This is a genomic window from Pseudomonas cannabina (genome assembly GCF_900100365.1).
In the GTDB taxonomy this organism is placed as follows: domain Bacteria; phylum Pseudomonadota; class Gammaproteobacteria; order Pseudomonadales; family Pseudomonadaceae; genus Aquipseudomonas; species Aquipseudomonas cannabina.
Map to the genome: position 1 here is coordinate 686,939 of NZ_FNKU01000001.1, position 55,682 is coordinate 742,620.

General features: G+C 56.4%; 60 protein-coding genes, 1 tRNA gene and 2 pseudogenes (2 of these 63 running past the window's edge). 19 read left to right on the plus strand and 44 right to left on the minus strand.

Annotation, left to right across the window (positions count from 1 at the left end; translation table 11 throughout):
- The 36 genes and pseudogenes from BLT55_RS03290 to BLT55_RS03460 form a co-directional block, all read right to left on the minus strand.
- Window positions 1-133: pseudogene (locus BLT55_RS03290) on the minus strand (DUF6094 domain-containing protein) (it extends 1,327 nt beyond the left edge of the window).
- Between the two features lie 30 nt (window positions 134-163).
- On the minus strand, window positions 164-763 hold the full coding sequence (locus tag BLT55_RS03295; RefSeq protein WP_074800001.1) for a hypothetical protein: 600 nt from the start codon (window positions 761-763) through the stop codon (window positions 164-166).
- A 66-nt stretch (window positions 764-829) separates the two neighbouring features.
- Window positions 830-1,354, minus strand: a complete 525-nt coding sequence (locus BLT55_RS03300) for a hypothetical protein (protein ID WP_074800004.1) — start codon at window positions 1,352-1,354, stop codon at window positions 830-832.
- 88 nt (window positions 1,355-1,442) lie between these two features.
- The gene (locus BLT55_RS03305; RefSeq protein ID WP_046835360.1) at window positions 1,443-2,054 is read right to left on the minus strand and encodes a DUF3275 family protein; all 612 of its coding nucleotides are present in this window, start codon (window positions 2,052-2,054) and stop codon (window positions 1,443-1,445) included.
- Window positions 2,055-2,149: 95 nt separating this feature from the next.
- A complete protein-coding gene (locus BLT55_RS03310) occupies window positions 2,150-2,485 on the minus strand; it encodes a hypothetical protein (protein ID WP_057446887.1) in 336 nt (111 codons plus the stop codon).
- 325 nt (window positions 2,486-2,810) lie between these two features.
- Window positions 2,811-3,884 carry an IS630 family transposase gene (locus BLT55_RS03315; protein WP_074800012.1) on the minus strand — a complete coding sequence of 358 codons (1,074 nt, stop codon included), beginning with the start codon at window positions 3,882-3,884 and terminating at the stop codon, window positions 2,811-2,813.
- A gap of 135 nt (window positions 3,885-4,019) precedes the next feature.
- Complete coding sequence (locus BLT55_RS03320) at window positions 4,020-4,589, minus strand: STY4534 family ICE replication protein (RefSeq protein ID WP_004662780.1); 570 nt, start codon at window positions 4,587-4,589, stop codon at window positions 4,020-4,022.
- Between the two features lie 96 nt (window positions 4,590-4,685).
- Window positions 4,686-4,916: a hypothetical protein gene (locus BLT55_RS33380; protein ID WP_004662782.1), complete on the minus strand. Its 231-nt coding sequence runs from the start codon at window positions 4,914-4,916 to the stop codon at window positions 4,686-4,688.
- A 304-nt stretch (window positions 4,917-5,220) separates the two neighbouring features.
- Window positions 5,221-5,589: a hypothetical protein gene (locus tag BLT55_RS03330; protein WP_044293636.1), complete on the minus strand. Its 369-nt coding sequence runs from the start codon at window positions 5,587-5,589 to the stop codon at window positions 5,221-5,223.
- A 208-nt stretch (window positions 5,590-5,797) separates the two neighbouring features.
- Window positions 5,798-6,331 (minus strand): hypothetical protein, encoded by a 534-nt coding sequence (locus BLT55_RS03335; protein ID WP_017704441.1) that lies wholly within the window; start codon window positions 6,329-6,331, stop codon window positions 5,798-5,800.
- Between the two features lie 1,072 nt (window positions 6,332-7,403).
- Window positions 7,404-9,425, minus strand: coding sequence for a DNA topoisomerase III (locus tag BLT55_RS03340; RefSeq protein ID WP_074800015.1), 2,022 nt, complete (start codon window positions 9,423-9,425; stop codon window positions 7,404-7,406).
- 686 nt (window positions 9,426-10,111) lie between these two features.
- Complete coding sequence (locus tag BLT55_RS03345) at window positions 10,112-10,900, minus strand: hypothetical protein (protein WP_004663587.1); 789 nt, start codon at window positions 10,898-10,900, stop codon at window positions 10,112-10,114.
- On the minus strand, window positions 10,900-11,082 hold the full coding sequence (locus BLT55_RS03350) for a hypothetical protein (RefSeq protein WP_004663588.1): 183 nt from the start codon (window positions 11,080-11,082) through the stop codon (window positions 10,900-10,902). The genes BLT55_RS03345 and BLT55_RS03350 overlap by 1 nt, the downstream gene beginning before the upstream one ends.
- Before the next feature lie 496 nt (window positions 11,083-11,578).
- Window positions 11,579-12,130, minus strand: a pseudogene (gene pilL2 / locus BLT55_RS03360) (PFGI-1 class ICE element type IV pilus protein PilL2); the annotation flags it as partial.
- Window positions 12,131-12,355: 225 nt separating this feature from the next.
- Window positions 12,356-14,308 (minus strand): DEAD/DEAH box helicase, encoded by a 1,953-nt coding sequence (locus BLT55_RS03365; RefSeq protein WP_054999506.1) that lies wholly within the window; start codon window positions 14,306-14,308, stop codon window positions 12,356-12,358.
- A 2-nt stretch (window positions 14,309-14,310) separates the two neighbouring features.
- The gene (locus BLT55_RS03370) at window positions 14,311-16,209 is read right to left on the minus strand and encodes a PcfJ domain-containing protein (protein ID WP_054999505.1); all 1,899 of its coding nucleotides are present in this window, start codon (window positions 16,207-16,209) and stop codon (window positions 14,311-14,313) included.
- Window positions 16,210-16,313: 104 nt separating this feature from the next.
- Complete coding sequence (locus BLT55_RS03375) at window positions 16,314-16,514, minus strand: CrpP family ICE-associated protein (protein WP_074800021.1); 201 nt, start codon at window positions 16,512-16,514, stop codon at window positions 16,314-16,316.
- 75 nt (window positions 16,515-16,589) lie between these two features.
- Window positions 16,590-16,877: a hypothetical protein gene (locus tag BLT55_RS03380; RefSeq protein ID WP_005747017.1), complete on the minus strand. Its 288-nt coding sequence runs from the start codon at window positions 16,875-16,877 to the stop codon at window positions 16,590-16,592.
- A 182-nt stretch (window positions 16,878-17,059) separates the two neighbouring features.
- Window positions 17,060-17,197: a hypothetical protein gene (locus BLT55_RS33385; protein WP_162234942.1), complete on the minus strand. Its 138-nt coding sequence runs from the start codon at window positions 17,195-17,197 to the stop codon at window positions 17,060-17,062.
- Window positions 17,198-17,206: 9 nt separating this feature from the next.
- A complete protein-coding gene (locus BLT55_RS03385) occupies window positions 17,207-17,668 on the minus strand; it encodes a single-stranded DNA-binding protein (protein ID WP_005760514.1) in 462 nt (153 codons plus the stop codon).
- A gap of 11 nt (window positions 17,669-17,679) precedes the next feature.
- Complete coding sequence (locus BLT55_RS03390) at window positions 17,680-18,513, minus strand: Rha family transcriptional regulator (RefSeq protein WP_054999504.1); 834 nt, start codon at window positions 18,511-18,513, stop codon at window positions 17,680-17,682.
- Window positions 18,514-18,518: 5 nt separating this feature from the next.
- Window positions 18,519-19,073, minus strand: coding sequence for a DUF3158 family protein (locus BLT55_RS03395; protein WP_054999508.1), 555 nt, complete (start codon window positions 19,071-19,073; stop codon window positions 18,519-18,521).
- A 5-nt stretch (window positions 19,074-19,078) separates the two neighbouring features.
- Window positions 19,079-19,858 (minus strand): PFL_4669 family integrating conjugative element protein, encoded by a 780-nt coding sequence (locus tag BLT55_RS03400; RefSeq protein WP_054999503.1) that lies wholly within the window; start codon window positions 19,856-19,858, stop codon window positions 19,079-19,081.
- A gap of 14 nt (window positions 19,859-19,872) precedes the next feature.
- Window positions 19,873-20,703, minus strand: coding sequence for a hypothetical protein (locus tag BLT55_RS31580; RefSeq protein ID WP_181133718.1), 831 nt, complete (start codon window positions 20,701-20,703; stop codon window positions 19,873-19,875).
- On the minus strand, window positions 20,700-22,061 hold the full coding sequence (locus BLT55_RS03410) for an STY4528 family pathogenicity island replication protein (protein WP_074800027.1): 1,362 nt from the start codon (window positions 22,059-22,061) through the stop codon (window positions 20,700-20,702). Before BLT55_RS03410 ends, BLT55_RS31580 begins: the two co-directional genes overlap by 4 nt.
- The gene (locus tag BLT55_RS03415) at window positions 22,058-22,795 is read right to left on the minus strand and encodes a DUF2857 domain-containing protein (protein ID WP_005760503.1); all 738 of its coding nucleotides are present in this window, start codon (window positions 22,793-22,795) and stop codon (window positions 22,058-22,060) included. Before BLT55_RS03415 ends, BLT55_RS03410 begins: the two co-directional genes overlap by 4 nt.
- Before the next feature lie 36 nt (window positions 22,796-22,831).
- Window positions 22,832-24,592, minus strand: a complete 1,761-nt coding sequence (locus BLT55_RS03420; protein ID WP_074800030.1) for a ParB family protein — start codon at window positions 24,590-24,592, stop codon at window positions 22,832-22,834.
- 2 nt (window positions 24,593-24,594) lie between these two features.
- Window positions 24,595-24,912 carry an Arc family DNA-binding protein gene (locus tag BLT55_RS03425; RefSeq protein ID WP_005734584.1) on the minus strand — a complete coding sequence of 106 codons (318 nt, stop codon included), beginning with the start codon at window positions 24,910-24,912 and terminating at the stop codon, window positions 24,595-24,597.
- Window positions 24,848-25,093: a hypothetical protein gene (locus BLT55_RS33855; RefSeq protein WP_074800033.1), complete on the minus strand. Its 246-nt coding sequence runs from the start codon at window positions 25,091-25,093 to the stop codon at window positions 24,848-24,850. Before BLT55_RS33855 ends, BLT55_RS03425 begins: the two co-directional genes overlap by 65 nt.
- Window positions 25,090-25,494, minus strand: coding sequence for a hypothetical protein (locus BLT55_RS03435; protein ID WP_055001705.1), 405 nt, complete (start codon window positions 25,492-25,494; stop codon window positions 25,090-25,092). Before BLT55_RS03435 ends, BLT55_RS33855 begins: the two co-directional genes overlap by 4 nt.
- A gap of 1 nt (window position 25,495) precedes the next feature.
- Window positions 25,496-25,825, minus strand: coding sequence for a hypothetical protein (locus BLT55_RS03440; RefSeq protein WP_055001704.1), 330 nt, complete (start codon window positions 25,823-25,825; stop codon window positions 25,496-25,498).
- Entirely contained in the window at window positions 25,822-26,493 is a 672-nt protein-coding gene (locus BLT55_RS33390) for a hypothetical protein (protein WP_156357569.1), read from the minus strand. The genes BLT55_RS03440 and BLT55_RS33390 overlap by 4 nt, the downstream gene beginning before the upstream one ends.
- Before the next feature lie 511 nt (window positions 26,494-27,004).
- On the minus strand, window positions 27,005-27,790 hold the full coding sequence (locus BLT55_RS03445; protein ID WP_223282472.1) for a hypothetical protein: 786 nt from the start codon (window positions 27,788-27,790) through the stop codon (window positions 27,005-27,007).
- A gap of 340 nt (window positions 27,791-28,130) precedes the next feature.
- Window positions 28,131-28,721, minus strand: coding sequence for a hypothetical protein (locus tag BLT55_RS33395; protein ID WP_156357568.1), 591 nt, complete (start codon window positions 28,719-28,721; stop codon window positions 28,131-28,133).
- A complete protein-coding gene (dnaB, locus tag BLT55_RS03455; RefSeq protein ID WP_055001702.1) occupies window positions 28,718-30,064 on the minus strand; it encodes a replicative DNA helicase in 1,347 nt (448 codons plus the stop codon). Before dnaB ends, BLT55_RS33395 begins: the two co-directional genes overlap by 4 nt.
- 57 nt (window positions 30,065-30,121) lie before the next feature.
- Entirely contained in the window at window positions 30,122-30,982 is an 861-nt protein-coding gene (locus BLT55_RS03460) for a ParA family protein (protein WP_002552583.1), read from the minus strand.
- Between the two features lie 423 nt (window positions 30,983-31,405).
- On the opposite strand from BLT55_RS03460, the gene BLT55_RS03470 reads away from it, so the two are divergent.
- The 3 genes from BLT55_RS03470 (at window position 31,406) to nadA (ending at window position 34,432) form a co-directional block, all read left to right on the plus strand.
- Window positions 31,406-32,653, plus strand: a complete 1,248-nt coding sequence (locus BLT55_RS03470; protein ID WP_139206374.1) for an O-antigen ligase family protein — start codon at window positions 31,406-31,408, stop codon at window positions 32,651-32,653.
- Window positions 32,650-33,225 (plus strand): serine acetyltransferase, encoded by a 576-nt coding sequence (locus BLT55_RS03475; RefSeq protein ID WP_055001699.1) that lies wholly within the window; start codon window positions 32,650-32,652, stop codon window positions 33,223-33,225. The genes BLT55_RS03470 and BLT55_RS03475 overlap by 4 nt, the downstream gene beginning before the upstream one ends.
- A 148-nt stretch (window positions 33,226-33,373) precedes the next feature.
- Window positions 33,374-34,432, plus strand: coding sequence for a quinolinate synthase NadA (gene nadA, locus BLT55_RS03480; RefSeq protein ID WP_055001698.1), 1,059 nt, complete (start codon window positions 33,374-33,376; stop codon window positions 34,430-34,432).
- A gap of 10 nt (window positions 34,433-34,442) precedes the next feature.
- On the opposite strand, the gene BLT55_RS03485 is transcribed toward nadA, so the two are convergent.
- A complete protein-coding gene (locus tag BLT55_RS03485) occupies window positions 34,443-35,876 on the minus strand; it encodes a M48 family metalloprotease (RefSeq protein WP_055001697.1) in 1,434 nt (477 codons plus the stop codon).
- Window positions 35,877-36,029: 153 nt separating this feature from the next.
- On the opposite strand from BLT55_RS03485, the gene BLT55_RS03490 reads away from it, so the two are divergent.
- On the plus strand, window positions 36,030-36,281 hold the full coding sequence (locus BLT55_RS03490; protein ID WP_055001696.1) for a sulfurtransferase TusA family protein: 252 nt from the start codon (window positions 36,030-36,032) through the stop codon (window positions 36,279-36,281).
- A gap of 34 nt (window positions 36,282-36,315) precedes the next feature.
- Window positions 36,316-37,386, plus strand: coding sequence for an AI-2E family transporter (locus BLT55_RS03495; RefSeq protein WP_055001695.1), 1,071 nt, complete (start codon window positions 36,316-36,318; stop codon window positions 37,384-37,386).
- Window positions 37,387-37,428: 42 nt separating this feature from the next.
- Here the strand turns inward: BLT55_RS03495 and BLT55_RS03500 are convergent, their stop codons facing one another.
- Window positions 37,429-37,908, minus strand: coding sequence for a peroxiredoxin (locus BLT55_RS03500; protein WP_055001694.1), 480 nt, complete (start codon window positions 37,906-37,908; stop codon window positions 37,429-37,431).
- A 9-nt stretch (window positions 37,909-37,917) separates the two neighbouring features.
- Window positions 37,918-38,481 (minus strand): glycine cleavage system transcriptional repressor, encoded by a 564-nt coding sequence (locus tag BLT55_RS03505; protein WP_055001693.1) that lies wholly within the window; start codon window positions 38,479-38,481, stop codon window positions 37,918-37,920.
- 325 nt (window positions 38,482-38,806) lie between these two features.
- Between BLT55_RS03505 and dapA the strand changes: the two genes are divergently transcribed.
- The 13 genes from dapA (at window position 38,807) to BLT55_RS03570 (ending at window position 50,744) form a co-directional block, all read left to right on the plus strand.
- A complete protein-coding gene (gene dapA, locus BLT55_RS03510; RefSeq protein WP_007250225.1) occupies window positions 38,807-39,685 on the plus strand; it encodes a 4-hydroxy-tetrahydrodipicolinate synthase in 879 nt (292 codons plus the stop codon).
- Window positions 39,686-39,703: 18 nt separating this feature from the next.
- Entirely contained in the window at window positions 39,704-40,822 is a 1,119-nt protein-coding gene (bamC, locus tag BLT55_RS03515; protein ID WP_055001692.1) for an outer membrane protein assembly factor BamC, read from the plus strand.
- Window positions 40,823-41,581: an MBL fold metallo-hydrolase gene (locus BLT55_RS03520; protein ID WP_007250227.1), complete on the plus strand. Its 759-nt coding sequence runs from the start codon at window positions 40,823-40,825 to the stop codon at window positions 41,579-41,581.
- 28 nt (window positions 41,582-41,609) lie between these two features.
- Window positions 41,610-42,320, plus strand: coding sequence for a phosphoribosylaminoimidazolesuccinocarboxamide synthase (purC, locus tag BLT55_RS03525; protein ID WP_005760457.1), 711 nt, complete (start codon window positions 41,610-41,612; stop codon window positions 42,318-42,320).
- Between the two features lie 91 nt (window positions 42,321-42,411).
- A tRNA-Ser gene (locus BLT55_RS03530) sits at window positions 42,412-42,501 on the plus strand.
- 321 nt (window positions 42,502-42,822) lie between these two features.
- Window positions 42,823-43,218, plus strand: coding sequence for a type VII toxin-antitoxin system MntA family adenylyltransferase antitoxin (mntA, locus tag BLT55_RS03535; protein WP_055000701.1), 396 nt, complete (start codon window positions 42,823-42,825; stop codon window positions 43,216-43,218).
- Window positions 43,208-43,636, plus strand: a complete 429-nt coding sequence (gene hepT, locus BLT55_RS03540) for a type VII toxin-antitoxin system HepT family RNase toxin (protein WP_055000700.1) — start codon at window positions 43,208-43,210, stop codon at window positions 43,634-43,636. Before mntA ends, hepT begins: the two co-directional genes overlap by 11 nt.
- Window positions 43,637-43,762: 126 nt before the next feature.
- Window positions 43,763-44,245, plus strand: a complete 483-nt coding sequence (gene gvpU, locus BLT55_RS03545; RefSeq protein WP_007250230.1) for a gas vesicle accessory protein GvpU — start codon at window positions 43,763-43,765, stop codon at window positions 44,243-44,245.
- 306 nt (window positions 44,246-44,551) lie between these two features.
- Window positions 44,552-46,243, plus strand: a complete 1,692-nt coding sequence (locus BLT55_RS03550; RefSeq protein WP_055000699.1) for an NAD-dependent malic enzyme — start codon at window positions 44,552-44,554, stop codon at window positions 46,241-46,243.
- A 232-nt stretch (window positions 46,244-46,475) separates the two neighbouring features.
- The gene (locus BLT55_RS03555) at window positions 46,476-48,119 is read left to right on the plus strand and encodes a phosphoethanolamine transferase (RefSeq protein WP_054079687.1); all 1,644 of its coding nucleotides are present in this window, start codon (window positions 46,476-46,478) and stop codon (window positions 48,117-48,119) included.
- Between the two features lie 173 nt (window positions 48,120-48,292).
- The gene (rnd, locus tag BLT55_RS03560; RefSeq protein ID WP_055000698.1) at window positions 48,293-49,426 is read left to right on the plus strand and encodes a ribonuclease D; all 1,134 of its coding nucleotides are present in this window, start codon (window positions 48,293-48,295) and stop codon (window positions 49,424-49,426) included.
- Entirely contained in the window at window positions 49,423-49,716 is a 294-nt protein-coding gene (locus BLT55_RS03565) for a YcgL domain-containing protein (RefSeq protein ID WP_055000697.1), read from the plus strand. The genes rnd and BLT55_RS03565 overlap by 4 nt, the downstream gene beginning before the upstream one ends.
- A gap of 95 nt (window positions 49,717-49,811) precedes the next feature.
- The gene (locus BLT55_RS03570; protein ID WP_055000696.1) at window positions 49,812-50,744 is read left to right on the plus strand and encodes a D-2-hydroxyacid dehydrogenase; all 933 of its coding nucleotides are present in this window, start codon (window positions 49,812-49,814) and stop codon (window positions 50,742-50,744) included.
- A gap of 65 nt (window positions 50,745-50,809) precedes the next feature.
- Here the strand turns inward: BLT55_RS03570 and BLT55_RS03575 are convergent, their stop codons facing one another.
- On the minus strand, window positions 50,810-51,403 hold the full coding sequence (locus BLT55_RS03575; RefSeq protein WP_007250237.1) for a nitroreductase family protein: 594 nt from the start codon (window positions 51,401-51,403) through the stop codon (window positions 50,810-50,812).
- Between the two features lie 209 nt (window positions 51,404-51,612).
- Here BLT55_RS03575 and BLT55_RS03580 point away from each other — a divergent pair, with 209 nt between their 5' ends.
- A complete protein-coding gene (locus BLT55_RS03580) occupies window positions 51,613-52,062 on the plus strand; it encodes a YcgN family cysteine cluster protein (protein ID WP_007250238.1) in 450 nt (149 codons plus the stop codon).
- A gap of 4 nt (window positions 52,063-52,066) precedes the next feature.
- Here the strand turns inward: BLT55_RS03580 and BLT55_RS03585 are convergent, their stop codons facing one another.
- The 4 genes from BLT55_RS03585 to BLT55_RS03600 form a co-directional block, all read right to left on the minus strand.
- The gene (locus tag BLT55_RS03585) at window positions 52,067-52,447 is read right to left on the minus strand and encodes a YgaP family membrane protein (protein WP_055000695.1); all 381 of its coding nucleotides are present in this window, start codon (window positions 52,445-52,447) and stop codon (window positions 52,067-52,069) included.
- Between the two features lie 92 nt (window positions 52,448-52,539).
- Window positions 52,540-53,040 (minus strand): RNA methyltransferase, encoded by a 501-nt coding sequence (locus BLT55_RS03590; RefSeq protein ID WP_055000694.1) that lies wholly within the window; start codon window positions 53,038-53,040, stop codon window positions 52,540-52,542.
- 66 nt (window positions 53,041-53,106) lie between these two features.
- Window positions 53,107-53,982 carry a copper resistance protein B gene (locus BLT55_RS03595; protein ID WP_055000693.1) on the minus strand — a complete coding sequence of 292 codons (876 nt, stop codon included), beginning with the start codon at window positions 53,980-53,982 and terminating at the stop codon, window positions 53,107-53,109.
- Between the two features lie 11 nt (window positions 53,983-53,993).
- On the minus strand, window positions 53,994-55,682 hold the 3' portion of the coding sequence (locus BLT55_RS03600) for a copper resistance system multicopper oxidase (protein WP_055000704.1). The gene runs 33 nt beyond the window's last position; 1,689 of the gene's 1,722 nt are visible here — the last part of the coding sequence; the start codon falls outside the window, past its right edge; it ends in the stop codon at window positions 53,994-53,996.

Sequence of the window (55,682 nt, forward strand, 5' to 3'; positions counted from 1 at the left end):
ATCCGCATCCGTCCCGAGGTCGCCGGCAACAATGCCTGCAGAGTGCGTTCCAGCGTCAGTTCGTCAGTTCGTCAGTCGGGTAGTAGCCATTGCGTGCAAAATTACGGGCAAGCCGTGAAAACATCAAAGCCATGATCGGCTCCTTGGTAGGTTCGGCGCAGCGCTACGCTGTCACTTCAGTGGTCAGTTTTCCTTCGCGAATGAGTTCGCCCAGGGCTATTTCGAGTACGTCCAGCTGCAGTGACAAACGCCAGGCAGTCACCGAGCCAATAGCCCCTGGTAGCGGATGCAGCATGTTGTGCGCAGTAAGGACTTCCATCACCGGCTCACGCCAATGTGGAAGGAAGGGAAGCGGACAAGTGTCTATGATCAGCGGCCACAACCTGTCGAACGGGTCTTGGGCTTGATTGATGAGCGCGTACGCACAGTGGTTTGCTCGATCCGGCTGCGAGCAACGCTGATCGAACAGCCATAAGTGCAACAGGCTGCCGAAGAGCGTTCCGCGAAGCTGGCGAGTGGTGCGTTTTTCCAACTGATCCGTCTCAGGGAACACGGGGATGCGTTGGTCATTCATGACGATGTGAAACTGGTCCAGGCCATTCTCAGCAGAGCCGAGTGTTAGCCTGGCCAGAAACTCCTGCATGGCCGTGTCGCGGCCCCAGGCTGAGAGGAATATCAGGTTTCGCTGCTCGTCACAGACGCACGCGTCGACGTACAGATCCGGGCATTCTTCTATGTGAAAGAGTTGAGTGCGGCTCGGCATTAGGACCTCCAAAACAGGAGGGGAACCGCCCTGAGGGGCGGTGAGGCCCCTCGGGATTCAATGTGTTTAGCGGATAAATACGGGTTTATCGATTGCCGCCCGTGTTTGTTTTTCTGTCTCATACTGCCAGCGACCATCAACGAACGCATCGCGGTCGAAGTCGTAAACTTCAAACACGACGTTTTTGTCGCATGGGTTTAGATGGGTGCAATACAGCTCACCCTCTGAATTCAAACCGGCGGCCCAGTGATCCCCCAGCTTGAGTCGGTAACCCGGTCGACTCTTCAGCAGCATCGTGTATATCTCTAAGATCTGATCGAAACTCAAAGGCTCAGCAGCCACGAGTTTTTTCTCAAGCGGATCGAAGGTTACGGTGTTTGTTTGATACAACGGGCTTTGCCCAGCAATGAATATCTCGCATCGGAAGCGCGGTCGCATTGCTATGGCCGCGTCTGCCTGTTCTATGGTCAGGTCGAGTTCGTCGACCAGAAAGTTCCAGATTTCTGCGTCAGGTGCTTCTTCGTTGTTGGTGAGTTGATCCTCAATGATGTCCAGGATCGCTTTCTTGATATTCATGAAAAGTGGATGCATGTGATGCTCCTTCAGTCAGTAATGAGGAGCACCCATGAGGGAGCCCTCAGGGGATGTGAAAGTAGATAACGTTCAGTTTTGAACAAGGTCAATGAGTGCTGAGATTCCAAATCTGCAGCTTGAAGTCAAGCTCATACCCGAGCTCGCCAAGGCGAACACATTGTTGCCGCAGACGCTGACGGTCTACCGTTGTATCGAGCTTGACTGAACTTCCAAGAGGCCAGATGGTGCCAAACAGCTCTGCATCAGCCTCAAGTGCGGTGACCTGTTTCTCAGGCTCGGATCTCGTCATCCCGAACGGTGCGTCACTGTCAGCAGAAACTGATCTTCTGGGAGTTGTTTGAACAGCCGGACGAGGTTTGGTTGACGACGAGCCTCCCGAGGCTTCTTCGTCGAGTGGGTCCGTTTCGTTGTTGGACAGCCTCTCAGCCTCGTCTGCGCTCAGGTTAGCCACATCGTCCAAAGACATGCTGTCCAGCCTGGCGCGGACTTCGACCACTAATCTGCCGCCGTTTGTGTAGTAGGAGGGACGAATTTCAGTGATAACGAAATCACCTCGATATTTGCCCTCATGGTACTGGTCCAGCAGCGCATCCTTAATAACGAACTCGCCGATGGATGTCGAAAGTCGCCCAACGTTGAAAGCGCCGTTGCGACCGCTGATGGTGCGTATGGCCAAATAGCCGGGCAGGTTGATCATGACTACTCCGGATTATCGGGCAGGCCACTTATATGGGAGCCCGAAAAAAAGCCCGAAGATTCGGGCTTGTTCGTGGTTTCAGGTTGACGACTGGGTCAGAAGAGGTTGAGAGGCTGTTCAGCTCTAAGCGAAATGCAAAGGTAGGAATTGCCGTTTATGGCATCCATCCGATGAAGTCTCAGTTCGAGCCAATGACGCCCCGAGCGGTCACCGTTGGGCAGAAAACGATAGATGCCGAAGTCGATCTGAACCTCATCTGGCTGCAGATGCAGCTCACGATAGGCTTCGAGTACGACTTCGCCAAGACGAGTGCCGACCTCCGCAATGTGTGATGGTTGTTCCAAATGAACCGATTCTTTCCAGGCGGAAGGAGTCAGCACAACAGGCAGTTTCAGCAAAGTGGATGGCAAGTGATTTATGGTGATGGACATAGTAATTCTCCAGGTGCGGGCAACCACCTGGCCCGACCGGGAGGTGAATTACCCGGTCAGGTTGGTTTACGTTCTTGAGAACGGTTAGTTAGAATCTTTCTATAACGTGAAAGTCATCTGGCATACGTGTCGTATCAGGACATCATTGCGGTAGCCATCAAGGAAAGGAAAGTGGCTACCAATCCTCCAGCCCCTATCTGAGTCAATACTTGCGCGGACATTTGCTGTCCACATTCTAAAAAAAAGATGCTTAACACTGTAAGCACGAGCGTAGCGATGGCGCTTTTCATGAAATCGACACCTAGTGTGATGTTTTCGAAATAAGTTACTTATTGCCTGCGGTTTCAAGTGCTTCACGCGCCCGTTGAATTTTGTTCAGAATCTCCTCTCCCTTTGCGTTCCAAACGTATCGGGTCGGCTGAGCATTACGTAACGCCATGAACGCTGTAATGGAGCTCTCCAGCTCGCGAACCGAGGCAAAACTGCCGTCGCGAAGATACACCGTGATGTCTCGAAAGAAGCGTTCAACCATGTTCATCCAAGAGCTGGAGGTCGGCGTGAAATGAATATGAAAACGCGGATGCTTCGCCAGCCAGGCCTTCACTGCGGCATGCTTGTGGGTCGCGTAGTTATCGACGATCAGATGAAGCTGGAGGTGTTTGGGCGTTTCTTTATTGATCTTCTTGAGAAAGGCCAACCACTCTTGATGCCGGTGCTGACGCTCGATGCTGCTGATCAATTTTCCTTGGAGGTAATCCAGTGCGGCGAATAACGTGACCGTGCCATGACGGGTGTAATCATGGGATTTAGTCTGGATATGACCGATGCCCAAAGGCAAACCCGGCTGTGTTCGCTCCAACGCCTGAACCTGGCTTTTCTCATCACAGCACAACACTAAAGCCTTATCCGGTGGGGCCAGATAAAGCCCGATCACATCCCAGAATTTCTCCTCAAACTGCGGATCGTTGGACAACTTGAATGTGCGCGTCAGGTGGGGCTTTAAATCATTGGCAGCCCACAGCTTATGGACGGTGGTCGAGGAAATACCCGCCGCCTTTGCCATGCTCCGACAGCTCCAGCGTGGTTCTCCGATGCGAGGACGGGTGACCTGTTCCAGGACACGGCGAACTGTCTCGGCAGGCAAAGATGACTTGCGTCCACGCCCAGGTTCGTCGACCAGTCCGCCCAGTCGACGAGCCTGGAAACGCTGGCACCAGAGCGTGATCGTTGGGCAGGAAAAGCCCGTCAAACGTGCAATGTTGTCTCGGGTTTCACCTTCGGCAGCCAGCAGGATTATGCGTGCTCGACGACCCTCTCGCTGAGGTATGGTGGCAGAGCGAACGCGTCGTTTGAGTTCGATCGTTTCTTCAAGGCTAAGCGTGATGTCCAGAGCGCTCACGATAAGCTCTCCACGGCTGGGATGACATCTGAAGTGTAGCCGAAAATAACGAAAAGATATTTCGCGAACAGCACACTAGGTTGTGATGAAAAGAAAAGGCGCCTGCAGGGGCGCCTTGAGGTTGTAAAATATCTATCAAGCGGCTTGTTTCTCTCCTCGTCCTGCGCGAGCTGGTTTTGCTCGTGTTGGCTTAGAGGGAGTAGCAGTTGGAGCTACATCAGTTGGTTCGCTTGCGGCAGACGCCTCGGAATGAACGACTGGGGTAGTTTCCGACTCTGAACTTTCAGAAGAGGCAGGTGCTTCTTCTTTCTGCGGAGCCTGATAGACGTATTCACCTTCAACTTTGATCCAGGCAAGGTACAAGAGACGGCCTTTGAGGCTGACACCTGCTTGGCCCTGCTTAGCACCACTGCTGTAGGTAAAAACATCAGCCCAGATATCGCCAATCCGGAAAGAGACAAGAACCTTCTTCTCGGCAGCAACAGCTTCCTGGCAACGGCGAATCAGCTTGTCAGCTTCAGCACCAACCACGTTGCAGTCGATATAAGCGTACTCAGCCGAGTCAGTGCTGCCTTTGAGGGCGGCCACTGTGACAGCCATGAAAGGATTCCCTTTACGGGGTTTCACTTCACGAATGCGGTTGAGATAGCCAATACCAGTGGTATGCAGGTCGAAGTATTTGCTTTCGTTAGTAGAGTTGCTCATGGTGTGTCTCCAGTTTTGAATGATCAAAGCGGAGATACACTTCGCCCAGGGGGAAGGTATTCCCCGCATGGGTGGTAGAGCGAAATTTCACGACAATCAATGCATGAATCTGAACGCAGTAAGCATAACGCCTACGGCAGCAGTCAGCATGACAGCCATACGAATGGTGAGTTTCAGTTCGAGTCTAGACTCGAGATTGTCGATGTCGGCTTTTGTCGCGAGTTGCGTTTGCATATCCGACTCCAAAGCATCGACTACTGCAGCGGCGCGTTTTTCCTCCACATCAATCGAAATCAATGCTTGGTACAGCGCAATACTGCTTTTCATGAAGGTCTCCTGCTGAGCGCGAGACCTACCCTACGGGAAAGGTCCCGATGGGTGTGAGAATCAATGTGCATTCATCAATCAAATAATCTGATCAACCGTTCGCGCTTCCGAATGCTTTGCGAACTAGGGGGTGGATTAATGCGTGGAACGCATCGTAGTCATGAAATCCAGACTACCTCGGGCATGTTGCTGACAACGTCAGCGGTACATGGCTTTAGAATCCTTTACGGGCGATTCGTTTGTCAACCCTCCCAATGAAAAAAGCCCCTCAATGAATGAGGGGCTTGTCGGGGGAGGGGGAGTATCAAGCAATGAGCGGGTCCAGAGAGCCCAGTACAGGGCCCTTAACGGCTGGTTCAGCATCCTGCTTTTTGGAGGTGGCGGGTGCCTTTGATGCGCGAGGTTTGCGGGGTTTCTTCACCGGCTTGGTCTGAGCTTCTTGCGTATTAGCCTCATACCAATCATGAAGGTTGATCCCTTTGTGACGTACTATGGCTGGGACGCTGCAGTAGTTTTCGCACTCGTCGTGGGTCATTGCAGGTTCGGGCATTTTCCTGCACTGCGGTGCCGCCATATGGACGTTTGCAGGGCTGAGCTTCTGGTTGAACGCACGTGTGCATTCACGCAATGCCGTGCCGACCCTAACGCCAAAACGAAAGCTTGCTGTACTCATGGTGTTTCTCCAGGGAAAAATGCGGAGAACACCGCCCGAGTGGGGAGTGATTCCCCGCTGGGTGAGTGACGTGTTTAATGTGCATCCATCGGCGTTTACATCACCGATCGTTCGCGCCTCCGGAAGCTTTGCGAACTTTAGGTTGGATCAACGCGTAGAACGCATCGTAGTCATGAGATCCAGACTACCTGGGGTGCTGCTGAGAACATCAACGCCATAGGCGCAAGATATTGAGGACACTCCGGATACAGGCGTTCTTTGTGTTGAGGACAATGGCTTTCATGCCGGTTCTACTTGCTTCTGCAATTTCCTCTTGACGCCAGCGCTCCTCTTTCTCGGCCCACTCTTTGCGGATGAGCTCCGAATCATCCTCGGGGTAATATCCATCTGTACTGAAGTCCCCATGGTCATCTGGCCCAGGGAGCTCAAAACACCCACAAGGACAAGTGTCTTCAGTCAGACCGTGGCTGCAGATGCCGTGACTACGAATATCGTCCATGTGTGCCTCAATTTCCGACGGTGAAAGATAACCATAGGCATAGCGTGCATAGGCAAATGCCTCCGCCACTTCGGGTGACGTTTCGTCACCGCCAAAAGTCTCGATCATCCGCGAACAGAAATGTTTGAGGACCATGGTTTCGTATGTGGGAAACTTGCAACATGCGTCGCCGTACAGCATGTTGACGCGTTCAGTAATCTCAACATTTTGGAGTGGTGAGCGTGAAGCCGCGTGGTTCGACATGGTCTATCTCCGTTCAAACAGCAGAAAACGGAGACACTTGTCCCCGAGGGAAAGTATTCCCCGAGGGTAGGTGAGTTATATGATATGACTCGGCTAAGCCGAGTGCAGCACGGTGTGCGACGTGAATTATGCATCCATCGGTACGGAATACCGATCGTTCGCGCCTCCGGAAGCTTTGCGAACTTAGGGATGGATCAATGCGTTGAACGCACCGTAGTCATGAGATCCAGACTACCCGGGCATGTGGCTAACAACGTCAGCGGTACATGTCTTGAGAATGAGAATTCGGGGAGGGCTTGTCAAGCAGTAGTAGCGCAGGAGTCGCTTATGATCTTGGGTGAACGGCAATGACGTGATGAATCGCACACCATTTAGGCGAGAGCGCTCGCCAGATCGGGGATCACTTGAGCGCAGCGGCCAAGAGGATAACGATGAGAATCGTGCTGAGAGTTATCATCGTCACAGACGATCACTCTCAGCCAATGTGGGCTTGGCTATAACTTGAAAAATGTGCCACCTGTGAGCGCAAGCTCAGCGAGGATCCCTGGGCATTGATCGCACGCATTGCTTCATCGACATCACCCGACCCGTTGTCGTGGCTTGGGCCAGTAATCAAAAGGCACGCATTCGCGCACAAAAGGAGCCCGTTTTTTCACCGGCGGGCACCGGCAGCGAAAAGTGGCTACCTCGGAAGGTAACCTGGTCATCCAGCGCGCTGCGAGATGACCAGGTTACCTTCCGAAAAAGCGGGGGAATTTGAAAAAAAGTGGGCCACAACACCAGTGTGACCCTGAGACGATTATGCATCGAACCTTCCATGAACCCTATGTGCCTATGAACCCGCTTTCACGAGTTAGACGGCTGCGTGTCTGCTATTGAACAGGGAGACACAGGGAGAATTCACAACAAGATCTGTACGCCCCTCCCGATGCTTTGCGTACTTTGGGGTTGGAGAATGAAGGCAAGGCCGACTTCTCCAGGGTGTCACTGATGACCGTCAGTGACCAGCGGGGTGGAACAGTTAATGGATCTATTGTGGCACATCATTTGTCAGGCCGCCATATCCAGTGGTTCAAGCGGTTTTGGTCGTGGCGGTGCGCGTCTTGGCTGACTTGCCCGGCGATTTTTTCTTCCCTGTACCGATGTTCACCGTACCTTTGCATTCGGGGTACCTGGTACACGCCCAGAAAACACCTGAGGCTCCTTTGCGCTGCGAGGTTTTCGCGTTGCACAACGGGCACTTGGGACCTTCGGGAACCTTGATCGACAAGGTAGTGCCCTTGTACTGATCGACGAGCCTGGTGATCCAGCTCGATTGCCTGGCGATAAAGTCATCGAGCGTCAGGGTGCCTTGCTCGATCATGGTGAGCGCCTGTTCCCAGATCGCAGTGGTGCCGGGGTCGGCCACTGCTGGAGGCACCGCATCGATCAGTGAAAACGCTGCTTCAGTTGCCCGCAGCGCGCGACCTTTCTTGATGAGCGAACCTCGGTCGATCAGGCCCTGGATTGTCCCGGCGCGAGTTGCTTCCGTCCCGATCCCCGTCGTTTCTTTTAGCTTCTGAGCCAGCCGTGGATCCTTGACCAGCTTGGCGATGGTCTTCATTGCCTTAACCAACGTGCCCTCGGTGTAGGGTTTGGGAGGTTCTGTCTTCAGCGCTTTCAGCTGCAGGTCCTGGATGTCACATCGAGAGCCAACCTGCAGCATTGGCAGGGTCTGTGACCGACCCCCGCTTTCGTCTCCCTCTTCCTCGGATGAGTTAGAAAATAGAATTTTCCAGCCCGGCACCACTATTCGCTTGCCCACTGCCTGGAGTGAAACTGCATTGGATTCGAAGGTCGCCACGGTACGATCGTATTCATGGTTAGGCAGGAACTGCGCAAGAAAGTGAGCGCGGATCAACTCATAGACCCTGCGCTCCTTCTCAGACATTGCTGAAAGGTTCGCGGGTTCCAGGGTCGGGATGATTCCATGGTGGGGCCCCGTGATTTTTTTGTCATTCCACGCCCGTGAGCGCTGCTCCGGGTCGATCAGCAGGAGTGCCTTACCAATAGTGGGATCAGTTCGGTTGATGGCATCTAGTACCATAGGCACCTCATCCAGCATGCTCTCTGGCAGGTAACCACAATCGGTTCTGGGGTAGGTTGTTGCTTTGTGGGTTTCGTAGAGGGCCTGGGCGACGTCGAGCGTCTCTTGAACCCCTAGCCCGAATTTCGCCGAGCATACCTCCTGCAGGGTGCTCAGATCGAAGGGGAGCGGCGCGACATCCCGACCACGCTCGATCTCCACAGAGATAGCCGTAGCCGTCTGGCTATTTTGCAGCGCATTGAGCGCGGCAGCCGCTGCACTCTGATCAAGGCAGCGTCCTTCTTCGTCGGTGACTGATTCATCGGCGACCCATTTAGCCAGGAACGAGTGCCCGGCAGTGCAGAGTTGAACGTCAAGACCCCAGAACGGCTTGGGGATGAAGTTTGAAATTTCGCGATCCCGATCGACCACCAGGCGAAGGGTCGGTGTTTGAACACGGCCGACGGACAGCACGCCGGTGTACCCGGCCTGTCGTCCGAGCAGAGTGAACAACCGAGAGAAGTTCATGCCGATCAGCCAGTCCGCCCTTGAGCGTGCGAGCGCTGATAGGTATAGCGGATAGGTTTCCGCACCCTGTTTGACGCTGTTGAGCGCCTGGCGAATGGAGGCCTCATTCAGGGCCGAAAGCCACAGCCTCTGAATCGGCCCACGGTACCCACAATACTCGATCAGCTCGCGCGCGATCATCTCACCTTCGCGGTCGGCATCGGTCGCGATCACCAGTTCTGTTGCTTCTTTGAGCAACTGCTTCACGACCTTGAACTGGCTGGCGGTCTTCGGTTTGACGATGACTTTCCACTGTGCAGGTAGAATGGGAAGCGTATCCAGGCTCCAGTTTTTCAGGTGATCGCCGTAGGCATCCGGCGCAGCAGTTTCCAGCAAGTGGCCAATGCCCCACGTGACGGCCACCCCCGGCCCTCTGAGGCAGCCGTCACCCCGGGTTTTTGCTCCGAGTACGGCGGCAATGTCTTTACCCTGGCTGGGCTTCTCGCACAGATACAAACGCATAAGGACTCCGATGAGATCGTGTAGCTCAAAGGGAAACCTTGCCTGTCTGCTGAATGAAACGCTCTAGGGAGACGCTGATTTATTCTAAAACCCAGCTGTTGCCCCCAGATAAATCAAGGCCTCCAGAGCGTTGCAGGGACGAAAAATCGAATAAATCAGCGCCTCCCTAGGAAACCGTAGATTAGTTCTGGGGGGTTGAAATTTCGCTTTGTGTGGTGCTCTTCTGATTCTTTTTGGCGGTTCTTAACATCGAAAAGCTGATATACAACGCCATACAGAATCCGGCCTCTTGCTCCGACCGAACTGGACCTAAGGAGCCGCTGATTTATTCGGTTTTCGTCCCAGCAACGCTCTGGAGGCCTTGATTTATCAGGGGGCAACAGCTGTGCTTTAGAATAAATCAGCGTCGCCCTAAACGCCGCAGAATGCGATAACGGTCTGATGAGTGTTCAAAAGTTATTTAGTATACTGTTTGCGTAATAACCTACTAATTATCGATAAGGTAACCCGTTGATAAAAGTTGACTCTACGGGAATCAGCAGCTATTTTTTTCGAAAACAGTGCGCTAGTGTACTGTTTTCGAAAAAGCCAGTTGTTGACTAACGGAAAATTCAAATTTTATCAATGACTTAGGTTGCAGGTCATGGGTGAATTATTTCGCAAACAGTACACTAGAAGTTTCGATTTTAAGATATTTGTTGTCGTTTTTTGAACTGGTTCCATATTTCTTCCTCGTACGGGCTCATAGAAACAATGTTTTTTTGAGAGAGTACGATTGAGAAATCGATTTTTCGGCCTTTAAGTGTCATCTCTTTAGTTACAGCAGAGTAATCTGTGGTATAGGTAACCTTTAAAGAATCTTTATCCCTATAGCCACTCATGGTTGGAACAATCTCGAAATCTTCATCCATACCACCGGCTTCGTGCAAATCGCCGATATGCGAGACTCGCCCGACGTAAACCTTACGATCTTCCATAGAGAACATGTACAGGCCGTTCTCATCCCGCATAGATCTCATAAGATGCCGCGTCAGTGGTCGGCTAGGTACCTTTGATGCTAGAATCAGACCTTTGATGGTCGGAGCCAATGCCCTATGCCTAATCATTAGCAGTAGCGTAAACAGGCGTGGTGATAGCCAAGCTATTACCAATGAGATTGCGGATGCTTGAACAAGAAACGCCCATATGGGCGCCTCTCTGGCTTCAGTTATTTGGTTATGGATAAGAAAGCCTTTGAAGTACTTGATATAATCAATATATTTGCTTGGTTCCGATGCAAAAAAACCATGTTTGCTCGCGTAAATTAACCCAAAGCTTGCAGCGCAACCAACAGCAAAAATGAAAATTCCAGTTTTGGCTATCAGCATGTACAAAAGCTGACCGTCGTAGCGGCTCATGGTCGCTTGCCGGTAAATGCTTCCACTGCAGAATAGGTAGCCGCTAACCAAAATAGGCAGAATGAGAAGCAGCCCCATCAGCCATTAGCCACAATTTTTCTTGCTTTTTCGCTAGCTTCAATGAAGCGTTTGCTTGTCAGGATTTCTTGAGTGTCAATTGACATTCCACCGCGATCGCTGATGCGTAACGTTTTGAGTCCGCGCAGCGATTCAAGGATTTCTTTTTCATGCTTGCTAGTTTTAAAAAGTAACCCAAGCATTTTCATTCTCCAGGTCGGCTTTCGTGGAAACGCATGAACAATGTCCAATTCTGTTCATTCACCGCTTAATCTAGCACAGCGCACGCGAATTTTCTCATCTATCGTTCAGTTTAGGCAATTGAGAACAAAGGCTTTTAACCGCTTTGCCAAGCTGCGTGCAAGGCGCGAAGAACACGGCTATCTGGTACCTTATGGAGACGCTGATTTATTCTAAAACCCAGCTGTTGACCCTGATAAATCAAGGCCTCCAGAGCGTTGCAGGGACGAAAAATCGAATAAATCAGCGGCTCCCTAACGCATTGCTTGTCGCGGTGTCAGGTCATGAGAGTTTTCTTTATGCGTACAGGGCGTGTGGGCTTTGTCAGCTTTTTTCGTTCGAGCTCCGGCTGTCGCGTAACTCTGCATACTCGGCCAAGGCGTTCCTATAGATGAGAACCTTCCACTCATGTACCAGCCACCGCCCCATTTACAGTTTCCCTTGGTATGCGGGCACGGGCGATGACTTTTGCTGTGTCGGGGAGTCTTCCGCAGGTTTTGGAGTTTCCGGCAATTGGTAACCAGGGCGCAGTACAAAACACACGCCGCGCGTCACTTCGTTGACTTTGACCTGCCATGCGGGACCTGCGAGGACCTGCAGGGTGTTGCGCAGGCTCATGGGGCCGAGCTTGTACTGCGCCGAAGGAAGGGGGCGCGTGAACAGGATGTTTACATGATTCGTCGTCGGTGGGCACAAGGTGTAGCCCGAGCGACTGAGAACATACTGCATCGCATCCTGGACGGACGGGTGCATGTTGGGAGGAATGCTGACATCGATTATCTGGGCCATCAGGTCGCGTTGTTCGGCTTGTGGAGCGGTATTCACCAGGGCGTATCGACCGTAGCGAACCATCGGCTCCTGACCTGACTTGGCGCCACTTGAATACAGGTCTGGCGAGAGCAGCTCAGGATTCTGGCTGGTGTCGAAAGCTGGTCCATCCGGCTTGTCCGGCACAGAGGTACATCCGGCGAAGATCGCGAGTATGGACAGTGTGGAAAGCTGCTTGATCATGTGTGCCTTGACCCCATTTCTTGATGGTGACCAAGGTGCCAGCGCTTCAATTACAAAGCACTGCTAAACCCTTAACGGATCGATTCAGGTTATTGGGCAGAGGAGACAATACGCAAAGGAGGGCAGTAGCGGCTACCCTCCAGAAAAATTGATCAGTCGATCAACTCTTTGAGCTTTTCATCAATGTGATCAATAGCTCAAAAGCATGGCAACCTGCCACAGTGATCAGAGGATATCAGCAAGAGCCTTCTTGCTTGACTCCTCCGCTTCTGGATCGATCAGATCACTGGCTAGTGCGCGTTTGTCCATGAGCATCTGCCACAGCTGCTGATCGATAGTGTCCTCAGCCAGTGGGATTTTGACTACCACCATGCGCAGTTGCCCATTGCGATACGCCCGGTCTTCAGCTTGGTCCTGTAGCCCCGGCGTCCAGGGCAGCCCCAGGAAAAAGACATAGTTTGCCGCAGTTAGGTTGTACCCTGTGCCGGCGGCCGACCGGGTCCCGATGAACACCCTGCAGTCCTGATCCTGCTGGAAAGCATCAATCGCCTTCTGTCGCTTCTTGGGCGAGTCGCTGCCCACCAACGTCACGCACCCGATTCCCATCTTGAGGCAGTGCTCACGCAACGTGGCCACCGATTCCTGATACTCGCAGAAGAGGATCACCTTGTCGTCGACGTCCAGCTCGGCCATCAGGTCCGCCACGATCCGTACTTTCACGCGCTCGAGCAGTTGACGCAGTGCGCCCAGCCTTGCGAATCGGTGCTGGTCGCTGCGCATGATCTGATTGTACTCGTCACGCTCAACCTGGCTCAGGATCACGGGCACAGTCTGGCGCTGCTTGCCCTTCAGGTTGGGTAGCACATCCTTACGGCGGCGAAGCATCCAATCAGATATCTCATCTCGAAGCGTCTTGCGAAACTCAGGACTGCCGGCGAATCGCTCGCAGAATTCGTTGAGTGGTAGTTGGCCAATCGGATGACCTGAAAGCCTGAGCAGTGTGTGCAGCTCCGCTTCGCGATTGAGCACAGGCGTGCCCGTCAACAGATAGCGGTTTTGCACCTGAGCCGCGATGTCGAAGCCGTGGCGTGTCCACGCAGCAGTGGGTTCCTTGAGTCGATGAGCCTCATCGATGACCATCACTGCGAAGCAGCCAGCGTGCCTCACAAAATCGCCCAGACGTTCGTAGTTGACGATGATCCAGCCTGCCTGCGCATCGAAGGTTTGCAGGGCAATCTGAGCCTCTGGAAACACCATCAGGATTTCGCGCTGCCAGTTGATGATCAAGCTATTGAGCACAATCACCAGAACCGGTTTTCCTTGGGCACGTATACCAGCGGCAATCACCGCCTGGCGTGTTTTGCCCAGCCCCATGTCATCGGCCAGCAGTGCGCTGGTGCGCTGTAGCAAATGACGAATACCAGCAGGCTGGTGACCCATGAGCGAGAATTTCTCCACCGCCTTGTCGATCTCTGCATTCGTGAGTTCGGTGTTTTTGATCGAGGGCACCGACGCCAAATAGATGCCCGAGTCAGAAACCTCCTCCTCGGACTTCGTCGACTCCGGGGAGTACCCGCCCAAGCTGATGCTGGTGACTTCACGCACGGGAGAAACAGACCCGTCGGCAAGCAGTTCTTGCAAGGTATCCAGAATCTCGAACTGATCCTCAGCCAGGCCCAGCTCCAGGATCAGGTTGCTTCGGACCAACTCCGCGGTTCCTTGGACCCGCCAGGCTTTGCCCGCCGAGAGGTATACTCCGCGCATGCGCTTGGCGATGGCGACAGCACCTGGATGAAAGTCTCCCGACAGAATCACGCCCCCTTCCGCCAACGGCGCGAGCCGGAACTTCATCCCCCAGGTGAATGCGTCACGGTGTGTATCGGACTGGGCAGAGGTGATCCTGTCCCGAAAGGCTTGCCAGCTTTCGATGTGTTTCCCATTCGCGAGCTCCGCCAGTTCCCGATACAGCACATCGAGGTCATCGAGCAGCTTGGCTTTGGGCACGCGCCAGAACTGATTTAGCGGGTGATCAGATCGGCGTATGAAAAAACCACCCCGGCGCAACAACAGCTTGTTGGCACCTTCGAGGTAGCTAAGGGAAAGTCCGAAGTCGTATCCATCGTAGATGGCTTTGCGCAGCAGCACTGGACGCTTGTTCATCAATCGCGGTGCGGCCATGTTCAGAGTCCCCTGTCCATGAGCCGCTCAACCCACCCGATAACCTCTTCTGCGAACCGGATGTTGTAGATGGAAGTCTTGTCGGCATAGCGATCCATTTTCGCGACCAGGTTGGGCCAGTCCAGGTTCACTGGAGTTCGACCGTTCCTGACTTCTGCGAAGAACCTCTCGAACGCTTTCATCACCGGCGAGAGGGTGTCCGGGGTTTCGTTGTGGTGGCCTCTGATTTGAACGATATGCAGATGTTTGGGAGTCCATTTGCCCGATTGCCCCATCTTGTGCTCATGACCATGGGCCCTGAGTGCGAGCTCGACCGATGCCAGCGGGGTTGCTCCAGAGCGGATCGACAGAAGTCGGCAGCTACCTGAAAAGGCGTGGTAGTCGTAGGTGTCGATGCAGTGACCCAGAGCACGATGCTCCAGGTCCAAGTCATCAGCGCAGCGTAATTCGACGATGTGTAGGCCTGTTTCACAGCAGGTGATGGTGTCGGTGTTGAGCATCAGCCCCGGCCAGCGGGTGAAGGCATCTGATGGCTCAGGGGGGATAGCCTTCTCCAGCCTGGCCCTGATCGCTTCGAGTTCGCCGTGGAACGCATCGATCAGATTTGATATCTGACGAAAGCTCAAGCCGCCCACAAACGCGCTCAGACGGTTCTTGGTGTTTAACGCCGCGCGACTGCCAGCCCTGTCGAGGCTGCGGAACATCTCTCTAAGGTCGACCAATTTGGCTGCCATGTTCGACCAGGTCGGATCCGCCCAGTCAGTTGGGCAGCCCGCCAAAAGAGCGTTCATGTCAGGCAATGCTCGAAGCAATGACCACGGGATTGCCGACCTAAATGTATAAAACGAACGCCATTGAGCTTTGGTGCTAGGGCGACGGTTACCGAGACGGGCACCCGCAATCAAATCGCCCCATCCGGCCTCGAGCCCCTCAGCATTCAAGCGGCTCAACGCACTGCCGGTGTCGTACACCCGCTGCTGACCCAGATAGCGGATCGCGGAGATGGGAGTGGAAAAAAGCCACGCCAGCACCTTGTTCAAAGGCAGGCCGGTATCGGCTGCGTGCCCCACCAAGCCTGCTCCATCTCTGGTGCAATCATCATCCCACGAGCCGCAGTACTCCTGCAGGGCTTTCCATGGGCACTGTTCAAGAATGCCGCTGTCTGCAAGCCGTGGCCAAGGCATTGCATGGCCAATGATCAGCACTGGAATGAGGACGGGTTGCGCTTTCAAGGCCTGCAGCCGACGCGTGCGATCCCCCTGAGCCAGCCAGTTATACAGTTGAGCAGACGGGCACTGTACTGAACGTACGGCGTGTAAAAGCTCTTGATCCAGGCTCTGACAAAATTTCTTCAGCGTGGCACCGATGCTGGTGAGGTAAAACCGGTTACGTGGACCGTAAAAGCGCTTGTTTCGGCCTTCTTCGCGGGCCGCCAAGAAATCCAGTTTCATGAGCGGTTTGATACTGAGCTGCGACTCATGCAGTGCCAGGTCCCGTGCGTGCTTGCTGAACGACGTCAGAAGTGCTTGCGCCCCGCCGTGAGTAATCAACTGATGAACCAGCTTCAACGCTCGACTCGTCGTGGGTGCGTGGATTGGGACTTTTCGCGTCTCATCAAACTGCACAGCGGAAATCAGCTGGCCATCGAAGTATTGAAGCTGCCTGCCGAATCGCGCCACAGTTGGCCGTGCGACCCGGTCGTCGTTATGAAGTGAAACGCACCAGCACCGTGTCGACGAAGTGTGAGTCAGGTAGTGCAGAATGAACTCGTCACGTCGCTCCGGCGGTACGCCGAAATGATCAGCCCACGTGTTGGCAACAGCACGATGACGCTCTGGGAATTTCGCAATATCGAGAAGAGTCTGGACGAAATTTGGTTTGCAAATAGGCTCGGCGGTCATGAATCAATGAGCTCAAAGTGACTTGAGCCAGCACTGTCCTAGACCTGATCTGCGCTCGCCATACGTAACCGTAAACGTGGGGGGAGTGGTTTAATCGCTCTGAGTCAAAACTTGAAGCTTTGTTGTTGCGCCTGGGCAAAGCCCTGTAGCCACGATGCGCGCATGGCGGGATGCCGGTAGGGGCATGCGTGGAGAGGGATGCCGCTGCGCGCCGCGTCAGCACCCGCGCGCATCACGGCATGGTGAGGGTTGTTGAAACGACGCCGATCCGGAGTGTCACGCATCGCGTCAGGAACTGCTCTCATAACTGAGGATTCCCGTGGTGGAGATCGAAGACATCCAGGGCGTCACGAACGAGGCGATTTTTTGGATATCCAGATTTAGCTGTGGGCAACCACAGAAGCGCAAATCGGGTGCCTTTCCAAAATGGGCGCAATCTGCATCAAGACTTTCTTGGCGTCGGAAAGTGCTTTCTCCCAACGCTCCAGATCGCGCACCGTCACAGCAGTAGACCCGCTACATAGCTTGCGGCCAATGCTGTCCCGCCGTGCCTGCGCTCCCTCGCAATCGAAAAGCGCGGCCCTGACGTCAGGCGCTTGTAGGGCAACCTCGTACTGCAGTTCGACGATGATTGGCAACGTTTCAGTTTTCACGATTTCATTTGTCATTGTTCATTTCTCCAGAAAACGGATTTAGTTTGTGGGCATCATTCAATTTGGCAGTCAGGGCGGTTCTTGATGCGGTGTTGTCTGGCATGCGGATGACATAGGTTACAAAGTTTCTGAGACCCATGAGATTCGACCCGTAAGAGATTCATCGTGGCGTGGGTTCGCCGATGTGCAGATTTCTTTCACCAACTGATCCACGTAAAGGGCGTTTTTTTGCTCTGGCGAATAAACAGTGCAGAAAGAGCTGCCTGCTGGTGAAGAACGACGCTGAGCAGCTTCATTTCCACCAGCAGCCTCACGCAGAAGGCGCGGTTTTTCACACCGGTCATCTACACGGGAATATCGTCGTCGAAATCCGGTGGTGCGTCGTCGTTGTTGTTCTGCGCCCGCTGGGGCTGCTGCGTCCGGGCCGCTTGCTGAGGGTGAGACTGTGCAATTTGTACCGCTTCGATCCGGGCAGGCAGGATGCCCACACGAGAGGCCTGTACCTTCAACGCCGAAAAGTCTTCTCCATCTTTGGTCCAGGTATCCATGACCGCCCGGCCTTGTATCAGCACCCGCATACCTTTCTGATAAACGTTGGCATAGTGCTCTGCGTCTTTATGCCAAAACTCGACATTGGCCCAGAACCCTCCACGGTCCTCAAAGCCTGTGCCATCGCTTTTCGGGATTGAGTTGTCGAAGTAGACGTTCAGCCGTAGCAAGCGGCGCGGATCCTTGTTGCCGTTGGCAAACTCCTTGAATTCTGGAGCAGAGCCGATGTTGCCTTCCCAATCTATTGATGTGCCCATGGTGCGTCCCCTCAGTGAGTGAATTTGGTAGCGTATGGCGTGCGCGCAGCGTGGCTGGCGACGTAGCCGAGCAACTCGCGGGCCTGGCGTGAGGTGTCGGCGAGCTTGCCGGTCATGTGGTTTTTGAAGGCGTCGCTGGCCAGTGCCTCGACCCCCTTGTCGTACAACGCGTTGAACATCAGTTCGGCATCGTGTGCCGAGCGCAGCAGGCCATAGAGCAAATCCTTGGCGATGGAGGAGCCCGCGACATTGGGCAGGTTCACGGCGGCAGACCCCTCGCCGATGATTTGACCCTGGACGAAGATCAACGCCAGCTTGATCTGTTCAGCGGTGGCCTGATCCAGCGACTGGATATCGAGGTAGGTCTGGACCACCTGCTCGCTATTGGGCCGAGGAGGACGACCTTGCGATTGGCCGCGCATGAGTTCGAGTGTCTTGAGGGCGAAAGCGAGCACCGCTTTGTTGTCGACTTCCACGGGCTGGGCTTTGAGGGCCAGCTCCATCTGATTGAACGCGTTGATGTAGGCCTCCTTCCAGCGTGCGGCTTCCTTGCCAGTGAAACCCATGCAGAGAAACGTGAAGCCATCGCGCGTCATCCGGAAGGCCGGTTCTTCACGGTTTGCTCCTTTTGGGCCAGGGATCATCTGGATCGTCGGCTCAAAATTGAGCCGACGAAACTCATCTGAACATTCAAGCTTTTCGATGGCACGTAGAACGTTCTTATGCAATTTGCCAAAGTGCAGCCCAACATCAACGCTAGTCGTCATGGGCTGGCCCTTGACCAGTTCGATGCTGACCTCGGAAGTCGCGTTAGCGTTGGAAGAAGTGACGATTGATTCAGTCATTGCAATTACTCCTGAGCGACATTGGCGACGCGGGATTGGTTGATCTGTTGCAGCCGTTCTGCGTAAACGGCATCAGCCTGGGCCATCTTCTCGGCGCATTCGGCAGCCTGGCGACCGATGCTATGAATCAGACTGATCTGCATGTTCAAAGCGACGCGTTGCTGTTCCATGGCGTGCAGATCCTGGAGCAGTGATTCGGGTGTTCTGGGATCGGCCAGCAAACTGGACCAGACATTGACGCCCATCTGCCGAGTGCCCATCTCCTGCCAGCGGAGAAAAACGGTGCCGGCGCTTGTGCGTTGCCGAACCATCCGAACCGGTAGAAGGGTGTAGGGATGTCTGTTCGCCTGGGCCAGCACTTGATCTTCGGCCAGCGCGTTCAAATCTTCTTCAAGGGAACGGCACAGCTCGGTCAACTGGAGCATCCCCCCCTTACCTTTAAAAGGTTTTAAAAGGCCTTTTAGGAAGGGCGCGTGTTGCAGGGTGCTGAAGGCATCCTGTTGCAGAGACTGGAAGGCACCCTGTTGCAGTTTTTTCCCACTAGCCGTCTGCTGCTTCACGCCGATCACTCTTCGGACTCTGAGCCAGGCTGTTCGTGGTCAGACTGGCCCAGTGTCATTGCCTCGTCGAAACTGTCTTCATGGTCGTCTACGTCCGCTGGGCTGTTTGATGCGGTGGCCAGAGCTGGCGCAAACTTGGAACGTCGGACGCCCTCCAGGATGTCCTGGGGGATTTCGCCAAACGGTGCATACATTTCGCGCGCTTGCTCGGCGCGTGCGTTCTTGGCTGCAAAGTCTCCCCGGCTAGCGCCCGAGAATTTGTAACGCTGACTCAGGCCGAAGAGGCGTCTCAGGATCGCAGCACCTTCATCCAGCCACTGGCCCTTGGCATTGTTGTCGATCAGGCCGACGTGGCTGGCCAGCAGGATGCGGCGCACCAGTTCGTCGTAGGCGGTCAGCAGATACACCGCTTTGAATGCCAAAGGCGTCGACAGATACAACGGGAGTGTCACGGGCTGCACGGACAGGTTCTCGCCAATGGACAGCATGGCGGGCAGTGCAGCCATGACTTCATCCAGCCTGTTATCGATCTCCTTCATTTCCTGTTCGGCGGTGTCGATCTTTTCTTCTATAAGAAGGAGGAACCAGTCTGAATAAGGATCATCCTGTTCGCAGCCACGTTTGATGCGATTGAGGATGTTGGCAAAGCCACTCAGGCCGATCATCCCGGGCTTGCCTTCGGTGCGTTGACGACCAAACCAGAGCCTTGAGGCGTGGTGGGTGTGCAGGGTCAGATTGACGCTGCTTCGCAGTGAACCGAGGTTGAGCTGAAAGTTGTCAGCCATGCTGAGCGCTTCCTTTATATGAGCGGATTGATGGAGAGAGGCAAGATTGCCCGCGCGTGCTGGCTCTGGTCAGTAACAAACCGTTTCTTGATCGATTGGGGTTTCTCAATATCCGTGTTTGAAGTGATTCCCGGGGCATCACCCTGATAGGGGCTTGAAGTGATGCCCGGGGCAACACCCAGATCGATGGCCGGAGTGTTGCCAGTGGCAACAGCCAGCTCGGCGTCCGGAGTGTTGCCCGGGGCAACACCTGGATCGGCGTTCGCAGTGTTGCCCGGTGCAACACCCAGGTCGGAGTTCGGAGTGTTGCCCGGTGCAACACCCAGGTCGGCGTCCGGAGTGTTGCCCGGGGCAACACCCGGGTCGGAGTTCGAAGTGTTGCCCGGGGCAACAGCCAGATTGGTGTCCGGAGTGTTGCCCGGGGCAACACCCGGGTCGGAGTTCGAAGTGTTGCCCGGGGCAACAGCCAGCTCGGCGTCCGGAGTGTTGCCCGGGGCAACACTTGGATCGGTGTTCGCAGTGTTGCCCGGTGCAACACCCAGGTCGGAGTTCGGAGTGTTGCCCGGTGCAACACCCAGGTCGGAGTTCGGAGTGTTGCCCGGTGCAACACCCAGGTCGGAGTTCGGAGTGTTGCCCGGGGCAACACCCGGGTCGGAGTTCGAAGTGTTGCCCGGGGCAACAGCCAGATCGGTGTCCGGAGTGTTGCCCGGAGCAACACCTGGATCGGTGTTCGCAGTGTTGCCCGGTGCAACACCCAGGTCGGAGTTCGGAGTGTTGCCCGGGGCAACACCCAGCTCCAGATGTGGCGGGGCGTCCCCAACGGAGCAATCATCAAGCATTTTCAACCCTGAGTCCTCGGCCGAACCATCTGCTTGATGCTCAACATGGCATCGCGTCCGGTTGCCAGTGACGACGCATCTCGTTCTCGAGGCGAAGCCCTCGTGACAGGGGGATGGGGAACCTGAGTGGGAGCGGGTGGCTGGGCGGTCGGTGATCTTGAGTGACTGGCGGCCACCTGTGGCTGCTGGGTGGCCGCTGAGGGGGCCTGCCACTGGGCATTGAATTCACCACTCAGGGCTTTCTGCGTGCAGCTCAACAGGTAGCCGAACGGGTTCTTCACGGATCCGCTCTTGCACCGATGTTGCCACTGATCGAGCAGCGGTGTTCGCAACCCGGGTTCTACCCGCTGCAAGGCGATCATCGCCTTGTCACGTTGATCCTGTGTAAACCGCTCAAACCCGGAGGGCAGATCCGGCGCACTTTCCTGAGCTTCGCGCGGTACAAAGCTTTTACATACAGATGTATTTGTATTGGTATACGTACTATATGAGTTCGGAATCCGAACCAAGCCGAAAGAGGCCGAATCCAGACTGAGTTCGGAATCCGAACCCGGTGTTTTTAAATTCGCTCCGGCGCTTTTTTCACTGAGTTCGGATTCCGAACTCAGTGAATCTGACTCGTCTGAGCCCTTGGTTCGGATTCCGAACTCAGGGCCATCCTGTGCGTGTTCGATGGCTTGCGGTGCGTCATGCCATCCCTGCTGCTGCCATCTCTGCTCGATGACTTCGAGTCGTGAAGGCATCGTGCTTGTCGCGGCTGCAAACTCTTTGAATGCATGGTTTGCGACGAGCCTGACGGCTTTGTTGGCATGTTCAAGCGCCTGGCCGACGAGTTGCATATAGTTGTGATCGATTTCCATCGCCTCGGCACACCCTACCGGTTCATCGTGCAGGATGTAGACGTTGCCTTGCACCCGACCGCTGATCGAGTCACGTACCCGTTGTCCAAGGCTGAGCCAGCGCGTCAGTCTCAAGACGGTCAGCGCCTTGGCCACGGTTTCTTTGGAGGCCGATTTACCCGGTGACGAACCTAGGTAGGGACGTAGCTTTTCATAGCTCGGAAAAGCCGTGACGCCATCACCGTTGATCAGCAGCCTGAAGACTTGCCAGACATTGCGCTCGAGCGGTGAGAGACGATCATCGAGCAGCAGGCCACGGGGCACCGTTTCGTGTGGATTGCCACTGAAGACGACGCCTGCATACGGCTCGTCGCGGACGGATTCAGTGTCACTGGGTGTGGAACCTGAGCCAGCATTCTGCTGTTGAGCCAATTTCATCTGCTGGAGCAGCAAGTGGTTTTGCAGTGTTCCAGCCGCAGCATTGATGGCGACTGCCAGGGGAGGGCGCCGGTTCATCTTCGTCACATCCGTTCGCCTTCTACCTTGCCAGCGGCGCTTTCTTCTAGGCCACGTTCGGGAGCCCTGCCTTTCGGGTTGGCTTTGGTCAGTCGTCGGGATTCGCTCATCAGAACGAGGCTGGCGGATTTACGGTTTTTCCCCGGTGGGTAGAGGTCCTGAGCCAGCCATTGCTGAATCTTGTTCCACACCAGGCCCAGCGTAATCGGTTCGGGCGAGTGACGATCCTGCTCTTCAGCCGGAATGTTGATTTCTTCTGTCAGCAACATGGCAACGTCGAGCAAGGCGACGCCGTCGGTATGATCGACGTTGAGATCAGCCATCAACTGGACGAACCGGTGCCATAACGGCGTGTCATCGGGCAGATCGCGAAAGCGACCGGGCTTGCCAGGTACGCCGACCAGAACTCGCTGCAGAGAGACTTCTTGCGGCGACATGCCGAAGAACTGCTGAAGCATCGGTGTGGTGGCACCCAGACGAAGCGCGCGCTGCACGATGCGGATCTCTTCGTCGGTCCGTTCTTTGTTGGAGAGCAGGCGCTTGACCATGTCTGGGTCAATCGCCACCTGGCACCAGATGACGTTGGAGTTCAACAGCACGCTCTGAGAGGAAGGCTGCTGGAGCAGTACCAGAATTTCCGGGTCCAGGCCCATGTCGATGCAGCGCTTCACCTCACCGTTGCGCAGGTGATGCAGAATCTGGGCGACCATGGCTTCATTCAGTGGATTATGTCGTTTTGACATGTTCAAACTCCTGTCGCAGAACGCCGCGATAAAACCTCACGAGGTGTATTGCCCATCAACGTTCATCGCTTCCAGCTCGACCAGCCGGCGGCCTAACCGGATCAGCCGGAAAAGCTTGACGATGCAGGCATCATCCAGACGGCCCGCCAACACGGCCTCCCGGTCTTCATACCTGGGGCTGCCAAGCAGCAACTGGCCCAGCGCTGCAGTGAATTGAAACTCCGCCACGTCCAGGGGAGCCTCGGGTGTCTGCCGGTTCAGGGCGATGGCGTAGACCCCGCTGATGGCCTGGAGCAGGGTCAGGGTGTTGTTGGCCAGTTCTGTGAGTTCCAGGTCCACCGGCGGCTCGTGACATATAAAGCCCAGACCTCCAGGTACTCGCGCCACGGTGTCGCGGTTCAGCCCGGCGGTCGTGGCGATTTCGTGAGCAAGCTGAGCGATGACCTGACGCAGTTCATCGGGCTGGTCCATGATGCGTTCGATGTACCAGACATCCGATATGGGGTGCAGGCCCCCGGCTTGCACGGGAATCGACACCAAGGCGTTGGCTTTGAAGTCCGGCAGTTCCTCGCCATCCAGCGCCGCAACCTGACGCTTGATCTCAAAGACGCGGTCGGTGGTTGAGACCGGTGTGACGACATGGGCTTCCAGCCGCGCGATACGCTCTTCTTCAGAGAGTGGCGGCGGCAAAGGCTTGTCGGTTTTCAGGGCAGACTCTGGCGGTGCAGGCAGCGTGCTTTTTTCAGTCACCTGCGTGCCAGGTGACTGGGGCAGTGATTCCGATTGCAGCGTTTTTTGTTCCGAGTCATCTTGGAGCAGGTACGCATCAGATTCGGACTCGGCTTCGGGCTGCACCTGCGGTGTTGGTGGTAATCGCAGCGGCGTTTCAATGACTGATGAACGACGCGCCATCGTCAGGTTTTCGTTGACGTTCAGCAGGACCTGCTCATACGTCCTGCCCGTACCTTCCTTCATATGGCTGATCAGTTCATCCTGAACACGTTCACAGACGAATTCGCTGGCATCGCCATCGAACATTGACAGCACGTCCTGGAACAAGACCTCGAAGTCGGTGACGTTCGGTTTCCCTTCGGTGTGCGTATGCCACGTCTGAGCGGCGGCTTTACGAAGGGCCAGCAGCCGTTCGACCTGATGCTTGCCCAGACCGGAGTAGAGCGCGGCAGGGATCACCGGCAGCAGGCAACGGATGGTCTCCTGCATACGACTGATATGAGAGTGGGATACCGGGTAACCGTCTGCTTTCAGTCTTCTTGCCAATTCCCGTTGAGATATGGGCTCGCCGGTTTCTTGCTCATAGATGGCTCGGGCATTTTCAATGCCCACGGCGCGCTCGATGAACATCAGGTTACCGCGCAGGTCGTTTTCGGCCAGGTGACCGGTGAGGGCAATGATTTCCCCACGCTCGCCATCCCAGGGGCGGAACAGCACGCTGATCCTGTAAAAGCGCTCGTCCCCCGTTTCTTTGTACAGCTCTCGTAGAATCGACAACCGCGTATTGCCGCCGTTACGGATGATGAACTTCTTCTCACCCGGGCGACGTGTGACCTGGGGGGGCTGATCCAGCCCCCTGACCCGAATGGAGTCCTTGATCTCCTGGTACTTGATGTTGGTCACCGTGCGAGGGTTATGCTCATACGCTGACAGCTCATCCAGGGTCAAAACCATAGGCGTGTCTGCAATGGGGTCAGGCAGGCGATCAACCGAGGGGCCAGAGCGACTGAATGAACCCTGGAGTAACTTGCCCGTTATTTCATCGGCAGTGAGTTTGCTCGCCATGATTATTGACCCGCCTCAGAAAGTTGAACGACATTGCTCGCTGGCGTCCCGCCGTTGAGCAACACATCGATCACGGCCTTGAGCCTTGCGATCTCCTGCTCTTGCTTCAGGCTGCAGTCGATGCGGTGTACGCATTCGCTATTCATGGAGCGATGACTGGCTTTGGCTGCCATCGATAGCCGAGCTCTCATTCCCATCGGGAAACGAACAACAAACTTCTCGTCTTTGTCGTCGTCACGGATATTCACGGTTTCGTTATTCAACATGGCGTTCTCCATGATGGCTGAGGGGGTGTGCGCGGCGCAGTTGAGCGCGAGCATTTAGGCCGGCCCTGTGGTCGCTGGGTGTGAACGAGGTGAAAATGGGCGAACATCCACCTTTGGTGAACTTGACGTGGCCACCGTGAGTGCGATGGACCGCCCATCCCTGCGAAATGGCGAAGTCAGCCAACGCCTGCAGAGATTTTTTTGCGCCTCGAATAGATGCAGGCATATTGCTCATGATCGTGCCCTCGCATTGCCGAAAGCAGCCGAGCGAAAGGGGATCTGGTAGCGGCGAGCTATGGCCTCACAACGCTTACGCGTTTGATTGAGCGACGCAGCTGCTGAAAAGAGTGATGAACCGGCAGTGCAGTGAGCTCTAAGCAAGCGTGCCAGCTCGGTATCGCTGAGCGCATTTGTTTTTTTCTGCTTCTGAGACTCAGTACCAGCCTTCAACAGGGCCGTTTTTTCAGCATTGATGATGAACGAAGGGGCATTCACACGCTGATCGGCTTCCACTCGTTGGATGGACCCTCCGCGATTGAAGTATTCCGTAATGGCCTTCTCGATCCGCAACCTGTCTCTCTCTCGATCTGACTGACTGGGTAGATCCTCTTCAAGAATGTTGTAGTGGCGCGCCATGTCACTGTTCCTCCGATCCGCTGAGCTTGTCACCCGCCTGGATCTCCAGGATTTCAACCTCCTGGTCGGCGAAAGTCTCGGTGAGCTTCTCCATGAACGAGCGACGCGAACAGCCATCTTCCATACGAAACACAACGGTGTACTCCATGCAGCGGGGCATCTGATTGAGCGCTGCATCAAGTGCCTTGGTCTCGACCGTGAGGACCTCGACCAAGTCGCCGCTATGGCATACCGGGCACTCCGCTGCCGTCATCGCCACATGAGCTGGAAGATGTTGGCCGCAGTTGCGGCATTCATCTGTAATCAAAAGGGCCTTAGCACACGTATTCATAGCGATTCCTTGGCTGCTTGGGACAGTTCGGGCCATGCCAATTCGGGATAAGTGGCTAGTACTCCATGAAACCCTGGCAGGCCTTGAGCTGAATGCACCTGAGAAGGACGCGTGGCTTGATCTGGCAGGAGAGCCATTAGGAGAGGCAGGGAGCCGCGACGCCCCTTGGTGTTGCGATTCGCCCGGCTTTCAACTACCCGCAAACCCATGCAATCGAATGGTTTTGTGAGCCATGACATAGGACGTGGTTCGCTTTCCCCCCAAATAATCTCGGGATTTATGCGAATGACTTCCGAGAACTGAAAATTACCTTCGTGCTGATTCATTACGGCAGCACAGCGTTCGCTGATCAGTTGTTCCTCTCTGAGCCTGTCCATCATGGTTTTGCTGTTAAAGGCTCGACCGTCAACCAACAGGTCGGTGTTGTCTTCGAAGTAAGTTCGAATTTCGGCAAATAGCCACTGTTGAGCGGTCAGGAGCACATCATTGACGAGCCAGGCGTTGGTCCTGACGCCTTCGTAGGTGAGTTGATGACGGCAAACTTCAATGAGCGCGGTACAGAGTATTTCGCTGGAAATACCTGGCATATCCGGCGACGATAAAAGCGTGGCGGTGGCGGGCAGCGGTGTCTCTACCGATACTGAGTTTGGTTTTTTGGGCGTGAGCATGTCTGCCCACCAACCTGCAGGCGCTTGTCGTAAGTCGACTATTTGAAATGGAGTAGGGGCATTACCCTCTTTTCCATCCCAGTACCAATAGTAGCCGGGTTGGGTTGGCGTTGACTGCGACCAGACAAGTGTTGCAGTGCTGAAGTCGGTTGTCGTATTCATAGCGAGTGGGCCTCAGACGGCTGACCAGCAGACCGTTGAACCTGAGCGGGCAGGACCGCGCGCACTCGTGGGGAAAGGGTGCCGGACTCAGCCAGTGGTAGAGTTCGGTTTCCAAACGAAAACCCAAACCACCGGAGGTCCGGCATGGACACAGTTGAAAAAAGTTGGTACGACCAACTCCTGTTGGCGTTGGAAGACCGATATCCCGCTGAAAACAGTTCCCCGATGGCTAAAGTCAGGGCGAGAAACCAGCGATTGCCGATATATGCACTGTCGGCACTGGGTAATGCCTTAGCGCAAGCGCGTGGATGGCCGCTCAAGGGCATGGATGCCGTAGATTTTGCGATCATCAGAAAATACTCCTGGTTTCTTCCTCAGGTGCAAGCTCTGCCGCCTGCCAGTAAATGGCTAGCACTACACGAGGATTTACTGAGCCTGCCCATTGATCAGGCTGCGATTGAGGCTTGGGGAGTAAAGAACCCAGAGCCAGTCGAGGTTGATCTTCTGGGATGGGTGGTAAACCCATCAGGTCTGCCACCTGCTTGAGTGCAGGACCGTCGGCAAACGTCTCGTACCAGAGTGGTGGGCGTTGTTCGCCGTCACCCCAAACGTGCTCAGGGGCGATCTCTACAGCCAGGTTAAGGTGTGAGAAACTGGTGCTGCCCGTTTCGCGTACCGCGACGGCTCTGGGGCGAGCGATCAGATGGGACTGCGCAAGCTGTCTGATAAGATCGTTCTGATTGGGCACCTGTAACGATGGATCGAGGTCGATCAGTGCGCGGGCGAGATCCCGATACAGTGCTGGGTACAGAGCCCAAACGTGGTGTTCGGTGAGCCAGGCTTTGCGGGCTTCGGGCGGGTCGTTTTCAATCGTGTGGCGCACGGCCAAGGCCAGCGCCTCACGTAGAAGCTCTATCGAGAGCGAGCCCTGTACCTGTTTTGGCGCTGACAGGGGAGCCGGTGGTGTTGTCATTTCCAACCACCAACCGCTGGGTGCTTGACGGACGTCGGTCAGCGCAAAAGGCTGAGGGGACATGCCTTCTGTTCCATTCCAGAACCAATAGTAGCCGAGTTGGGTTGGCGTTGACTGCGACCAGACAAGTGTTGCTGTGCTGAAGTCAGTTGGCGTATTCATAGCGAGTGGGCCTCATACGGCTGGACAGCAGACCGTTGAACATGAGCGGGCAGGACCGCACGGACTCGTGGGGAAAGGGTGCCGGACGCAACCGGTGGTAGAGTTTGGTTTCCAAACAAAAACCCAAACCACCGGAGGTCCGGCATGAAACCTAGAGAAGTACAGTCGTACGATGCGCTTGCGGAAGAAATTTGGAAGTCCGCGCAGGCGCTGCTAGGGTTTAACTTCGTTGCACAGCGACAGTGGTATGAACAGACCTTTTGTCTGGCTGCGTTGGGTGATTCACTGGCTGTCGCAAGAAACTGGGATCTGTCAGGCTTGGAGGCGATTGAATATGCACTCATTCTCCGGCACTCCTGGTTTCCTGATCAGATCCGACAAATGACTCCTCGCGATAAGTGGCTATCACTGCATGAGGAGCTGGCAGGACTGGAGATGGCCTATGGTGCGAAGCAAGCGTGGAGGGATCGGGAAGCAACAGAGCTAGACGCCAACGATTCGCCTGAGGACGTGTGGCGTATATATCCCCGGGGATACCCAGTGCCATGAAGGGGTGATCTTCAACCTCATGGCAGAACCAGGGAAATGCATCCAGAAGTGCGTTGTCAGGTAGCTCGCCTTTGGCGAGCTGCAACAATGGACGCCAACGCGCTCGACCGCCGAATTTCGAGTCATACCTCAGAACGTAGCGTTGCGGACGTGATACCAATTCGAGTTGCAGCAGAAGGTCAGCCAAATCGCTCGGAATTTGCCGACGTGGTAGAGGGTTCAATGCAATGCTGATAAGCGTGCTCAGGGCGGCTGCATCTATCAGCATGATGTCATCCACCAGCCAAGCAGACGGATGAGGCTTTTCTGTCAGGCATTGACTTATTGCTTCGTGCAGATGAGGGGCAAGAGATTCCTTTGTCAGTTCAATGAAGGACGTCATGCCCTTGCTCCTTGCCAGGTGCTGGCCGAAAGATTTTCAAAACGGGTGTGCTGGGGGATGAAAGCCGTTCTGACGGTGCCGAGCGAGCCATTGCGATGCTTGCCAAGGATCAGCTCGGCGATGCCTTTGTGCTCGGTGTCGGCGTTGTAAACCTCATCCCGATACACGAAGAGAATTAGGTCCGCATCCTGCTCAAGCGCGCCCGAGTCACGTAGGTCCGCATTGATAGGCCGCTTGTTCGGACGTCTCTCCAGCTCTCTGTTTAGTTGAGAGAGCGCGACGACAGGGCAGTCGAACTCCTTGGCCAGCGCTTTGAGCGAGCGAGATATCTCGCTGATTTCGTTGGCCCGATTTTCCGTGCCAGGGCACTTCATCATTTGCAGATAGTCGATCATGATCAGGGCTGGCTTTCCGAAACGCCGTGCCCCTCTGCGTGCCCGGGCACGAATTGCCGAAGGCGTCAGGTCTGCTTGGTCATCAATGACAAGGCGGTCCCTGTAGGAATTGACCTTGGCCACTGCCATTGAGAGCCTCGACCAATCCTCATCTTCGAGCTGTCCGCGTATCAGCTTCTCAAGATTCAGATGCCCTAATATGGATAGAAGCCGGTAAATGATCGCTTCGGCTGGCATCTCCAAGCTGTAGATATGAACAGTGGAGTGGTCATCTTTCTGAAGCGCAGCGTCCACGAAATTCAGCGCCAGACTGGTTTTTCCCATCGATGGCCTTGCAGCGAGGATGATCAGATCCGCTGGCTGTAAGCCACCCGTCAACTCATCCAGATCGGACAGTCCAGTGGGCACTCCAACCACCGACTCTCCTGCGTTGAAGCGATGATCGATCTTGTCGACCACCTGCAGGAGCATCTGGTTGACGTCAACAAAGTCAGACGTCTGCCGTCCTTGTCCCAGAGCAAACAGCTGCTGCTCGATGACGTCCTGCACGACAGCCGCATCCGCCTGAGGATCCGAAGCCTCCCGGGTGCATGCATAGCCGTGTGAAATCAGCCGACGCAGATGAGCTCGGTTGCTCACTGTGTCGGCATACGCCTTGATGTTAGCCACGGAGGGCGTGTTCTTGGCGAGCTCACTGAGGTAAGCCAAGCCACCAGCAGCATCTATGGCCGCAATGGAGTCGGACACCGTGACCACGTCAAATGGCCTGTTCGATTCAGCCAGCGCCGCAATGCTCTGGAAGATCAGACGGTGCTCGGCCCGGAAAAAGTCATCGGCTTTGATGCGGTCTGCGATCAAATCCCATGACTCGTTGTCGAGCATCAGCCCGCCAAGCACCGCTTGTTCGGCTTCGACGGAGTGAGGGGGTGACATATTGGATATATCCATCACGCCCTCCCGATGCTTGCCAGGGACGACGAGTCCTGATCGTCGACGCAGGCCATCTCAATGGCCCCCTTTGACAAGGGTTTCAACGGCGTTTTCGGTCATTGACTCAAAGCGGTCCGCCCATTGCGGAAAAAGCTCGATGGCCAGATCTCGGATGATCTTCAGGGCGCTGGGCGCGCGGCGATTGCTAGGTTGCTTGTACTCTATCCGATGAGCCGACATGCCTGCGGTTGAACCTTGGCGGAAAATAACTGAAGCGGGAACTGTATTTCTGAGGACGTCGATCTCAGTGTTGTCAGCAAAAGTCCTTCTGATCGCGTCATGGATCTCGCGGGCATCAACAGTCTGGTCGAGACAGTTCACCACGACCTTGATGGGGGGAACGAGCAGTCCCAGCCTTGAGTAAGGACGCAGGCCTTCAAGCATCTGCAATGTGCCACGGTTAAATTCCCGGGCGCTCAGCATGTTCGGTGGTAAGGGTGAAACGGCCAGATCTGACGCTAACACCACCATTTCCAGCATGACGCTGCGTGCGCCTTGAGTATCTATGAGGATCAGATCGAATTGGTTCGCAAACGCTTTCAGGAGATGAGCCAGTCGAAGCCGTCCGTCAGGTGCCTGGAGCAGCAGGTTGATCAACTGGTTGTTCGGATCGTTTGACAGGATCAGAGACAGGTTTGGGATGCTGGTCCGGGAGATGATTCTTTCTGGATCAGTGAGGTTGTGTGCGATCAGGTCGAAGATGCCGCCGCTGACTTCCTCTGTCATGGGGTAGTAAGAGGACAGTGAAGGCTGGACCGGGTCCATGTCTATGAGCAGGACCTTCAAGCCGGCGTCGGCGCAGAAGCCGCCCAGGTTGGCAGCCAGCGTGGTTTTTCCGACACCACCTTTGGTGGACAAAAGCGAGGTTACGAACATGATATAAAGCCTCTAATGGGGACATTAGAGGCTGCGTGAACCGATCAACACACCATCCGAGTGTGCCGCTTTTTTATGTCAGCAAAAGCCAATTGGCTTTTAACCAATTGGTCGTAGGTTCGAATCCCACACGACCCACCATTTCGAAAATCTGGAAGGCCCATGAAAATGCGGATTTCCAGGTTTTTTTTTGCGTTCGATTTCTTGAGCGTCTGACTGCTCTCCGGCAGCAAATCCATTGCCATTTCCTACAGTCGCTGTCTGTTTTCAGTTTGGGGTTGGTTAAGGTGCTGGCTGCGGTCGTAGTGTAGAATTGCCGACTCGAATGAAGCGACGAAGCATGCGACACGCAAGCATCAAAAGGCGCTGTGCTCACGAGCGCGATACCGCAGGTTCTGATGAATTGCACCACCGACTGCTGGCTTGGGCCAGTTGAGCGAAAGTTTTCAAAGGGTCTCTATGACAACCACGGTATCGCGTTATTTGTTCTGTTTGCTGGTGGCAGGATTCACGATTCACGTAAGCGGGATGCTTTTCATCACAGACGGCAGTCGAGGTACGACCATCTCGAACCTGACGCTGTTTCTCCCGGCGCTGATCCTGCTGCTGATCGGGCGTGAATGGCGAGACCCGCTGCTCAGTCGGCAATACATCCCTTTGCTGGCGCTGCTTGTATTTACCGTGCTGGTGGCGTTGCTGAACAAAGGCTCGATCATCAAGGGCTCTGAGCAGTTCAAAACTGCGCTCTACATCATGTTGTACCTGGGCGCGATTCACTGGATGGTGAGTCGCGACGTCATGGAAAAAGTCCTGAATTTGCTGTTTGTGATCGCATCTGTCGCGGCCTTCGCGAGCATCGCTTATCACCTGATAATGGTTGACTCACATTACCTGCTCAGCGGCGATCGCCTGTTCAAGCTGGGTTACGAGAATTACGCCGACTTTCAGAACCCCATCGTCGCTGCCCTGTTTTACGGAGTCTTCGGTGTCTATGGCGTTCATCAACTGCTCATCAGACGCTATAGCTGCGCAGTGACGCTGGTCTTTTGCCTAAGCGTGTTGTCGCTCTCGCTCTACATGTATTGCACGCTGTCGCGAGGCGTGTGGCTGGGGTACGGCGCGGCGATCGGAGCGTCGGTGTTGCTGCACAATGATTCGCGCTCCAGGAAGTGGCTCGCAGTCAGTGCGGGTGTTTTGCTTCTTGCTGTCATATTGCTTTCGCCGGTACTGCTCGAGCAAAAAGTCCGAGGGTTAAGCCTTCGAGACGTTATCTGGAGCGAGTGGCTGGTGCGTCTGGGCGATTTCTGGCTGATCGGGGCGGGTGCCGGCAAAAGCTTCGATATCTGTATTGCAAACGCGCAGTGTTTTAAGCAGGCGCACAATCTGTATCTGCAGTTCTTCTACGAGTACGGGATCGTCGGTGCAATTCTTCTACTGGGAATGATCGGTGCGGTGTTCGTCCGTTCGCTCAATCGGGGTTTACGTGCATCACCTCTCGGCACTGTGGGCTTCCCGTTATTCCTGTTTGCGCTGCTGACGGCCCTGTTTGACTATCACACCGTGATGAACCGCCCCGGGGTCTACTGGCTGGTGTTCTGGCTGCCGATCGGCCTGATACTGTCGAACGGCTCGCGTGCGCATGTAAAAAGCCAGCAGGCGACCAGCGCATGATCGGGCTCCTCAAGCAGGCCATGCGCTTTTGGCATATCGAGATCCTGGGCGGGCTGGACAAGCCTTTCAGCTGGAAACGCCTGTACCTGAAGTGCAGGCGCAGCAATCGATCCAGTTACCTGTTCTGGTTTCGAATGGCTTATGTGTTCCACACGTCCAAAAGTAAATTCTGGCGGCGACGAGCCAAGCTGTTGAATGAAAAAATCAGCCGCACGTACAACGTCGAGATCATGCTGGGTGCCGAAATCGGTGAAGGGCTGTGGATCGCTCACCTGAGCGGCATCGTCATCACCTGTTATGCGGTCATCGGCAAGGACTTCAGGATCTGGCAAGGGTGCACCATCGGTGTAAAGGGCAATGCTGATACAGTGCGCCTGATCATCGGTGACGGCGTAAGAGTTCAAGCCCATGCCTGCATCATCTCCGACGATATCCAGTTGGGCGATAACGTGGTGGTCGGGGCGTGCAGCTTCGTCAATAAAAGCATCCCTTCCAATACGGTCTTTTATAACCGACGTGTCAGTGAGTCGATCCCCTATGACGAAAATCAATTGGGGCGTTTGCAGAAGTAGGCTGTCGATCTCTTTTTCAGGGCAGTTGGCGAAAGTGGTATGAGTCATCCTGGCGGATTAAAGCTTCTTTTTTTCAGCTTTTTTATTGCCTGTCTTTCGGGTGTAAACTTGTTCCTCGCGCTCAGGCGCCTTCAGGTCCCGTGAAAATATGACACAGATTTCCGAACGCTTTCTGGTGCAGGCGCACCTCGATGCCAAGCAGCCCAAAGTGTTGAGCGCCGAAGAACAGGCGCATTTTCGTGCCGAGATTGCGACCGAGCTGAAGAAGCAGGACGCTGTCATGGTCGCTCACTACTACTGCGACCCAGAGATTCAGGCGCTGGCCGAGGAAACCGGCGGCTGCGTAGCAGACTCTCTGGAAATGGCACGCTTCAGCAACAGTCACTCGGCCAGCACCGTATTGGTGGCCGGTGTGCGCTTCATGGGTGAGACCGCCAAGATTCTCAACCCGGAGAAGCGCGTGTTCATGCCAACCCTGGAAGCTACATGCTCGCTCGATGTCGGCTGCCCGGTTGATGAATTTTCCGCGTTTTGCGATCAGCACCCGGAACGAACCGTTGTGGTCTACGCCAATACGTCGGCGGCGGTCAAAGCACGTGCAGACTGGGTAGTGACCTCGGGTTGTGCGCTGGAGATCGTCGAAAGCCTGATGGACAACGGCGAGAAAATCATCTGGGCACCTGACAAGCATCTGGGGCGTTACATCCAGCGTGAAACCGGCGCAGACATGTTGCTCTGGGACGGTGCCTGCATCGTTCACGAGGAATTCAAATCCAAGCAGTTGGCGGACATGAAGGCGCTGTATCCCGAGGCGGCGATTCTGGTTCACCCGGAGTCGCCCGAAGCGGTCATTGAACTGGCTGATGTGGTCGGTTCTACCAGTCAGATGATTGCCGCTGCCCAGCGCTTGCCCAACAAGACGTTTATCGTCGCGACGGATCGGGGCATCTTCTACAAGATGCAGCAGCTGTGCCCGGACAAGATCTTCATCGAAGCGCCTACTGCGGGCAATGGTGCTGCATGTCGCAGTTGCGCGCATTGCCCGTGGATGGCGATGAACACGCTAGAGCGCACCCTGCAATGCCTGCGCGAGGGCAGCAACGAGATCTTCGTTGATCCTGCGCTTATCCCCAATGCTGTGCGCCCGTTGCAACGCATGCTCGATTTCACTCAGGCAGCACGCTTGCGTCAGGCTGGCAACGCTTGAAGGTGGATGATCAGTTCATCATCTCCTTGACCATGCGTTCTTGCTCCATCAAGTCCTTTTGCCGGGCATCGATGCGCGACGCCAACTGAAAATTGTTGGCGGCGCGACGTTTAGCGAAGTCCAATTGCTGGATCGCCTGACGAAAATCGCCAACCAGTGCGAAATACTCGGCGCGTGCCTGATGCAGGCCTACGGTGTTGCCATTCAAACCACGGGTTTCGGCCACGACGTACCAGATGTCCGGATCGTCCGGGCGCGTCTTCAGTAGGGCTTCCAGGCTTTTCTCGGCTTCGGCAGTGCGGTTCTGCTTGAGCAGCACGTCGATACGCACATCGTTGAGCGGATAATTGCCCGGATACAGCATCAGCATGCGATCGACCCGCTGCTGCGCGTCTGCCAACCGGTTGTTGGTGATGTCCAGATCGATCTGCGTCAGGTTGTAGGTGATGTCATTGGGGGCTTTTTCGAGCAGCGGCTTGAGGCCTTCCCTTGCTTCGTTGAGCTGTCCGCCCTTGATCTGTGCAATGGCCAGCCCGTAGCGCGCAGCGTCCGAGTTCGGGTTTTCAACCAGTTGAGCGCGAAAGCGTTTGGCGGCAATGCCTGGTGTTTCCTCGTAAATCAGTGCGACGCGGGCGCGCATCAGCTGATAAAGCAGGCTGTCTTCCTTGCCGCCGGGTTTGGCTTGCTCGGCACGGTTGCGGGTGTCGGCGATACGCGATTCGCTGACCGGGTGAGTCAGCAAAAACTCCGGCGGCCTGGCGTCAAAGCGGTACTGGCGCATGAGGCGCTCGAACATGGTCGGCATGTTGCGTGGGTCATAGCCTGCCTTTTCCAGATTGAGGATGCCGATACGGTCTGCTTCCTGCTCGTTCTGGCGCGAAAAGCGGCGCTGTTCCTGAATGGCGGCAGCCTGCGAGCCGGCGATGGCAGCGATCCCGGCATCACCGGCGCCTGCTGCGGCCATGACGATGCCTGCCAGCATTGCCGCCATTACCGGCACCTGCATGCGTTGTTGAGCTTCTATGCCCCTGGCGAAGTGTCGTTGTGACAAGTGCGCCAGTTCGTGGGCCAGTACCGAGGCGTATTCACCTTCGGTCTGGGCGTTCAGAAACAGGCCGCCGTTGACGCCGATGATGCCGCCGGGTGCGGCGAAGGCGTTGAGCTGCGGGCTGTTGATCAGAATGAATTCAAGTCGGCGGTCCTGCACCTGACTGGTTTCGGCCAGTCGATAGACCGTCGTTTCGACATAGTCCTTGAGTTGCGGGTCCGACAATTGGCCCACCTGGCCACGTAGCAGGCCCAGCCACGCGCGGCCGAGACGATGCTCCTGTTCGGGGGAGACAATCGAGGAGCTGGCGTCGCCAAGTGATGGCAGGTCATCCGCCATGCCATGCGTTGCAAACAGGCAGGCGAGGGTGAGCAGTGTGGGACGCAAAAAATTCATGCACGAAGCTCTGGTCAGAAGAACCTGTACTGTAGCTGGCTCAATGGCGTGCTGACCAGAGTGAGGTATTCTTGCCAGCCTGTTCGGCATGCCTTTTCGGACCTGATTGCCGAGGCTGCTTTGTAATTTGATGTGTCTGCCTGGAGAGAATCGATGTCTGACGCTGTAGCACGCCCTGCGGCTTGTGATGCCGAGCTGGATGCCAGCGGGCTTAATTGTCCGCTGCCACTGCTGAAAGCCAAGATGGAGCTCAATCGTCTGGCCAGCGGTGCGGTGTTGAAAGTGATCGCAACCGATGCAGGCTCACAGCGTGATTTTCGAACGTTTGCCAGGCTCGCCGGGCATGAGCTTTTACACGAAGAAGCCGATGCGGGCGTTTATCGCTATTGGCTTCGCAAGACCTGATTCGCCGCCGCTATTTTTCCGAAAAGGAAGTTTGATGTTCAACGTGCTTCGCAACTGGATGCAACGCTATTTCTCTGACGAAGAGGCAGTGGTGCTGGCGGTCTTGCTGGTCCTGGCGTTCACCCTGGTCCTGACCTTGGGCGGAATGCTGGCCCCGGTACTGGCCGGGTTGGTCCTGGCCTTTCTGATGCACGGCCTGGTCAGCCTGCTGGAACGCCTGAAAATGCCTGAGATGGCCGCCGTCGGTCTGGTGTTTACGTTATTCATCGGCGTATTGCTGGTGTTTCTGCTGGTACTGGTGCCGCTGCTCTGGCATCAGATGATCACGCTGTTCAACGAATTGCCGGGCATGTTTGCCAAATGGCAGTCAGTGCTGCTGTTGCTGCCGGAACGCTATCCGCATCTGGTTTCCGATGAGCAGGTTCTGCTGGCGATCGAAGTGGCGCGGGGCGAAGTCGGAAAAGTCGGCCAGTTGGCGCTGACGTTTTCGCTGTCCAGCCTGCCGGTGCTGGTCAACCTGATGATCTATCTGGTGCTGGTGCCTATCCTGGTGTTCTTCTTCCTCAAGGATCGGCACATGATTGGTCGCTGGGCGCGGGGCTACTTGCCACGTGAGCGTGCGTTGCTCAATCGTGTGGCTGACGAGATGAAACGCCAGATCGCCAATTACATCCGCGGCAAAGTCATTGAAATCTTTATCTGCGGTGGCGTGACCTACATCGCCTTCGTCGCGCTCGGGCTTAATTACGCTGCGTTGCTGGCAATGCTGGTGGGCATATCGGTGGTCGTGCCGTATGTCGGTGCGGTGGTGGTGACCGTGCCCGTGGCGCTGATCGGATTGTTTCAGTGGGGGTGGGGGGATCAATTCATCTATCTGATGATCGCTCACGCAATCATCCAGGCACTGGACGGCAACGTTCTGGTGCCGCTGCTGTTTTCCGAGGCGGTCAATCTGCACCCGGTCGCGATCATCTGCGCCGTTCTGTTGTTCGGCGGCCTGTGGGGTTTCTGGGGGATTTTCTTTGCGATTCCGCTGGCCACCTTGTTCAAGGCCGTGCTCGACGCCTGGCCGCGCAATGAGCCGCCCGTGGCGCCGTTGCTTTGATAACGCTGCGGCACCGTGCACGCCGCAGCAGTTATCGACTGATCAGCTTGACTTGGCGTTCAGTGCTTCTGCCTGAGCCAGCACTTCGGCGACATGGCCTGGCACCTTCACGCCGCGCCATTCCTGACGCAGTACGCCTTCCTTGTCGATCAGAAAGGTGCTGCGATCAACGCCGAGGTATTCCTTGCCGTACAGCTTCTTGAGCTTGATGACGTCGAACAGTTGGCAGAGGGCTTCGTCCTTGTCCGAGATCAGCTCGAACGGGAAGGACTGCTTGGCCTTGAAATTCTCGTGGGTCTTCAGGCTGTCGCGGGACACGCCCAGCACAACGGTGTTGGCGGCCTGAAAACTGGCGATGTGATCGCGAAAGTCCTGGCCTTGCGTGGTGCAGCCGGGCGTGTTGTCTTTCGGATAAAAATAAATCACCACCTGCTGACCTTTGAGTGCAGACAGATCGATTGTCTGCCCGCTGGTAGCAGGAGCCTGAAAATCGGGAACCGGTTGATCTACTGTAATGGTCATGGGGACTCCTTACATTGGGGCTTGTGGGCGCCAGGGTTCGATCAGTGCGTCCAGATTGAGCGCGTCGGCGAAATCGAGAAACTGATCGCGCAGCCAGCTGATTTGCGTGCCGGCCGGCAGCGTGACGGTGAACGTGGCGTTAAGCATCGTGCCGCCTGTCTGTGGCGCCTGGTACGTATCGCAGATCAGGTTTTCCAGCTCGACGTTATGGTCGATGAAGAACTGGCACAGCTCATTGATGATGTCCGGGCGGTAGGCCGAGCTCACGTAAGCCACGTAGGGCAGGGCTTCCGGGCGGCTTTCCAGGGTGGCGCTGCGCACGACGCTGGTGGTGAACGCATGCTTCTTGGAAAGCCCTGGCAAACCGGTTTCAAGGCGCGCCAGAGCGTCCCAGCTGCCGGAGACCTGAAGAACCAGTGCGCTGCACTCGCCATGGCGGGTCAGGCGCGAGGTCACGACCGAGCAACGGTTTTCATGGCTGGCACGGCACAGGACGTTGGTCAGCTCCATGGGGTTGGCGCCAAGGGCACTGATGACAAGGAATTGTTCGCGAACTGTGGGGGTGGACGACATGCAGCATTCCTAGACGATGAGCGGTCGGTACTTTTTCCGACCTGCGGGGCTGTTTCGACAATCGGTGTCGCGAGATGTCGATCCGGGTCCCGGGGCGCCTGACCTGCATGGACATGCCATGACCAGGCTGGAATGCACTGGGACGGGGCTTCTGGCGACAAATTCGACCGATTGAGCGAGGTGCGCAGATGACCAGTACCGATCAAAGGACGAAGGGTAGCGAAAACCATCGCTCAGGGGAATGCTCAGAGCGTGGTACTTCGCTTGTACAAGGCTGATAGCGCCAGTACCATTACCGCTCTCTTTTTCCGGCAGGAGCGGTTGCATGATTGCGGGCAGTATGGTGGCACTGGTCACACCAATGGATGCACAAGGTCGTCTGGACTGGGACAGCCTGAGCAAACTGGTTGACTTCCACTTGCAAGAGGGCACCAACGCCATTGTTGCCGTCGGCACCACCGGTGAATCGGCGACGCTGGATGTGAATGAACACATCGAAGTCATCCGCCGTGTGGTCGCTCAGGTTGCAGGTCGTATTCCGGTCATCGCCGGTACGGGCGCCAATTCGACGCGCGAAGCGGTCGAGCTGACCACCAACGCCAAGACCGCTGGCGCCGATGCGTGCCTGCTGGTAACGCCTTATTACAACAAGCCGACTCAGGAAGGCCTGTTCCAGCATTTCAGCCACATCGCCAATGCTGTCGACATCCCGCAGATTCTCTACAACGTGCCGGGCCGTACAGCCTGCGACATGCTGCCGGAAACCGTTGCGCGCCTGTCGGCCGTCAAAAACATCATCGGTATCAAGGAAGCCACTGGTAACCTGCAACGCGCCAAGGACATCCTGGCCAGCGTCAGCAGCGATTTTCTGGTGTACTCCGGTGACGACGCCACGGCGGTCGAGTTGATGCTGCTGGGCGGCAAGGGCAATATTTCCGTGACCGCCAACGTTGCACCTCGCGCCATGAGCGAGCTGTGTGCGGCCGCCATGCGTGGCGATGCCGAGGCTGCACGGGCGATTCACGAGACGCTCAGCCCGCTTAACAACACCCTGTTCATCGAATCCAACCCTATCCCCGTGAAATGGGCTTTGCATGAAATGGGTCTGATGCCGGACGGTATCCGTCTGCCACTGACCTGGCTCAGCGAAGCCTGTCACGAACCGCTGCGTCAGGCCATGCGCCAGTCCGGCGTCCTGGTTTAATTGAGGAAGTATCACGCAATGAAGCGATTGGCCGGACTTTCCGCACTTGCTCTTATCATTTCCAGCACCAGCGGTTGCGGTTGGCTCTGGGGCGAAGATGGTTACTTCCGTGATCGCGGGAGCGATTACCTTCAAGCCACTCAGACCGCACCGATGCAGTTGCCTGCCGACGTCACCGGCGTGAAGCGTCTCGACCCGTTGCTGCCGATCCCGCGCAACGTGGCTGACAGCGCTCAGAAAGAGGGCGAATACACTGTTCCTCGTCCGCAGCCGCTGGCCGCGACTTCCGAGTCGAGCGATTTCAGCCTGCAGAAGAGTGGCGATGCACACTGGATTCTGGCGCAGCGTCAACCTGCCGAAGTCTGGCCGGTGGCTCACCAGTATTTCGAAGACAACGGTTTCCGTATTGCTGAAGAGCGTCCGCAGACTGGCGAATTCAGCTCTTCGTGGCAGCTTCTGGACGAGCTGTCCGCGTCAGTGGCCAAGCGCCTGAGTGCGGCCGGTGTGGCTGCCGATGCAGAAACCCGCGTGCGGGTTCGTATCGAGCCGGGCGTGCAGCGCAACACCAGTGAAGTCTACGTGGTCAGCGTCGAGCGTCCTGCTGGCAGCACCGCTGATGTGCCGTTCCCGAACCGCACCACCAACCTGGGCCTTGACGCTGCACTGACTGACGATCTGCTCGCCAGCATGGGCCGTAACGCTGAAAAAGGCGGGTCGATCTCCCTGCTGGCTGCGCGTGACTACGACACCCCGAGCCGCGTAGCACTCAGCGAAGACGGCAGCGGCAACCCGGTATTGAACGTGGGTGCCGATCTGGACCGCGCATGGTCGAGTGTCGGCCGTGCGCTGGATCAGGGCGACTGGCGTGTAGAAGATATCAACCGCAGTCTTGGCCTGTACTACATCAACCTGGCCGAGAAAGCAAAAACGCCTGACAACGAGCCCGGTTTCTTCGGTCGTATGTTCGGCAGCAAGTCCAGCAAGGAAGAAATCGATGCCCGCGCCGAGCGTTATCAGGTTCGCCTGAGCAAGGTGGGTGACAACGTTCAAGTGACCGTCGAGAAGAACATCAACACTGTGGCGCCAGCGGATGTCGCTCGCCGGGTGTTGAGTGTCATTCAAGACAACCTGGGTTAAGTGCGTTTCGCAGTTCTCGGCAGCGGCAGTCGTGGCAACGGCACGCTGGTCGCAAGCAACGATACGTACGTTCTGGTCGATTGCGGTTTCTCCCTGCGGGAAACCGAGCGACGCCTGGCTCGTCTGGGTGTCGCGGCCAGCCAGCTGAGTGCGATTCTGGTGACCCACGAACATGCTGATCACGTGCATGGCGTGGGTTTGCTGTCGCGGCGTTACGATGTGCCGGTCTATCTCAGCAGCGGCACCTTGCGCGGGATGCGCAAGCCGGTGGAAGTTGCCGGATTTTTCGCGGGCGGGGAGAGCGTGCAGATCGGCTCACTGGATATCGAGGTGGTGTCTGTTGCTCATGATGCTCTCGAGCCGACGCAGTTTGTCTTCAATGATGGCGAACGCCGCTTCGGCCTGCTGACCGACCTTGGCTCTTACTGTTCCAACGTGCTGCAGCGGTATCACGGCCTGGATGCCTTGATGATCGAGGCCAATCACTGTCGCGACATGCTTGCCCGAGGCCAGTACCCGGTGTTCCTCAAGCAGCGTGTCGGTTGTGAAACAGGGCATTTGAATAATCATCAGGCCGCCAGCCTGGTGAGCGAACTGGGATGGCAGGACCTTCAGCACCTTGTGCTGGCGCATCTCAGCAGCAAGAACAACCTGCCGCACCTGGCCCGGCAATGTTTTGTCGACACTCTCGGGTGCGATCCGGACTGGCTGCAACTGGCCGATCAAGATTCAGGGCTCGACTGGCGACACATCGCCTAGCCCAACTACTTAGCAAGCGGAGCCCATCATGGAAAAACGTGAAGAACTCTACCGCGGCAAAGCCAAATCGGTTTACAAGACCGACGACGCTGACCGCTTGATCCTGCTGTTCCGCAACGACACCTCGGCGTTCGACGGCAAGCGCATCGAACAGCTCGACCGCAAAGGCATGGTGAACAACAAGTTCAACGCCTTCATCATGCAGAAGCTCGAAGAAGCGGGTATTCCAACCCAATTCGACAAGCTGCTGGGCGATAACGAGTGCCTGGTCAAGAAACTGGACATGATTCCGGTCGAATGCGTCGTGCGTAACTACGCCGCTGGCAGCCTGGTCAAGCGTCTGGGCATTGAAGAAGGCACCAGGCTCAACCCTTACACCTTCGAGCTGTTCCTCAAGGACGACGCCAAAGGCGACCCGTTCATCAACGAATCCCACGTAGTGGCATTCGGCTGGGGCACCGCCGAGCAACTGGTTCGCATGAAAGAACTGTCGATCAAGGTCAACGAAGTGCTGACCAAGCTGTTCGACGACGCTGGCCTGTTGCTGGTCGACTTCAAACTCGAGTTCGGCGTATTCCACGGTGAAATCGTCCTCGGCGACGAATTCAGCCCGGACGGCTGCCGCCTCTGGGACAAGGACACCCGCAAGAAAATGGACAAAGACCGCTTCCGCCAAGGCCTGGGCGACGTTATCGAAGCCTACGAAGAAGTCGCAAACCGTCTGGGCGTGCCGCTGTAAGAAAAAAAAACACGCAAGCGCTTGATGGCACGAAAAAAATCAGCGGAAGGGCTTCGCTTTCCGCACCAATGCTGGTATGATTCGCGCCGTTGGAGAGATGCCAGAGTGGCCGAATGGGACGGATTCGAAATCCGTTGTACCTTCACCGGTACCTAGGGTTCGAATCCCTATCTCTCCGCCATTACATGTCCTTGAAGCCCCGCATTGCGGGGCTTTTTGGTTTCTGCGATCTGTGTTCTGCATCTTTCTCTCACTTTCCTTCGCATAATTTTTTGTAAAAGAAAAAAACAGCGTAATGCGTGGGTATTGCCACACTCACAGGTATGAGGCTTCAAGGGGGGGCGGGAAGCGCTCATCCCGATGTGCAGCACGTGCTGCACACTTGGCAGATCAAGTCGTGTGTATCGCGTGCTCACCTGTGGACCCGTTTCCGAAGAGTGCGGGCAGAGAATATGATCTCCGCTTCTGTTACGGTCTGCCTCTGCAACCCTGAGACCTTTGGATGGACACCCAAAATTTACTGAAACACCTGCAATCCCGATTGCCCGACATGCTGGCCGTCTACCTGTTCGGTAGTCAGGCGACCGGTCATGCCGGCGCTGATAGCGATCTGGATCTGGCTGTGCTCGTGCCTGGCACTCTCGATCCCATAGAAGCATGGCGTCTGGCGGGGGAAATTGCCGATATTGTTCATCTGCCGGTAGATCTGATCGATCTACGTACGGCGTCGACTGTCATGCAATATCAGATCATCACCAAGGGCCGCCGCCTCTGGGGCAAAAATGAGGAGGCGGGAATCTTCGAAGCTTTCGTGCTTAGCGAAAAGACTTCACTTGATTCATCAAGGGCAGGGTTGCTTGAAGACATACAGACGCGAGGGGTGATTCATGGCCGATGATGTGCTGATCAACAAAGCAGCGTCCATTGAGCGCTGTGTAGCAAGGGTACGAGAGGAATATGAAAAAGGTCCGGCGACGTTTGAATTCGATTTCACTCGTCAGGACGCCGCGATCCTGAATATCCAGCGCGCCTGTGAGGCTGCTCTTGATATGGGGCAGCATCTGATCAGGCGTGAGGGGCTGGGAGTGCCGCAAAGCGCTCGTGATGTTTTTGAGTTGCTGCATCGCGGGGGGTGGCTTGCCTCGGCACTGCTGCCGGTCATGAAAAATATGGTCGGGTTCAGGAATATTGCAGTTCACGAGTACCAGACGCTGCAATTGCCGATCACTGTGTCGATCATCACGCAGCACCTTGGCGATTTTATTCTGTTCAGCTCAGGGATTTTGCGCCGCGATGCAGCTACCCTAGGCGAATGAGCGAAATCATGACGCTTTGAGCCTACCTTCCACCCAATTCCAAACTATTCACCCCTCCCGGTTTCGCTTTCACCCGATCTGATCTATACCTTGGGTTCAACGTTTTTTGAGGCGAGGAGCTTTCTGATGTCGGACGTAGATCAAGAGCAAAAGGCGCAACCTTCTCCAAGTCAGAGCCATGATGACGTGATTGCCCAGCTCAAGTGGCAGGGCAAGCAGATTGACTGGCTGCTTCAATGGCTGGTCAAGTTTGTCGCCAACACCAAGGTCGAGATGGGCGTTACGCTGTCTGTTGGCGGGAATCTGGTCTCCGGGCACCTGATTTCCCATGACGATTATTTCGACCAGATGGCCGAGGACATTTCTGCCCCCTTCAGCCAGTTCAATAACGGCACCGATGCGTCCATGAAGGAGATGATCCTTTCTTTCAAGCCCGGGGAATCGTCGCAAGACACACCCGCTTTCCACTTCATTCATTTGAAGGACTGCCGAACCTATTCCACAGATGGTCACCCGATCTGTGATTCGCGTGTGCTGTGGCGTGGCAGGATCGCTGCGGTCGATGGTTTCACCATTGGCCTCATTGCCGAAAAACCAGGCGCCTCCTGACGGCCAGCGGCCCTTGGCGATTGCCGGGGGCTTTCTCACTCAATCTTGCGGGCCTCCGTTCCGGCGATGACTGGTCGCTGGTGGCGGAGGTGTGTCTGCAAAAGCGTTATGAGCCTCCCGTTGCGTGACAAATTGTCGCAACCGCCCCTCAGACGAGTAATATGTGCTCCCTGACCCGCCGAAAAAGGTTTCGGCGTGGCCTGATTGAGCGCTGGCGACAAGAAAAAACAGTAAGAAATGAGCCAGGCTGCCCGCCTCGGTCGACGTACAGAATTAATGAGTAGACGAAAAAGGCGATTAGAGAAAATGACCAAGACTTCGCGACCTTTATACATTTCCTACGCAGGACCCTCGCTGCTGGAAATGCCCCTGCTGAACAAGGGCAGTGCTTTTACCCCGCAAGAGCGGGTCGAATTCAATCTGATCGGGCTGTTGCCGCAGAACGTCGAAACCATCGAAGAGCAAGTCACCCGGGTCTACAGTCAGTACAAGCAGTGCGCGAGCGACCTGGACAAGCATATTTACCTGCGTTCGATTCAGGACAATAACGAGACGCTGTTTTTCCGTCTGCTGGATTCGCATCTGGACGAGATGTTGCCGATCATCTACACCCCGACAGTGGGGCAGGCGTGTCAGGAGTTCTCCAAGATCTACCGCACCCATCGCGGCCTGTTCATTTCCTACCCTGAGCGTGACCGCATCGATGACATCCTGCGCAGCGCCACCAAAGACCGGATCAAGATCATTGTCGTGACCGACAGCGAGCGAATTCTCGGTCTGGGTGATCAGGGCATAGGCGGCATGGGCATCCCGATCGGCAAGCTGTCGCTGTACACCGCATGCGGCGGGATCAGCCCGGCCTACACCTTGCCAATCGTGCTCGACGTCGGCACCAATAACCGCGAACTGCTCGATGACCCGATGTACATGGGCTGGCGCCATGAGCGGGTAACCGGCGAGGAATACGAAGACTTCATCGCGCTTTTCATCGATGCGGTACAGCGTCGCTGGCCGGATGTGCTGTTGCAGTTCGAAGATTTCGCCCAGTTCAACGCCATGCCGTTGCTTGAAAAGTATCGCGACGAACTGTGCTGCTTCAACGACGACATTCAGGGCACCGCGTCGGTTGCCGTGGGCACGTTGCTGGCGGCTTGCAAGGCCAAGAACGAAACCCTCGGCCAGCAGAAAGTGGTGTTTGTCGGCGCAGGTTCGGCAGGTTGCGGGATTGCCGAGCACATCATTGCGGCGATGCGTATCGAAGGGCTGAGCGAAAGCGAGGCACGCCGGCGTATCTTCATGGTTGATCGTTTTGGTTTGTTGACCGAAGGCATGGACAACCTGCTCGACTTCCAGCAGCGACTGGCGCAGAAGCCGGATGATGTAGCCGGCTGGATCGCGGGTGACGAGGCATACCCGCAACTGCTCGATGTGGTGACTCATGCCGGTGCCACTGTGTTGATCGGCGTGTCCGGCCAGCGCGGCCTGTTCACCGAGCAGGTTATCCGCGAGATGCACAAGCATTGCGCCAAACCGCTGGTAATGCCGTTGTCGAACCCGACCTCCAAGGTCGAGGCCACGCCGGAAGAAATCCTGCGCTGGACTGACGGCAATGCTCTGGTTGCTACCGGAAGCCCGTTTGCGCCGGTCGAGATCAACGGTCGGACCGTGCACATTGCCCAGTGCAACAACTCTTATATTTTCCCCGGTATCGGCCTGGGTGTGGTGGCCTGTAAGGCATCGCGCATCACGGACCGCATGCTGATGGCGGCGTCCAACGCGCTGGCCGATTGTTCGCCGATGGTCACGGGGCAGGGCGATGCGGTATTGCCGCCGCTCAAGGAGATCCAGCAAGTCAGCCGCAAGATTGCCCTGGCGGTGGCCAAGGAAGCCCAGCTGGAAGGGTTGGCGCTGGAAACCTCGGAGGAGGCGTTACTGTCTGCCATCGAGCGTAATTTCTGGTTGCCGCACTATCGTGCCTACCGTCGTCGTTCGGTCTGATCGATACGGCCGTCATAACCATGCCTTCGCACGCTTCGGCGAAGGCATTGCCTGTCGCAAGGTTCCCGGTTTTGCAATTGCTTTCTCACCCCTATGAAATAAGCTTCATTCAACCCTATGGTCATCTGTTTTTCACATAAAATTGATGGCGCGCTGCTTAGAGTGCGCGCCATTGGGGAGTTGCCTGGCTCTGGTTACGCCCGATGAATAACAACTCGACAAGCAGATCACAATGCCGACACCCAGAACAGTACGTCCAGAAGTTGTAACCCTGTTTGCCAGTGGCTTTCTGTTACTGGGTTTCAATATCAATATGTGGCAGCACCTTTTTGCGATTACCAGCTTTGATGCCAAAGGCGTCTCCATGCGCGTGGCCTTCGGGGTGATGGTGTTTTGTGTGTTCAATATCGTCCTGACGCTGTTGGCGTTTCGACGTGTGTTTAAACCGGTGATGATCTTTCTGTTTATGGTCAGCGCCGGGGTTGTTTATTTCATGGCCGAATACGGTGTCATGATTGACGCGGGCATGTTCCGTAACTTTGCCGAAACCAACGTCACTGAAGTTCAGGGGTTGCTGTCCCTGAAACTGGTGTTGTACATTGCGTTGTTGGGCGTGCTGCCATCGCTGATACTGTGGAAGACGCCGATCGCTTATCGTCCCTGGCCCCGCGAGCTGTTCAGCAAGCTGGTGGTAGGCGTGGTCTGTTGCGTCGCGATCGGCGCTGCAGCGATGGCTAACTATCAGGGCCTGTCCTCGTTGTTTCGCAATCACCACGAATTGCGGCTGATGGTCGTTCCGAGCAATTACATCGGTGCATCAGTGGCTTACCTGCGCGAGCAGGTGGTCTCCGCCCAGCGTCCCTTCGTCAAGATCGGCGAGGATGCCAAGCGCTCGCCGGACTGGGCCACGCATGCTCGCAAATCGCTGACCGTGCTGGTGGTCGGTGAGAGTGCCCGCGCCGAGAACTTCGGAATACTCGGCTATGGCCGTGACACCACGCCCAACCTGAACAAGGAAAGCGGGTTAGTGGCGTTTACCGATGTTTATTCATGCGGCACCGAAACCGCAGTGTCGGTGCCCTGCATGTTTTCCAATATGGGCCGCAAGGATTACAACGGGACCGTCGCGCATAATCAGGAAGGCTTGCTGGATGTATTGAAACGCGCAGGCATAGACGTCATCTGGCGCGATAATCAGTCAGGCTGCAAGGGGACCTGTGACCGGGTAACGTTTCAGGATGTCAGCGATCTAAAAGACCCGCTGTTGTGCAACAGTCACGAGTGCCGGGACGAGATTCTGTTGCAGGGGTTGCAGAACTTCATCGACAGCCTGGACAAAGACACCGTTCTGGTGTTGCACCAGATGGGCAGCCATGGTCCGGAATACTTCAAGCGTTATCCCAAGGAGTTTGAAAAGTTCACCCCCGTGTGTGAAAGCAATGCGCTGAATAACTGCAGCCGCGACACTATTGTCAACGCCTATGACAACACGCTGCTGTATACCGATCATGTACTGTCCAGCTTGATTGATCTGTTGCGCAAGAACCAGAGCAAGGTCGATACTGCAATGGTGTATCTGTCGGACCACGGCGAATCACTGGGCGAATACAACTTGTTCCTGCACGGCACGCCGTATGTGCTGGCCCCTGATCAGCAAAAACATGTGCCCATGCTGATCTGGCTGTCAGATACGTATCAGAAGTCCTTTGCGGTCAGCCCGGAGTGCCTGGCCAGACAGCGCAATGACCCGTTGAGCCAGGACAACCTGTTTCACTCGATGCTGGGTTTGTTGAAAGTCGACACCAAGGTATACGACCCGAGTCTGGACATGTTTGCGAAGTGCCGTAGCCCGGTTGCTTCGCCTGCCGGGCAGTGAGGTGCGCGCCGCGTTCAGGGGCAGGTAGAGCTCGCGGCGCCTCTACACAGAGGGCAGGCATCACTCACTTCCTGCCTGTCATTTGCATGAAGATCCGCCAGACGTGGACGACAGACGCGCGATAACCTTCAATGACGATATATACTGCGCGCCATTGTTCAAGGGAGAGCCGTGTGGCCATCGATATACACTGGATTCGCGACGACGACAGCCTCGCCCTGCATTGCGCACAATGGCAGTCACTGCCTTTTGTGGCGCTCGACACCGAGTTCATGCGGGTCGACACCTTCTACCCGATAGCCGCGTTGCTGCAGATTGGCGACGGTAAAAGCGCCTGGCTGATTGATCCATTGCTGATCAACGACTGGCGACCCCTGTCTGCGTTGCTTGAAAACCCCGACGTCATCAAAGTGGTGCATGCGTGCAGCGAAGACCTCGAAGTCCTGCTGCGCCTGACCGGCAGCTTGCCGGTCCCGCTGTTTGACACGCAATTGGCAGCCGCTTACCTGAATCTCGGTTTTTCCATGGGCTATTCGCGTCTCGTGCAGGAGGTCCTCAATATCGACCTGCCCAAGGGCGAAACCCGTTCCGACTGGTTGCAACGCCCGCTGTCGGAGACGCAGATCAGCTACGCCGCCGAAGACGCTGTGCACCTTGCCGAGCTGTTTGCCATCCTGCGTCCGCGCCTGTCCAATGACAAATACGCCTGGTTGCTGGACGACGGCGCGGAACTGGTCGCCAATCTGCGCCGCGAAGTCGATCCGTATGAGATCTATCGCGACGCCAAACTGGCCTGGAAGCTGTCCCGCGCCCAGTTGGCGGTGCTGCGCGAACTGTGCGCCTGGCGTGAACGCGAGGCCCGTGCCCGTAATCTGCCGCGTAACCGCATCGTGCGTGAACACTCGCTCTGGCCGTTGGCCAAAACGCAACCGGACAACCTCGGCGCGCTGGCCCGCATCGAAGACATGCACCCGCGCACCGTGCGTCATGACGGCGAGTTCCTGTTGGAGCTGATCAAGACCGCCAGCAGCCTGCCGCCAGAAGAATGGCCGCCAGCGCTGCCCGAGCCGCTGCCGGTCGACGCTGCGGGCTCGATCAAGCGCCTGCGTGCGATCGGCCAGCAGTACGCCGAAAAAATGGACATGGCGCCGGAGCTGATGCTGCGCAAGAAGACCCTTGAAGCGCTGCTCAAGAGCGGCTACCCCGACGGTCCTTACCAATTACCCGATTCGCTGCGTGGCTGGCGTCGCGAATTGATGGGTCAGGCACTGCTCGACAGCCTGGCCACCCCCGGAGAACAGTCTTGAAGCGTATCTGCTCGATTTATCGCAGCCCGAAAAAAAGCGAAATGTACCTTTACGTGTTGAAGAGCGACATCCTCAAGCGCGTGCCGCCAGAATTGCTGATGGCGTTCGGCAAGCCGGTGCATGCCTTCGATCTGGTGCTGAGCCCGGAACGGTCGCTGGCGCGCGAAGACATCAATCTGGTGCTGGAGAACCTCGACAGCCAGGGCTATCACTTGCAGATGCCTCCGGCCGAAGATGAGTACATCGAGCATTTACCCGAAGAGCTGCTGCGCCGCAACGATCCCATGTGATTGTGGTTGCTCTTGTACATCGAGCTGTAAATCGAGTTGTAAAGCGGCCCGCATCGGTTGTGGGTTGCCTGTCCCGTTTTTAAGGTTTTTGAAACATGCGCGTTCTGATTGCCGAGCACGATTACCCCGTTTATACCCGATTGTTGCGCAAGGCTGCGCCCGAGCTGGAAGTGTTCAGCAGCGGTGATTCTGCCGAGTTGTCGCGGATGGCCAGCGACTGCCCGGTGTGGCTGGGACAGCCGGATCTGATGGCCAATCTGTTGCGCCAGGGGCACAAGCCGCAGTGGTTGCAGTCCACTTGGGCGGGCATCAACCCGCTATTGATGGGCGGCCTGTCGCGGAATTATCGCCTGACCCGTGCCGTGGGTATTTTCGGTCAGGTGATGGCCGAATTCGTGTTGACTTACATGCTCGGTCACGAGCGTGAAGTGTTGGCGCGGCTGATGAGCCAGGTCGAGCGCAAGTGGGACAACCGCACCGGCCAGAGCCTGGCGGGGCGCAAAGCATTGATCGTGGGGGCCGGTGACATCGGCCAGCGCGTTGCCGAGTTCCTGGTGCCGTTTGGCGTTCAGGTCTATGGCGTGGCGTCTACGGCGCGTGCCCAGCAGCCGTTCATCGAAGTGGCGGCGCTGTCGGACATGGAGCGTTTGCTCGGCGAGATGGATTACGTTATCAACCTGCTGCCTAATACTCCGGACACTCACGACCTGTACGACGCGAAGCTGTTTGCCAGCTTCAAGCCCACTGCGCTGTTTATCAACGTCGGGCGCGGGGTGGCGGTGGTCGATGCGGATCTGGTCGAAGCCTTGCGAGTGGGGCATCTGGCGGGCGCGGTGATTGACGTCTGTCGCCAGGAGCCGTTGCCGCAGCGTCACCCGTTCTGGACCGCGTATGGTCTGTTGCTGACCGGTCACAGTTCGGCACCCACGTCGCCGGTCGCCATGACTGAGCTGTTCGTGCATAACCTGAAAGCGTTTCAGGTCGGCGAGGCGTTGCGTGGGGAAGTGGATTTCTCGCGGGGCTATTGAGCCGGTTGTGAGCGAGCCGACGCATCAAGCGTCGGCTCGCCGTTTTCCATCGCAGAAAAAATCAGTTACAGCGAAAAATCACCCTCAGCCACCAGCTCTGCCAGCGGTTTGCGCGGGCTAGGGACTTCGCGACCCTGCAGGTAGTCCGGCAGCGTCGACTTGTCGCCCAGCTTGCCGATGGCCACAGCGGCATGCAGTGCGTAACCCTCTGGGATGTTCAGCTCCTTGCGCGTCAGGTCTTGATCGAAACCGGCCATACCGTGGGTGTGCCAGCCGCTCAGGCTGGCTTGCAACGCCAGATAACCCCACGCTGAACCGGTGTCGAACGTGTGCCACAGCGCCGGGCCTTCTTCGGTTGCCCCGGGCGCGGTGAAGGTGGTCTTGGAAATGACGATCACCAGCGCCGCCGCGTGTTGCGCCCAGCTACGGTTGAACTCGTTCAGCAGGCCCAGATAGCGTTCCCAGTTCGGGGTGTCGCGACGCGCATACAGAAACCGCCAGGGTTGCGAGTTATAGGCCGATGGCGCCCAGCGTGCGGCTTCGAAGAAGCTCAGCAGCGTTTCCTGATCGATGCTCTCGCCGCTGAAGGCGCGTGGCGACCAGCGTTCGGTGAATTGCGGGTCGATAGGATGATCGGCGATGCGAGGGTTTGTGCTCATGGGAATCCTTATAGCGAAGGTGGAAAACGAGCGTGGCTGGATGGGCCGTGGTCGGCAGGCATCGACCAACGCCTTGGAAAACGCATTAACGCTACTGTTTTGCCTTCTGGCTGACAAGTCCCGGCTACCGACAGTCGCAAGTACTTGGCCCACACTCTTTGTGCCTCTAGACTGGCGGCCTTTTCATTCTCGATACCGTTGTCCGAACCATGGCCGCTAACGTTGAACCCTTCTGGATTCGCAAGACCCTCGACCAGCTCAGCACCGAAGAGTGGGAGTCGTTGTGCGATGGCTGTGGTTTGTGTTGCCTGCAAAAGCTCGAGGACGAAGAAGACAACAGCGTCTATTACACGCGGATTGCCTGCAAACTGCTGGATCTGAAGACCTGTCAGTGTTCCGATTATCCGAACCGTCGGGCGTCGGTGCCGGATTGTATTCAGTTAACGCCTGGACAGGCGGAGCAATTCAAATGGCTGCCACCGACCTGCGGCTATCGGTTGATCAGCGAGGGCAAGGACTTGCCGTTCTGGCACCATCTAGTGTGTGGTGATCGCACGGCGGTGCATCACGAACGTATCTCCCAGTCCGGTCGCATGCTCAGCGAGAAGAATGTGGCCGAAGACGACTGGGAGGATTACCTGATATTTCGCGCAGGTTAAACGCTTAGACGACCGGTTTTGGCTCGGTCAGCGCTTCTACGCTTTTGGCAGCGGCATCCTTGACCGCGTTTTCTGCGTCGTCCTTGAGGTTGCTCAACTCTGCGCCGGCCCGTTCGATGCTCGAACGGGCGCTTTGCAGGTCGCTACGGCCTTTTTCCATCAGGCTTTTCGCCGAGCAATGGCCACTGATGCCGCGAGCCAGCGCTGCGCCGCCAATAGCCAGCTGGATCAGCCCCAGAAAGCCGCCACGACGGACGCCTTTGCCCATCAGCAGTACGCCGCCTGCCAGCGAGCCGATACGCTCCCAGCCTTGAACGTTCTGACGAGGATCTTGCTTGAGCAGTTCAGGTGTGTCGATGCGTTCGATGATGGGTGTGTCGCGCATGATGGCTCTCCATGAGGTAGCAGGTCGAAGGTAGTCGTTTCGGTTCAGAGAAACTGACTCCCCACCGCCAACACAGGTTCAATGCTTTTCTGTCAGCGGTCGTTCAACGGATCGATTTTTTCGCGACCGAACTGCGGGCCTGACCGGGTATTGATCCCTTTTGCCATGCGGTCGTAAAGCACGACGTTGACGGTGGCGGCCAGATTCATGCAGCCCTCGGTGGGGACGTAGACCACGTCTTCGCACCAGTCACGAATCTCCTGATCCAGCGTACCGTCTTCCGGGCCAAAGATGTACAAGGCCCGGTCCGGGTGGGTGTATTCGGGCAGGGCGCGGGCCCCTTCCACCAGTTCGACGGCAACCGGGATGCAGCCCAGCGGCAAAATGCTCTTCAGGTCTTCGATGCCAATCAGCGGAATGTCCTGATGGATTTTCTTGGTATCGGTGATGAAGTCCCGGGCGCGTTCGTAGCGTTTACCGGTATAGAACACCGACGCCACGCCGTAACAGCCGGCCGCGCGCATGACGGAGCCGACGTTTTCCGGGGACTTGGGGTTGTAAAGACCGATGCAGGCATACCGTTTATTGGCCACGGGGAGGGTGCTCTGAAGAAAACCGGGGATTATACGGGAGCGTCACGCCAATGCCATTTCCATTGGCTAAAACCACATGCGTACGCCAACCACCAGCCGGGCTTCGGCCACATCGTCACCTTCTTCGCGTGCGTAGTCGGCGGTTTTGCCGTATGACCGGTCCCAGGTCACGCCCACATAGGGGGCAAATTGCGGGGTGACTTCATAGCGCAGCCGCAGGCCGAACTCGCTGGTCGACAGGCCCGAGCCGTTGCCGAGCTGCGGATCGTTCATGCCATAGAAATTCAGTTCAGCGGTGGGCTGTAAAACCAGATTGTTGGTCAGCAACAGATCGTAATCGGCTTCCAGGCGCGCGGCGGTCTGCCCGGCTTCGCCGATGAATGCGGTTGCTTCGATATCCAGATCAGAGATCGCCTGCCCCTGCAGGCCGAAGGCCGCCCAGGTTTGCGGCGCGCCCGGTTTGAAATCCTGGCGTGCGCCAGCGACCACATCCCACGACGAGCTGACGGCGTGACCCCACAACGCCTGGATTTCTGCCTCTTCAGTCTTGCCGTTGGTCCGCTCGCCTTCGGAGCGTAGCAACAGGCGGTCGATATCGCCGCCAATCCAGCCGGAAAGGTCCCAGGACAGCGCGCTGCCATCGTTGGCGTCTTGCCATTCCAGCTTGTCGGCCAGGAAGTAGCTGTTGATGGCGCTGTCGTGAACCTGATGCCCGGTGTGGCTGGTGTACAGCGCCGCCCGGTCTGCATCGGTGACGGGCGGGATCGGCGTTCGGCTCTGCGCCGGGGCGTCGTTGCTGCCAGTTGCGTCCATCGGCATCGAATGGCTGCCGTGGTCCATGCCCTCCATGCCAGCAGCTTGCGCAACTGCCCAAGGCGTCATGACCAGACCTGCGGTCAACAGCAGGCTTGGCAGGCGCAACGAGTTGCGTGATCCATTCAACGGTACAGTCCTCATTCTTCCACCCGCACTTCGCGAAACATGCCCATTTCCATGTGATATAGCATATGACAGTGATACGCCCAACGGCCGAGCGCATCGGCGGTCACGCGGTAGCTGCGGCGTGACCCCGGCGGCATGTCGATGGTGTGTTTGCGCACCATGAACTGGCCATGCTCATCTTCGAGATCGCTCCACATGCCGTGCAAATGAATCGGGTGCGTCATCATTGTGTCGTTGACCAGCACGATGCGCACCCGTTCGCCGTATTTGAGCGTGATGGGCTCGGCGTCGGAAAACTTCACGCCATTGAACGACCAGGCGAATTTTTCCATGTGCCCGGTCAGGTGCAGCTCCAGCGTGCGGCCGGGCTCGCGGCCATCCGGATCTGCAAACGGACTGCGCAGGTCCGCATAGGTCAGCACTTTGCGACCGTTATCCCTGAGACCAATGCCCGGATCATCGAGCTTCGGCGAGGTGCTCATGGCCTGCATGTCGACCAGCGGATTATCGCTTTCACTGTGCGGATGCGACTGCATAACGGGTGTGTTCTGCATCGGCATCTTGCTGTGGTCCATGCCTGGCATCGCGTCATGGCTCATGTTGCCGTGATCCATGCCTGCCATACCGATATCTTCCATGCTCAATAGCGGGCGCGGATCGAGAGGCGGGACGACGGCCTGCAAACCGGGTTTGCTGGTCAGCGTGCCTCGGGCGTAGCCGGTACGGTCCATTGCCTGGGCGAACAGCGTGTACGCGCCGTCAGCCGGTTCGACGATGACGTCGTAAGTCTCGGCAACTGCGATGCGCAGCTCATCGACGACGACGGGATTGACGTGCAGGCCGTCACTGGCGACCACGGTCATTTTCAGGCCGGGGATGCGCACATCGAAATAGGTCATCGACGAGCCGTTGATGAGGCGCAGGCGGATGCGCTCGCCGGGCTTGAACAGCCCGGTCCAGTTCATGTTCGGCGCCTGGCCGTTCATCAGGTAGGTGTAAGTCGCGCCACTGACGTCTGCCAGGTCGGTCGGGTCCATGCCCATTCGGGCCCACACCGTGCGTTCGGTGGTGGTCGCGCTCCAGCCTTTCTCGCTGACGTCGTTGATGAAGTCGCCGACGGTGCGCTGGTTATTGTTGTAGTAGTCCGACTGCTTCTTGAGCTTTTTCATCACTCGCGCTGGGTCTTCGTCGGTCCAGTCGCTGAGCATGACCACGTGTTCGCGCTCGTAGCTGAACGGCTCCGGCGCTTTGGCGTCGATCACCAGCGGCCCGTAGACCCCGCTTTGCTCCTGAAAGCCCGAGTGACTGTGATACCAGTATGTGCCGTTCTGTTTGACCTTGAAGCGGTAAACGTACAGGCCGTCGGGCGCGATGCCGTCAAAGCTCAGCCCTGGAACGCCGTCCATGTTGGCCGGCAGGATGATGCCGTGCCAATGGATGGACGTGGTTTCGTCGAGACGGTTTTTTACCCGCAGGGTGACGGTATCGCCTTCGCGCCAGCGCAACAGCGGACCGGGGACACCGCCGTTGATGGTCGTCGCGGTTCTGACGCTGCCAGTGATATTGACCTGAGTTTCGCCGATGGTCAGGTCGAATTCTGTACCGGCCAGTGCGTCAGGCTGACCCGGATTCGGGATCGCCCAGGCCGGACTGCGCCAAAGACCCAGCCCGCCGAGAACGCCGCTGGCGGCAAGCCCTTT

What these genes read in the sequence shown, in the direction of transcription:
- BLT55_RS03555 (WP_054079687.1), top strand. Translation starts at nt 46,476, where the DNA reads ATGCCGACACCCAGAACAGTACGTCCAGAAGTTGTAACCCTGTTTGCC.
- BLT55_RS33855 (WP_074800033.1), bottom strand. Translation starts at nt 25,093, where the DNA reads ATGAGCAATATGCCTGCATCTATTCGAGGCGCAAAAAAATCTCTGCAG.
- BLT55_RS03350 (WP_004663588.1), bottom strand. Translation starts at nt 11,082, where the DNA reads ATGCTTGGGTTACTTTTTAAAACTAGCAAGCATGAAAAAGAAATCCTT.
- BLT55_RS03575 (WP_007250237.1), bottom strand. Translation starts at nt 51,403, where the DNA reads ATGAGCACAAACCCTCGCATCGCCGATCATCCTATCGACCCGCAATTC.
- BLT55_RS03485 (WP_055001697.1), bottom strand. Translation starts at nt 35,876, where the DNA reads ATGAATTTTTTGCGTCCCACACTGCTCACCCTCGCCTGCCTGTTTGCA.
- BLT55_RS03500 (WP_055001694.1), bottom strand. Translation starts at nt 37,908, where the DNA reads ATGACCATTACAGTAGATCAACCGGTTCCCGATTTTCAGGCTCCTGCT.
- BLT55_RS33395 (WP_156357568.1), bottom strand. Translation starts at nt 28,721, where the DNA reads ATGACGTCCTTCATTGAACTGACAAAGGAATCTCTTGCCCCTCATCTG.
- BLT55_RS03375 (WP_074800021.1), bottom strand. Translation starts at nt 16,514, where the DNA reads ATGAGAGCAGTTCCTGACGCGATGCGTGACACTCCGGATCGGCGTCGT.
- BLT55_RS03365 (WP_054999506.1), bottom strand. Translation starts at nt 14,308, where the DNA reads ATGGCCGCACCGCGATTGATGAACAAGCGTCCAGTGCTGCTGCGCAAA.
- BLT55_RS03385 (WP_005760514.1), bottom strand. Translation starts at nt 17,668, where the DNA reads ATGGGCACATCAATAGATTGGGAAGGCAACATCGGCTCTGCTCCAGAA.
- BLT55_RS03570 (WP_055000696.1), top strand. Translation starts at nt 49,812, where the DNA reads ATGCGCGTTCTGATTGCCGAGCACGATTACCCCGTTTATACCCGATTG.
- BLT55_RS03310 (WP_057446887.1), bottom strand. Translation starts at nt 2,485, where the DNA reads ATGTCCATCACCATAAATCACTTGCCATCCACTTTGCTGAAACTGCCT.
- BLT55_RS03460 (WP_002552583.1), bottom strand. Translation starts at nt 30,982, where the DNA reads ATGTTCGTAACCTCGCTTTTGTCCACCAAAGGTGGTGTCGGAAAAACC.
- BLT55_RS33390 (WP_156357569.1), bottom strand. Translation starts at nt 26,493, where the DNA reads ATGCTCACGCCCAAAAAACCAAACTCAGTATCGGTAGAGACACCGCTG.
- mntA (WP_055000701.1), top strand. Translation starts at nt 42,823, where the DNA reads ATGGACACCCAAAATTTACTGAAACACCTGCAATCCCGATTGCCCGAC.
- dnaB (WP_055001702.1), bottom strand. Translation starts at nt 30,064, where the DNA reads ATGGATATATCCAATATGTCACCCCCTCACTCCGTCGAAGCCGAACAA.
- BLT55_RS03495 (WP_055001695.1), top strand. Translation starts at nt 36,316, where the DNA reads ATGTTCAACGTGCTTCGCAACTGGATGCAACGCTATTTCTCTGACGAA.
- gvpU (WP_007250230.1), top strand. Translation starts at nt 43,763, where the DNA reads ATGTCGGACGTAGATCAAGAGCAAAAGGCGCAACCTTCTCCAAGTCAG.
- BLT55_RS03425 (WP_005734584.1), bottom strand. Translation starts at nt 24,912, where the DNA reads ATGCTCGCGCTCAACTGCGCCGCGCACACCCCCTCAGCCATCATGGAG.
- BLT55_RS33380 (WP_004662782.1), bottom strand. Translation starts at nt 4,916, where the DNA reads ATGAAAAGCAGTATTGCGCTGTACCAAGCATTGATTTCGATTGATGTG.
- bamC (WP_055001692.1), top strand. Translation starts at nt 39,704, where the DNA reads ATGAAGCGATTGGCCGGACTTTCCGCACTTGCTCTTATCATTTCCAGC.
- BLT55_RS03330 (WP_044293636.1), bottom strand. Translation starts at nt 5,589, where the DNA reads ATGAGTACAGCAAGCTTTCGTTTTGGCGTTAGGGTCGGCACGGCATTG.
- BLT55_RS03415 (WP_005760503.1), bottom strand. Translation starts at nt 22,795, where the DNA reads ATGTCAAAACGACATAATCCACTGAATGAAGCCATGGTCGCCCAGATT.
- BLT55_RS03475 (WP_055001699.1), top strand. Translation starts at nt 32,650, where the DNA reads ATGATCGGGCTCCTCAAGCAGGCCATGCGCTTTTGGCATATCGAGATC.
- BLT55_RS03550 (WP_055000699.1), top strand. Translation starts at nt 44,552, where the DNA reads ATGACCAAGACTTCGCGACCTTTATACATTTCCTACGCAGGACCCTCG.
- dapA (WP_007250225.1), top strand. Translation starts at nt 38,807, where the DNA reads ATGATTGCGGGCAGTATGGTGGCACTGGTCACACCAATGGATGCACAA.
- BLT55_RS03300 (WP_074800004.1), bottom strand. Translation starts at nt 1,354, where the DNA reads ATGCATCCACTTTTCATGAATATCAAGAAAGCGATCCTGGACATCATT.
- nadA (WP_055001698.1), top strand. Translation starts at nt 33,374, where the DNA reads ATGACACAGATTTCCGAACGCTTTCTGGTGCAGGCGCACCTCGATGCC.
- BLT55_RS03370 (WP_054999505.1), bottom strand. Translation starts at nt 16,209, where the DNA reads ATGACCGCCGAGCCTATTTGCAAACCAAATTTCGTCCAGACTCTTCTC.
- BLT55_RS03400 (WP_054999503.1), bottom strand. Translation starts at nt 19,858, where the DNA reads ATGGCTGACAACTTTCAGCTCAACCTCGGTTCACTGCGAAGCAGCGTC.
- BLT55_RS03440 (WP_055001704.1), bottom strand. Translation starts at nt 25,825, where the DNA reads ATGAATACGTGTGCTAAGGCCCTTTTGATTACAGATGAATGCCGCAAC.
- BLT55_RS03335 (WP_017704441.1), bottom strand. Translation starts at nt 6,331, where the DNA reads ATGTCGAACCACGCGGCTTCACGCTCACCACTCCAAAATGTTGAGATT.
- hepT (WP_055000700.1), top strand. Translation starts at nt 43,208, where the DNA reads ATGGCCGATGATGTGCTGATCAACAAAGCAGCGTCCATTGAGCGCTGT.
- BLT55_RS03345 (WP_004663587.1), bottom strand. Translation starts at nt 10,900, where the DNA reads ATGGGGCTGCTTCTCATTCTGCCTATTTTGGTTAGCGGCTACCTATTC.
- BLT55_RS03585 (WP_055000695.1), bottom strand. Translation starts at nt 52,447, where the DNA reads ATGCGCGACACACCCATCATCGAACGCATCGACACACCTGAACTGCTC.
- BLT55_RS03420 (WP_074800030.1), bottom strand. Translation starts at nt 24,592, where the DNA reads ATGGCGAGCAAACTCACTGCCGATGAAATAACGGGCAAGTTACTCCAG.
- BLT55_RS03580 (WP_007250238.1), top strand. Translation starts at nt 51,613, where the DNA reads ATGGCCGCTAACGTTGAACCCTTCTGGATTCGCAAGACCCTCGACCAG.
- BLT55_RS03445 (WP_223282472.1), bottom strand. Translation starts at nt 27,790, where the DNA reads ATGAATACGCCAACTGACTTCAGCACAGCAACACTTGTCTGGTCGCAG.
- BLT55_RS03390 (WP_054999504.1), bottom strand. Translation starts at nt 18,513, where the DNA reads ATGACTGAATCAATCGTCACTTCTTCCAACGCTAACGCGACTTCCGAG.
- BLT55_RS03320 (WP_004662780.1), bottom strand. Translation starts at nt 4,589, where the DNA reads ATGAGCAACTCTACTAACGAAAGCAAATACTTCGACCTGCATACCACT.
- BLT55_RS03505 (WP_055001693.1), bottom strand. Translation starts at nt 38,481, where the DNA reads ATGTCGTCCACCCCCACAGTTCGCGAACAATTCCTTGTCATCAGTGCC.
- purC (WP_005760457.1), top strand. Translation starts at nt 41,610, where the DNA reads ATGGAAAAACGTGAAGAACTCTACCGCGGCAAAGCCAAATCGGTTTAC.
- BLT55_RS03435 (WP_055001705.1), bottom strand. Translation starts at nt 25,494, where the DNA reads ATGGCGCGCCACTACAACATTCTTGAAGAGGATCTACCCAGTCAGTCA.
- BLT55_RS03295 (WP_074800001.1), bottom strand. Translation starts at nt 763, where the DNA reads ATGCCGAGCCGCACTCAACTCTTTCACATAGAAGAATGCCCGGATCTG.
- BLT55_RS03305 (WP_046835360.1), bottom strand. Translation starts at nt 2,054, where the DNA reads ATGATCAACCTGCCCGGCTATTTGGCCATACGCACCATCAGCGGTCGC.
- BLT55_RS03490 (WP_055001696.1), top strand. Translation starts at nt 36,030, where the DNA reads ATGTCTGACGCTGTAGCACGCCCTGCGGCTTGTGATGCCGAGCTGGAT.
- BLT55_RS03340 (WP_074800015.1), bottom strand. Translation starts at nt 9,425, where the DNA reads ATGCGTTTGTATCTGTGCGAGAAGCCCAGCCAGGGTAAAGACATTGCC.
- BLT55_RS03380 (WP_005747017.1), bottom strand. Translation starts at nt 16,877, where the DNA reads ATGACAAATGAAATCGTGAAAACTGAAACGTTGCCAATCATCGTCGAA.